This window comes from Streptomyces sp. NPDC001970 (assembly GCF_053594115.1).
Genome location: NZ_JBSFDW010000015.1, coordinates 1 through 55480 on the forward strand (window position 1 = coordinate 1; position 55480 = coordinate 55480).

A 55480-nucleotide genomic window follows, 5' to 3' on the forward strand; every position below is an offset into this window, starting at 1 on the left:
CCGGGCCGCACAGTCGCCGTCCACGACATCCGTCCGATACCGCAACCGCAACACGAGCCCATCGACACGCCGGACGAATCCCACCCGCAGCACCGCGTCCCCGTCCCCCACAAAATCCGCTCCGCTGCCGGATGCATCAAAGACGCTCTCGAACAACGGCCCCGTCGAACCCAGCTCACGCCGCAGATCACCAACCGGGAAATCCTGGTGAACCAGCAACTCGGACACGACACCACCGGCACTGCGCACCAACTCCCGCCACGACGCCGCGACGGTGGTCAACCGGCACGGCAGAGGCCGGCCACCCGCGGTGGCGACGTAGCCCGTCGTGATCTCGCTCTCGCCGACCAGAACCGCCACAACCCTGGCATGCGCCGCCAGCAACACCGAACTCGGCGACACCGCCACCTCATCCGCCAACCCGTCCAGCACCGCCACCACACCACCCGGCACCCGCACCTCACACACCGCAGTACCCGGAACCGGATCAACCACCCACCGCGGGACCGGCGCGAAACCACCACCCAACAGCACACCCCGCCAGAACTCCCGACCGGCATCCAAACCGCTCACATGCGTTGTCATCAGGTTCTTCCTCTGCATCTGCTGTTGCTGTTGCTGTGTCAGTTGTCAGCCGCGGGGGCTGGGTTCGTGGTCGCAGGCGCGGCCTGGGCGGATCTGCACCGGCAGTGCGGCGGGGGTGGCCTCGCGCAGGTGGCGGGCCGGGTTTGCGCCCCAATGGGCGTGTGCGGGGACTTCCTCGCCCTTCATGAGGAAGGAGTCGCAGGCGAGCTGTGCGCCGTCGCCGATCGTCACGCCGTAGTGGACGAAAGCGCCCACGCCGAGGGTGCAGCCGGCGCCGAGGGTGGTGCGGTCGGACTTGAAGGCGCCGTCCTCCTGCGAGTGGCACTGGATGACCGTGCCGGCGTTCAGCGTGCAGTCGTCCCCGATGGCGGTGAGTGTCCGTTCGATCAGCGAGCAGCCGTCGTCGAAGACCCGCTTGCCGATCCGGGCGCCCAGCATCCGCCAGACGAGATTCTTGAACGGGGTCCCGTTGAAGACCTGGACGTACTGGCTCGAAGCCATCTTCCAGAAGCGTTCGTGGCGCCAGAAGGAGGGCTCGTAGATCGAGCAGTACAGCGGTTTCAGGGCCGCGAATCCCGTGACAGCCCGTTCGATCAGCGCGAAGTGGAGGACGGTGAACAGCAGGCCGAGGACGCCGGCCAGCGCGACCACCGGTGCGCCCAGGGCGGGGTAGAGGTCGGCCGCGGCCCTGGCGATGAGGGTGAGGACGAAGAAGTGGATCCACCGCGCCAGCAGGTACAGGACCGCGGTCGTGGCGTTGTGCCGGTTCTTGCCGGCCAGACGGCGGTGCAGCTCGCTGCCGCTCTCCAGGTGGTCGAACCGGTTGTCTCGCATCACGGTGCGCGGGATCTCGAAGCTGGGCGAGCCCAGCAGGCCCACGCCCTCGCGGACGGGTCCGTCGATGGGGACCATGACCTTCGTGGCGAGCAGGCAGTTGTCGCCGGTCCGGGCCCCTGCGGGGTAGGCGATGTTGTTCCCGAGGAAGCTACGCGGCCCGATCGACGTCCGGGACATGCGGAAGGACGTGTGGGAGAAGTCGGCGTTGATGACCGACAACCCGTCGGCGACCATCGTGCCGCTGCCGACCTTGGTCAGGTACGGGCTGTCGTGCTTGACCTGCGAGCCGAAGTTCGACCCGGTCTGCTCGAGGCGGGACAAGTCGTATCCGAGGCAGCGCAGATAGTGGACGATCGCGGAGCTGTCACCGAAGAGCCACGTGAAGAACCTCCTGTTGGTCAGGAACGTGATCGCCCGCTGAAGGCCGTAGTGGAACCCGTACAGCGGATAGACCGTGTCCGGCTTGATCGCCGGATTCAGTACGCGCGGCACCGTGACCACGACGAGCAGGCCCGCGAACACGGCGCCGAAGAAGACCACGAAGGAGGCCGCCAGGGCACCGAGATAGAACGTGGGGCTCGTGAAAGCCGCCGCCTCCGCGTTCAGGAACGCCATCGGCTGCGGCAGGGCGCCGAGCAGGACGCTCATGGCGCCGGTCGTCAGCGGCAGATACACCACCAGCAGGGCCAGCAGCTGCACCACGGTGTAGAGGGCCTTGCGCAGGGTGCTGCAGCCCGTGCCGGTGAGAGCGGGCGTGCGGTAGTCCACGTCGGCCGGCTGCGCCGGACAGCCGTGCCAGCGTCCGTCGGTGGGCACGGCCTGCCCCTCATGCAGCGAGGAGGCGTGGCCCAGCTGGGCCCTGTCGCCCATCGACGTGTCGATGTCGAGCACCGTCTGCTCGCTGACCAGCACATCGCGGCCGAGGGTGATGCGGCCGGTGCGGATCACGCCGGCCTCGGCGCGGTAACAGGAGAACAACACGTCCTTGCGTATCACCGCGTGGTCACCGATGGTGAGCAGGTCGGTGCACACCGGCACATGGGTGGAGAAGATCGCCACCCCGCGCCCGACCTTCGCGCCCAGCGCCCGCAGATACAGCGCGTAGAGCGGTGAGGCGGTGAACAGCCGCATCGGACTGGTGCGGATCAAGGTCTTCACCAGCCAAAATCGCAGGTAGTCCATGCTCCACACCGGGATCTGCGCGTCCTGCCGCCAGCGGCCGACGAGGATCCACTTCGCCAGGACGGGAAGGGTGCACAGGCCGAGCAGGCCCACGCCGCCGAAGACGACCGACCGCAGGTAGATCCCGGCCGCATCGGTGCCGGCCGCCACCCACGCGTAGCCCTCGGTGGCGGCAAACGCGGCGAGGAAGGAGTAGGAGAGGAAGAGCACGAGCTGCAGCACGCCGCACACGACGTACCGGCGCGTGCGAACCGCCGCGTTCCCGGCCATGTCCACGGCCTGCGACACCTCGGCCCGCGACGGTACCGGCGCGGACAGCCTGTCCGGTGGCTCGGCAGGCAAAGCGGCCGGGGACGAGGCAGGCGGCCCGGCCGACGGGCCGGGAGGGGCCTGGGCCGGCGACTGGGCGGGAACGGGCGCCTCCGCCGTGAGCGCGGCGGCCAGACTGCGAATCGTGGGATGCCGGTAAACGTCCTTCATCGACACCGGCGGCACATCCGCCTGCTTCCTGACCCGGGCGCAGAACTGGGCCATCACCAGCGAGTCGGCGCCGATGTCGTGGAAGAAGTGACTGTCCAGCGGCACCTCCCCGGTACCGACGACACCGGCCAGCACCCCGGCCAGAAGTCGTTCGGTACCGGCCGCCTCACCGTCGTACCTGTCGTCATACCTGTCGCCCGCAGCATTCGTGATGCCGACCGGATGGGCCGCCAGAACCTCGGCGGATTTCCCTGTCACGTGAGCTCCTTGAAGAGGCTTCTCGACCAGCAGCGGAGAATGCGCCGATCTCGTCATTGCCGTTTCGGTGAGGGCCTCTGTTTTCGCCGCCCAAAGGTGTTCTTCGCCTTCAGGGGCGGATTCCTCGATGCCCGCTTCTCCAGTAGGCCCCGCAGGCGAAGCCCTGTCCTGCCCCTGAAATTCGGAACTTGACACGAAGAGAGGGACTTGTTACGCGGCCCGCAGCGGCCGGTTTTCAGCGCAGGCGCGCAGAAGACACGGCAGGAAGACCAGGGCCGCCGGTCCCATTGCCGGCGGTCGGTTACGGGCGGGCCGGCGCCCGGCAGGATGCTGCAGGCGGGCCACTGCAGGGGGCCACGCCGTGGCCGGCGAAGCGAGGCCGTGCGGGCGTGCCAGTGCGCAAAGACCGCGGCCGCCAGGGGAGGCCGGATCCGCTTATCCGCAATCACCGAATACGTCAAGTCCCGAATTGAGGTGGCATGACAGCGCGGCTGGGCGGGGGCGTACTGGAGGTGTTCCGGCGCATCGCATGCCGCCGGTGACCATCCGTTTCTTTCCGAGCCGCGCTGATACGGACGCGCGGCGACAAGGCGCTCCACCCAAGCCGAGGAGGCGATCGTGCCGGTCATATCCGTGCCCCAGGACTACAACGAGGACGAGCTCTACGTGGACGTCGAGGCCGTTTTCGGGCAGCGGCTGTTCCTCAAGTGCGAGGGCTTCAACTTCGCCGGCTCGATCAAGCTGAAGGCCGCCACCGAAATGGTCGAGGCCGCCGAACGCGACGGCCTGCTGACGAAGGACTCGGTCCTGGTCGAGTCCTCCTCGGGGAACCTGGGCGTGGCCCTGAGCATGATCGCGGCAAGCAGGGGCTACCGGTTCGTGTGCGTGACGGACTCCCGCTGCAACCTGTCGACCCGGCTGCTCATGGAAGCCCTGGGCAGCGAGGTCCACGTCATCACCGAGCCCGGCGAGCACGGCTTCCTCGGCGCACGCATCGACCACGTACGCGCGCTCGTCGCCGCCGACGACCGCTACGTGTGGCTCAACCAGTACACCAACCCCCAGGCGGCCCTGGCCCACTACCGCACGACCGCCCCCGCCATCGCCCGGCAGTTCCCCGATCTGGACGTGCTGTTCGTCGGCGCCGGCACCACCGGCACCCTGATGGGCTGCGCACGCTACTTCCGCCGGTGGAGGCGGTCGGTGCGCATCGTGGCCGTCGACAGCGTCGGCTCGGTGACCTTCGGCGGCGCTCCGGGCCGACGGATGATCCCCGGCCTGGGCACCAGCGTGCGCCCCCCGCTGCTGGACACCTCCTACGTGGACGAGGTCGTGCACGTAGCGGAGGCCGACACCATCCGGGCCTGCCACCGGCTGGCCCGACGCGGATTCCTCTTCGGCGGCTCCACCGGCACGGTCACTGCCGGCGCGACCGAATGGCTGGCCCGGCGGGGCAACCAGCACGAGGACCGGCAGCTGACCGCAGTCGCCATCGCCCCCGACCTGGGCGAGCGGTATCTGGAGACCATCTACCAGGACCACTGGGTCCATCAGCTCTACGGCGATGACGTCCTCGCTCGCCCTCGATCACTGACCGCCGCCGCATCCCCGGCCGCCTGACCTCGCCCCGCACGCCCACCGCGACGGCGCCAGGCCCACCCGCGGCAGCAGGTCGGCATCGCATCAGCGTCCCCGAACCTCCGTGCCTGCCCGCACCGCGCAGGCACGCCGACGCCTGCAACCCCTGGCAATGGCCACGTCACGGGGACCACACGCAGATACCCCGCCCTCACTGTGCGCCAGCCGTGTCCCCCGCCGTCGCCCGGCGCGAGAGAGCCGGCCCGCCGCGCCGCCGCCCGGGGAGCCGCCCACCTTCCCGCCCTTCGGACCACGCCCGGGACCGGCACGGACCGGCGCCGACCGACGGCCCCGGCACGGCCTCCCACCAGACGCCGACGCCACCGAAGCTGAGCGGCTGACGTCGGCCCATCGGTGACATCGAGAGCGACGGTGCGCACATGGTCGCCGTCGCCGTAGAGCCGCACGAGGTCGTCGAGCTGCTCGGGACGGCGGGCGGTGGCAATCGCGTGCTGACCGCCCGCCAGGACGTGGCGGGCAAGCTCCAGGGCGAAACCGTGGGCGCTGCCGGTGATGAGCCAGGTCTTGATCATCATGCGCCTCGGCTTCCGAAGGGGTGCGCCGGCCGGACTTCGCGAGGGGCGCGCCGACTGGAGGTTCATCCGGTGCGGGACACGGAGCCGCCCCGGTTCTGGAGGAGCGGCGCCGGCGGTGCCGGTCGAAGACCCTCTCCTCCTCCACCGATCACACCTCGGGCAGCCGCGCTCCCGCATGCGCGAGGTCGGGGAAGAGCGCCGTTCCACCTCCAGGGCCTCCAGGACGGCGGCCCGTCGGGCGGGGGAGATCCGCGTCGCGGGCCTGTGTGGCCGCGAGGGGCCGCAGTTCGCTCTGGACCGCCCAGGAAGTGGCGATCCCGTCGACAAGGGCGAGGACGAGGGCGAGGACGTGGCGGCGCACTCGCTCCCGGCGGCGAACTCACTCGTGGCCGCGGCGACGATCCGCCCGCGTACGGGGCCGGGCCGCTGAGCAGCAACGACGATATGCACACGGCTCGGCACGCCGACGGCAGGGTTCCTGGACCGAAACGGCCGTCGGCCTCTGCCCCGCACTCCACCGCCCGAAGGGAGGAAGGAGGCGGCGTCACAGGCCCAGAGAGATCGCCACACGCGTGAGCTCCGCGGTGCTGGTGATACCGAGCTTGGCCCGGATCCGGCGCAGATACGCATCGACAGTGTGCGTCGACAGCCCCATGTTCCGGGCCGTCTGAGCATAGGAGCCGCATGCCTGGGCCGTACGTGCACTCCGGCCCGGCCGGCCCCAGGACGCGTGCGGGCAGGCCGGCTGAGGGCTGCCGTGGCTCCGCTCGACGGCACCGGCGACGGACCGTGCACGCAGCACCGCATCCGCCGCCCTACTCCCTCTCCGAGCAGCACCGGACCCGCCCCGCCTACGGAACGCGGTTGGTGGTCCATGCCCCGCAGGATCATGCTTGTCACAAGAGCCCCGGCCGCGCAGGTCCCCGCGGGGACAACGGGGACGTCAAGCAACGAGCGAGGCGAGATGAGATGAGCGCCGATGGAGCACTTCCCCACCCCTCCCGGTGAACAGCCCGCCGAGGCGGGCACCCCGCTCGAACCGCCCTCCACCCCCACCGCCACCGTCGACGAAGACGGCATCGTCACAGGATGGAGCGAAGGCGCCCAGCTCCTCCTCGGCTACGAACCCTCACAGGTCATCGGCCGCCACGCCACCCTCCTGCTCGGCGACGACATCGACCAGACCGCCCAGCAAACCGCCCGCCGCCAGGCCACCGGGAAGGACCGGTGGAACGGCACCGTGACACTGCGGCACCAGGACGGCAGCCGCCTCGAACAGCACCTGCTCGCACACCACCGCGTCCCCACCGGCAGCACCACGGCCGAGTGGGTCGTGGTCTGCGCCGTGACCGAGCCGGGGCAGCCCAGCGAACCGGGTGGGCCGGGGCAGCCGAGCGATCGGGGCGGGCCGGGGCAGCCGGGCGAGTCGGGGGCGCGACAGGAGCTGAAGGAGTGGGCGTTCGCCCAGTCGCCCTGCATGCTGGCCGTCTTCGACACCGACCTGCGGCTCATCGCGGCGAACACCGGCATGGAACAGGCGCTCTCGCTCACCGAGGCCGACATGCGCGGGCTGCGTCTGCCCGACGTCGCACCGCATCCCGCCAACGAGGAGACCGAGGCGAGCATGCGCCAGGTCCTCGAGAACGGCCAACCACAGTCAGTGCAGAGCTTCATCGGCCCCACCAGCACCATAGGCACCACCAGCACCATCGGCACCGCCGGCACCGGCCCTGCCGTCACCGGACCGGAGCGAGGACGGCCCGTCTCGCTGACCGCGCTGCGCGACCGGGCAGGCCGGGTACGCGCCGTGTGCCTGGCCGCGCACCACAGCCACGAGGAGCCCTCCGACCGGCAGCGGATGCAGCTGCTGAACGAAGCCGGGGCCCGTATCGGCACCACGCTCGACATCGCCCGCACCGCACAGGAACTGGCCGACGTCACCGTCCCCCAGCTCGCCGACTTCGTCGCCGTCGACCTGCTCCCCCCACACGGCGACCAGGCATCCGTCACTCCCCCGGCCGGGCCGGTCACCATGCGCCGCGCAGCCGTGCGCTCGGTCCTCGAGGGAAGCCCCGAGTCCCTGGTCGCGGTCGGCGAGAGCAGTACGTACCCGGCGCTCTCACCGGTGGCCGAGTGCCTGGCCCAGGGCCGCGGGGCGCTGTACGAGATGACGGGCCCCGCCCTTGCCCGGTGGGCGGGCGAGGATCCCCGAGCCGCCCGGATCCGCGAGTGGGGCACGCACTCGCTCATGGTGGTGCCACTACGCGCCCACGGTACGACTCTCGGCGCCGCCCTCTACAGCCGCCACCAGCACCCCCAGCCCTTCACCCCCGACGACCTCGACCTCGCCGAGCAACTCACCAACCGGGCCGCCCTCAGCATCCACAACGCCCGCCGCTTCACCCGCGAACGCACCACCACGATGGCGCTCCAGCGCAGCCTGCTCCCCCAGGCCCTGCCCGACCAGGCCGCCCTGGAGATCGCCTCCCGCTACCTGCCCGCCACCACCCAAGCCGGCGTCGGCGGCGACTGGTTCGACGTGATCCCGCTGTCCGGCGCACGCGTCGCCCTCGTCGTCGGCGACGTCGTCGGCCACGGCATCCGCGCCTCGGCCACCATGGGCCGCCTCCGCACCGCGGTGCGCACACTGGCCGACGTCGACCTGCCGCCCGACGAACTGCTCACCCATCTCGACGACCTCGTCATCCACCTGTCCTCCGACGAGGCCACCACCGACGGCGCGGCCGAAACCGCCGCCGGCATCGGCACCACCTGTCTCTACGCCGTCTACGACCCCATCACCCGTTGCTGCACCTTCGCCCGGGCCGGCCACCCCCCACCCGCCGTCGTCACGCCCGACGGAAGCGCGTACCTCCTCGACGTCCCCGCCGGGCCCCCGCTCGGCCTGGGCGGCCTGCCGTTCGAAACCGTCGAGACCGAACTGCCCGAAGGCACTCTCCTCGCCCTCTACACCGACGGCCTCCTCGAGCCCCGCGACCACGACATCGACGAAGCCCTCGACAAGATGTTCGCTGCTCTCGTCCGCCCCGCCCACACTCTCGACACCGTCTGCGACCGAGTCCTCACCGCCGTCCTGACCCACCGCCCCGACGACGACATCGCCCTCCTCCTCGCCCGCACCCTGGCCCTGCACGCCGACCGCGTCGCCGCCTGGGACCTCGCGTCCGATCCCGCCATCGTCGCCCAGGCCCGTCAGCAAGCCACCGACCAACTCGCCGCCTGGGGGCTCTCCCACGCCGCCTTCATCACCGAACTCGTCGTCAGCGAACTCGTCACCAACGCCATCCGCTACGGCAAACCCCCCATCCAACTCCGCATGATCCACCACAACTCCACCCTCATCTGCGAAGTCACCGACACCAGCAGCACCACCCCCCACATGCGCCGCGCCCGCATTCACGACGAGGGCGGGCGCGGCCTCCTCCTGGTCGCCCAGCTCGCCGGCCGCTGGGGCACCCGCCACACCCTCACCGGCAAGACCATCTGGGCCGAACAAACCCTCACCACATGAGCAGACGTCTCATGTGGCCCACCGGGCAGTCTGCGCGTACCGAGGCGCGACAGGTGTCACGCGGGCCGCGGATGTCTGCTCACCCAGATTCCCTGCGCGTGGTGGTGGCCTGGTGGTGGCTGTGCCCCCGGTACGGGCGTACCGGCCCGGGGTGACGCCCACGACCCGCTTGAAGTGCCGGGTGAGGTGGGACTGGTCGCAGAAGCCGGCGGCGGTCGCCACCTCGACCGGCGGCTGTCCGTCGAGCAGGAGGCGGCGGGCCAGGTCGACGCGGCGGGACATCACGTACTGATGGGGTGCGATGCCGTAGGCGGCGCTGAAGGAACGTACGAGATGCGTGGGGTGGGCGTGGACGAGGCGCGCGGCCTCTTCGAGCCGGATGCCTTCGAGCAGTCGCTCGTCGAGGAGGTCACGCAGGGTCCGGGCGACACCGCGGTCGTGCCCGGTGCTGCCGACGGCCGGCCTGGGGCTCAGGTGCTCGCGCAGGCGCTCGCTGATGAGGGCGAGACGGCTCTCCGCCTCGAGCTCGTCACCGCGGTTGGCGAGGGCCGTGTGCAGCTGGCCGACGCGTCTGCGCAGGACGGGATCGGTGAGGTCCGGGCCGTCCACCGCCGGCCCGATGAAGTTCTCGTCCAACTGCGTCATGTCGAGGTAGAGCACGCGCTTGCGGAACCCGTGAGGGGTGGCAGGTGAGCCGTTGTGCGGGACCTGCGGCGGGAGCAGGCTGACGGTGTCGCTCGGGGTACCGCGCTCATGGCGGTCCAGGTGGTAGCGGACCGCGCCGTCGTCGACGATCAGCAGGGTCCAGGCGTCGTGGACGTGCATGGGGTACGCGTGCTCGGTGAAGTGGGCGTGGAAGACCTCCACGACGCCCGCGACCGGCGGGCGCCAAGCAGAGATCTCCTGCCGGGGCTTCACGCAAAGAACGTACAAGACGGAGAAGGGGTGCACCCTCCAGTCTCGAAGCATGAGAACCAAGGATGAGACTGAGGCCGGGCGCGGGGTCGAGACCGGTGCCGGGGATGAGAACGTGCCTGTCCGCTTCGACACGAAGATCGCCGTACTCCTGCGCGACGACCTGGAGCCCTGGCAGCGGCTGAATGTGACCGCCTTCTTGGTCAGCGGGCTCGGCACTGTGTCACCCGAGGTGATCGGCGAGCCGTACGCCGACGCCGACGACACCGCGTATCTGCCGATGTTCCGCCAGCCCGTGCTGGTCTTCGAGGCGACGAAGGAGACGCTGAGGGTCGCGCACGGCCGTGCGCTGTCCCGCTCGCTGCCGAGGGCCGTGTTCACCTCGGATCTGTTCAGCACGGGCAACGACCGGGACAACCGGGCGGCCGTACGTGCCGTGGGCAAGGACGAGCTCGATCTGGTGGGGATGGCCGTCTACGGGCCGCGTAACGCGGTGGACAAGGTCGTCAAGGGCGCACGGATGCACCCCTGACCAACGCGACCTCACCACGGAGGTCCTTGCGTGGGGGCATCGACTGCTGTCGATCGACCCGACGGCGGGCCGAGGCCGGGCGTACATCACACCGCTGAGCATCCCCCGGCTTCGCCGCCTTCGCTTGCGCCTGCCCTCATCTGCCATCGGAGGCTCGCCTGTTGATGTGTGTGCGCAGCAGCTTCATCGCGAGGTCGCGGCCGTAGAGGGTGGCACTGTCCATGGGCGTGCGACCACCACCTTCGGGTCGAATCGGCCCCTCCTACGGGCGGCCCGGAAGGACCCGAGTCCGTCGGGCACGTCCGGCCAGGCCGAGCCCTCACGGGACCGCGGGCGGTCGGCCCACCCTCGTCCGTGGGCCGGATCGGCCCACGTCAACGGCTCGATCCGGTCCCGCCCACAGCGCATCGGTGATCACTGACCGGACAGCCACATCCGACCGCCCATGCACCCGGTTCCGTCCGCGACCGTCAGTCCGTCGTATTCGCATTCGTGTTGGTATTCGTGTTCGTGTTGTTGATGACGATGACGACCGGCCCCCTGTCACCGCGGGAGCGGTGGCCGTCCCACTCACCGTTCCTGTGATGGCCGCGCTCACCGTCGTGGCCGCGGTGCCCGTCATGGTCACGGTGACCATGGCCGTTGTGGTGGGACGCCACGGTGCCTGCGTGCGGCGCCGCCGGGGCGGCGAAAGCACCGGAGGGCACCAGGGCACCACCCACGGCCAGAGCGGTCGAAGCAGTGAACATCGTCAGACGCTGCGTACGGGAAGTGCGAGCCATGAGAGAAAACTCCTTCGAGCAGAAAAGGCAAAGAAATAGATGCAAGAACGGCCCGCCCGAATCACAGAACTCTTCAGGCTATGGGAGACCCGTGGCGAAATCCGCCGCCAGAACCGCCTGTGACAATTGCGGGTGGATCACCTGTACTGCGTGACCCGATGCCTCAATTAAGCACCGGATAAGCGAACCGCGTCATGCCGCTGAAACTCGGGGCTTGACAACCGCGACAGCCCCGTCTACGCCGGAAATGCTCACCCATGGGCAGCACGAAAGAGCGACCCCGCGAAGATTCGGACATCGGCCGTACGGGGCGGAGTTGACCTCGACCCGGCCGAACAACCGGTACTTCGGACCCGCGCCGAAGGCCGCAACGTGTCAGAGTGAACGGCCTGTACGTGAGAGGGCCCTGACCACCGGCCCACCTCGCGGAGCTCTACGCCGTGGGCGTCTCCCCAGACCTGATCGAAGTGATCGCGCTGCAGGTCCGCGACGGTATGGTCGCCGACCGTCCGGTAGGCATCACCGCTCGCAATCGACCAAGCAGCCTGAAGATCAGCTCTCGCACGACTCCTCCAGGTAGGTGCGCGCCAGCCGACCGGCGCGCGTGAACCAGTCGGCGAGTACGGCGATCTCGTCAGGCGAGTAGTCCGCGAAGAGTTCCGCGAGGCGCGCGTAGTACGGCTCGTAGATGGCCCGCACACGCTCGGCAGCGGCCGGGACGGCGGCCACGCGCACCCGGCGCCGGTCGGCGGGGTCCGGCTGCCGTGTCACGAACCCACCGCGCTCCAGGCGGTTGAGGATGCCTGTCACCGCCCCCGTCGTCACGTGCGCGCGCCCGGCCAGGTCGCCGGCGGTGACCGGGGTGCCCTCGGCCTCCAGGACGTACGCGAAGCAGATGAGGTCCGTGACGCTCAGACCCAGGTTCCGGGCGAACTCCTGCTGGCCGACCATGCTCGTCGCGATGAGGTCGTCCATCGCGCTGATCGCGTCCGAGGCGGAGGCGGCGGGGCGGGGCTTGCCCTCCATTGAAATTCCCTTAGTGCGTAAGATAAATTCCTCACTTGCTAAGACATCATAGGTCGACGCCGGTGGCGTGGCCGCGGCATGCCGTCGCACAGCGCGGCGGGCGCGAGGAGGCAGGCACGTGAGCGGACATCACGACGAAGGCCACACCATTGCCGGGTGGCTCGGTTGCGCCGTCGCCACGGCGGGCGCGGCGGCCACCGGCGTCGGCATATGCGGCTGGCGCCCGGGCATCTGGCTGGGGCTCGCCATCATGGCATCGGCGGTGCTGGTCACGTGGGGCCTGCACCTTGCGGGCTGGGGCAAACCGCCCGGCCCGCGGCCTGCCGACCAGTGGCGCCTACGAGTCCGGGACCGCGCCGCGCGCGAGGGGCACACGGGCTGCCTCGGGTGCCGGCTGGCCGGACGACGCGACGTTCCGGTGCGCACGGGCACCGCGGCCGAGCCCGCCGTCATCGCCTCCCCTGCGGGCTCTCCGGCTGACCTGTCGTCCTGACAGATGCCGCGTCGAGCGCCGGGCCTTCGTGACGCTCCTGCGGTTTCCGCCGGCGGAATCTCGGCGATCCCTGACAGCACGCCGGACGCCAGGTCGGCCGCAGCCCCGGGACGGTCATCGGGCTGGTTCGGACGGACGCCAATGGACAGGGAGGCCGTACTCCCATCCGGGCTATGAGAAGCCCCGGACCGGGCTCCACCCCGCAAACTCCCTGCAACCGCCCTGCAACCGGCCAGCGCTCCGGCCCGCAACCGGCTCAAGGTGAACCACCCGATACAGCACCGACCCCTCGCCTACGGCAGCGCCCCCCGGAAGCCGGCACAGCACCGCAAGCACCCGCCCCGCCCAGCGCCCCCTCCCGCCCGGACAACCCGAACCGACACGGCCGGCAATCCCGCCCACGCCACACCGACCAAGGCGCCCCCTCGGGCCGCGCCCCGCGCCCGCGGTGGAAACGCCGCCGCGGGCGAACCGCCCGCGCCCCACCGAAACAGCCCCGCCGCCAGACCCCCACCACCGCCAACCCCGACACCAGCCCCTCCCCTGACCGGACCACACGAACACAACAACAGAAGAGCGAAATACAGCACCCACGACAGGCGACCCGTCCGGATACTGCTGCGTGCACAACAACTTCCGCCCCCGTCACAGACTCTCCGAGCACAAGAAGAAACCGGACCCTTTCCGAGCCGGATTCCCGGCCGCCAACCGGACGGACAACGTCACTCCACACCGCCGGCCGTTGCGAAACGGCCTGCGCACGTAGCTTTCCCGAAGACACGCAAGTCCGGCCGGACGGCTTTGCCGCCCAGCCGAACCGTGAACCGAACTCAGTTGTTGTTGTTGTTATTGTTGTTGTTCCCGCCGCCGCCGTTGTTGTTGTTATTGTTGTTGTTGTTGTTCCCGCCGCCGCCGTTGTTGTTGTTATTGTTGTTGTTGTTGTTGTTGTTGTTGTTCTTCCCGCCGCCGTTGTTGTTGTTATTGTTGTTGTTGTTGTTCCCGCCGCCGTTGTTGTTGTTGTTATTGTTGTTGTTGTTGTTCCCGCCGCCGTTGTTATTGTTGTTGTTATTGTTGTTGTTATTGACGACGATGACGATCTTGCCCTTCTTTCCTACGTGCTTGCCGTGCTTGCCGTGGCCGCCGTGATCGGGTGCCACCGTGGTGACGGTGCCGGCCTGAGGCGCGGCAGCCGGGGCGGCGAATGCGCTGGAGGGCAGCAGCGCGCCTCCTGCGGCCAGAGCGGTCGAAGCGGTGAGTACCGCGAAACGCTGCGTGCGGGAAGTGCGGGCCATGATGATTCTCCTCCGGTGAGAATGGGGTGAAATAACTGCCGAACGGTCCGGACGATTCACAGGCCCTTCGGCAGCGGGACATGTGTCCCGTAAACGCGCCGCCCGGACTGTTCCGGGTGATGCGGGTGGGTCACCTGTACTGCGTGACCCGATGCCTCAATTAAGCACCGGATAAGCGAACCGCGTCATGCCGCTGAAATTCGGGACTTGACAAACGGCGACGGTCCCGATAGAGGCGGGGCGTGGCCCGCGGTGTATTGACCGGCGGGCAGCACGACAGGCCGGCGCGGACAGGCGCCTGCGGCACACCCCGGGCGTGTCCCGATGTCCGGCCGGGGAAGCCACCGCCACGCTGCCCCGGCGCCGGCCGGCCACGGCGCCCCGCGCCCATTCCGCAGGCGTCGGTGATGCCGTCACCGGCCTGACGGGCCGCGACGCGGGACACATCCGGGCACTGGACGCGGTGAACGGAGGGTGCCCCAGAAACTTCCCGCCCGCGCCGGCCCCGCATCCCACGCCGGCGGCAGGGGGCCGTCACCCGTGGACGACGACTGCCCGGATACCGGCACTTCCCCCCGGCCACCCGCTCCCCACGCCCCGCCCGGAAGGGCGGATAAAGGTGCGGTGCGGCGCGGGCCCGGGAAAATGCTCCGCAGCCCGGGCCGCGCGCACCCGACACCGGGGAACCCCCGGCAGAACGCGCCCCGGGCTGCGGCCCCGACGCCGGACACACAGCAACCCCGGCCCCGGCCAGGACACCCCCACGCAGAACGGGGCAACACACAGCCTCCGCGCCCGCACACAGGCGACCTCCGGCACCCAGGCCGCTGCCCCGGTGACCAAGGCGTGCCTGGCCGCCGGCCAGAGCCCGCACGCATCCGGCCGGCACAGGCGGCCCACACAATCACAGAAGCTTCGACGCGCCGCCGGGCGGCGAGCTGTCGGCGTACACGCGGCAGACCTCGTGGCAGTCGGGGCGCAGCGCCTCAGTCGAGCAGGCCGCCGAACACCGGACGGGCCCAGGCGGGCGGCTCCGGCACCGGCCCGGATTCAGCCGCAACGACATCGGCCCCGGAGCGGGAACGAGCCGCCACCTGCGTCGGCGGCCGGCCCCCTGCCGTCGTACCGGAGTCGCTGCCGGCAGCGCGCAGAGCCGCCACGAATTCCAGACAGGAGTCGTAACGGTCATCGGGAACCTTGGCCAGGGCCTTCGCCAGTACCTCGTCGAGCCCCGGTGCGATTCCCGGCCGCTTCTCGCTCAGCGCGGGCGGCTGGTCGTACTGGTGCGCCCACAACAGCGCCATGTCCTCATCGCGCTGGAACGGCGGCCTGCCGGTCAGCATCTCGTAGACGACACAGGCCAGGCTGTAGAGATCGCACCGGCCGTCCACCGGGCGTCCCGAAATCTGTTCCGGCGCCACGTAATCCAGCGTGCCCACGAACTCGCCCACCGTGGTGAACCCGGTCAGCGACAGCGACTTCTTCGTGAGCCCGAAGTCCGTCAGATACACATGTTCCGGGTGCTCGCTGTCCGTCCCCTTGGCGACCAGAACGTTCCCGGGCTTGACATCCCGGTGCACCAGATCGTGCTCATGCGCCGCATCCAGCGCCGACGCCACCTGAGTACCGATGCGCGCCACCGCCCGGACCGGGAGCGGACCGTCCCGGTCCAGCAGCGCCCGAAGGTCCAGCCCTGAGACGTAACGCATCGCGATGTAGAGCACGCCATCCGTCTCGCCCGCCTCGAAAATCGGCACGATGTGCGGATGATCGATCGCTGCCGCCACACGCGACTCATGCGTGAAACGGCGACGGAACGTGTCATTGCGCGCGAGTTCCGGAGCCAGCAACTTCAGGGCCACCGTACGGTCCAGACGCAAGTCCTTCGCACGGTAGACCACCGCCATGCCCCCGCGGCCGATCTCGCGCTCCACCCGATAACCGGCGATCTGCGCCCCGATGAGACCCGACGCACGGCCCGCATACAAGCCCATGTCAGGTGAGGTCATCACGCACCACCGCCCCTCCGCCCACGCCGAGCACCAAAGAACCGGAGCCCCGACCGGCACCGGCGCCGGGACCCGGCATGAACATCACCGGCGGCCCCACATCCACACCCGAAATACTATCCAGCAATCCACGCAAACACCCCAGAACGGACTGTCTGCGGGAACCGGCCACCGGGACACAGCGCCGCACCGCACCCGAACCGATGCCCGCCGACACCCCGCACCTGCCGTGGCACCCCCGCTGAGCGCAGGCGCGCTGCCGTGACCCAGCGCCATGTACGCAGAGGGCCGTGGAAGTCGCTCTCCTCATTGGCGACGCGGTGACCGCCGCCATCGCTGCCCGCGCCGCGGAGCAGCCGGGTCGGCACGTTTCGGAGCGAGGCCGGCATGGGATTCGGTGGGCCGCTCTTCTGCGACAACCGGCCCCGCTTTTCGGCGCATTGGAGTCCGCAGCCCGGACGCACCATCGGCCTTCTCTGCGCGATGCCCCCGGGCGCCGGGCCGGCGCTGCAGCCCTGCGGGCGGTTCCACAAAGACGCCGTGCCGAGTCGCTACTGATCGGCAGGCACAGGAACCAGACCGTCGGCGACCAGGCCGGCGAGGACCGCCTCACCCAGGGCATGGACGGCGGACTGCGGCCGGACCATGACCGTGAACTCCTTGATGCGGCCGTCGTCGTCGAAGTGCAACAGGTCGATGCCGTGGATCTGCCTGCCGTTGACGGTCGCCCGGAAGAGCAGGACGGCCGACGGCGCCGTGGTGCCGTCGACGCTCGTCTCGGCAGCGCCGGTGAAGTCACCGACGTAGCGGAAGTCTTCAAAGGTGCGCAGGAGGACCCCGAAAAGGCCCAGCACCATGGGCTTGCCCTCGAAGGGCTGGAACTTCACGGGGCTGTAGAGGCGGACGTCGTCGGTGAACAGGTCGTCCAGGGCTGCGAGGTCGCGGCCGTGGACGGCGGCGCGGAAGCGTTCCGCTGCGGTCATGGGATTCCTTTCATAGTCATCAATGTGACTAGTCAGATTCTTGAGTATCATGAGGACCGTGTCCATGGACAGGGCAGGTGGACCGGGGCCGGTGGACGAAGACAGGGCGGAAGAGGTGACCCGATGGCGTTGCGGCACGCAGTTCTCGCGGCGCTGCTCGACGAGGAGCTGAGCGGATACCAGCTGGTCAAGGCCTTCGACCTGGGGGTGGCGAACTTCTGGCACGCGCAGCCGCAGCAGTTGTACGCGGAGCTGACCCGGCTGGAGAAGGACGGGCTGATCACCGGCCGGGAGGTGGTCCAGGCCACCCGGCCCAACAAGCGCATGTTCCGGGTCACCGATGCCGGTCTGGCCGAACTTGAGCGCTTCACGGCGACCGCCGCCAAGCCCTCCTTCATCCGTGACGACCTGCTCGTCAAGGTCCAGGCCGCCGACCACGTCGACACCGAGACTCTGATCGCGCAGCTCACCGAGCGCGTCGCGTTCGCTCAGGCCAAGATCGGCCTGTTCGGTTCGCTGCTCGACACCATGCGGGGTGAGCACACCGAAGAGGAGTTCCTGCGCCACGGCGAGCGCATCGGCCCGTACCTGACCTGCGTGCGCGGCCTCGCCTTCGAGCAGGGCAACCGCGACTGGTGCCGGCGCACGATCGCCATCCTGGAGGCAAGGAAGGGCGCCCGTGCCCGGCACTGACCCGCACCGCCTGCGCTATGTCGCCCTGGGCGACAGCCAGACCGAAGGCCTCGGCGACGGCGACGACACCACCGGGCTGCGAGGATGGGCCGACCGGCTCGCCGAACATCTCGCAGGGCACAACTCCCGGGTGATGTACGCCAATCTGGCGGTACGAGGACGCCTGGCCGGCCAGGTCCACGCCGAGCAGCTCGCTCCCGCACTCACCCTGCGCCCCGACCTGGCCACCGTGGTCGCCGGGGTCAACGACCTGCTGCGGCCGAGATTCGACGCCGACGAGGTCGCCGGTCATCTCGAGGCGATGTTCGCCGCGCTCACCGCCCAGGGCGCCCGCGTCGCCACCCTGACCTTCCCCGACGTCGCACGCATCACCCCGCTCGCCCGGCCGCTCAGCTCCCGCGTCACCGCCCTCAACGACCGTATCCGTCAAGCAGCCCGTCACCACGGCGTCACCGTGGCCGAGACCAGCCACCACCCGGTGGTCACCGACCCCCGCCTGTGGAGCCCGGACCGGCTCCATGCGAGCCCCCTCGGCCACCGACGCATCGCGGCCGCCGTCGCCCACGCCCTTGCTCTGCCAGGCAGCGACGACACCTGGACACACCCTCTGCCCCCTCCCCCGGCCCCCTCGCCCACCGGCTGGAACGCCACCACCGCCGAACTGCGCTGGGCCGCCGCCTTCCTCGGCCCCTGGCTGGGCAGACGCCTGAGTGGCCGCTCGACCGGCGACGGCCACACCGCCAAGCGCCCGCACCTCCTCCCCGTACAACGGCCCGCCACTGCCGGGCACGAGGCCGAACGGGAGTGAGCAGGTCCCAGGAGGTCGCCCCCCGGGAGCCCGGGGCGGAGGAGTCTCAGGCGGGCCGGCCGTCCATGGGCTCCGACAGGAGATGCCGGGTGACGACGAGAGGGCCTGCGTCCTCGCGGACCGTGCGGTCGCTGATGACGACCTTGGCCACGTCCTCGCGGCTCGGGACCTCGAACATCACGGGCCGCAGGACGTTCTCCATGATCGCCCTCAGTCCGCGGGCGCCGGTGCCGCGCAGCATGGACTTCTCGACGATGGCCTCAAGGGCGGCTTCGCTGAACTCGAGTTGGACGTCGTCCATGGCGAACAGCCGCTTGTACTGCTTGACCAGGGCGTTGCGTGGCTCGGTGAGGGTCTTCAGCAGGGCGTGCTTGTCGAGGCTCGACACCCGGGCGATGACGGGAAGTCTCCCGACGAACTCAGGGATCAGCCCGAACTTGATCAGGTCGGCGGGCATCACCTTGGCGAACACGTCCCTCCCGGCGCCGCGGTCCTCGGCGTGGATCTCGGCGGAGAAGCCCATGCCTCGCCTGCCGACGCGGTCGTCGACGATGGTTTCCAGGCCCGCGAACGCTCCGGCCACGATGAACAGCACGTTCGCCGTGTCGATCTGGATGAACTCCTGCTGGGGGTGCTTGCGACCGCCCTGCGGGGGCACCGACGCGATCGTGCCCTCCAGGATCTTCAGCAGCGCCTGCTGCACGCCCTCGCCGGACACGTCACGGGTGATCGACAGGTTCTCGCTCTTGCGTGCGATCTTGTCGATCTCGTCGATGTAGATGATGCCGGTCTCGGCCCGCTTCACGTCGTAGTCAGCGGCCTGGAGCAGCTTCAGCAGGATGGTCTCCACGTCCTCGCCCACATATCCGGCCTCGGTGAGCGCGGTGGCGTCGGCGATGGCGAACGGCACGTTCAGCAGCCGGGCCAGGGTCTGGGCGAGATACGTCTTCCCGCAGCCGGTGGGGCCGAGCAGCAGGATGTTGGACTTGGCCACCTCGACGGGTTCGTCCTCGTGCTCCATGCCGCGGACCCGCTTGTAGTGGTTGTAGACGGCCACCGCCAGCGACCGCTTGGCGCCGGTCTGGCCGATGACGTACTCGTCGAGGAACTGGTGGATCTCCGCCGGCTTGGGCAGCTCGTCGAGCGGAGTCTCGGTGACCTCGGCCAGCTCCTCCTCGATCAGCTCGTTGCACAGCTCGACGCATTCGTCGCAGATCTGCACTCCGGGCGGCCCGGCGATGAGCCTCCTCACCTGCTTCTGGCTCTTTCCGCAGAACGAACACTGCAGCAAGGAGCCGTCGTCATCGATGCGCGCCATGAACGTGAGCCCTCCAGATGGTCTCGTCATCCAGATGCTATGATAATTTCAGCTCGGAGATGCAGACGGACGGGATGCAGACGAGCGGTCCGAGGAGCACACCGAGGGGAACGATGGCTCGACTCACCAGGGCGGAGATGCAGGAGCGCACCCGCGCCAGGGTGCTGGCCGCCGCCCGGGACGAGTTCGCCGAGAGCGGCTTCCGGGCCGCCCGCATCGATGACATCGCCGAGCGGGCCGAACTCACCCGAGGCGCGGTCTACTCCAACTTCCCCGGCAAGCGCGCCCTCTATTTCGCCGTCCTCGCGGACCTCGCCGAGCACGGACCTGCGGCGGCGCGTCCGGCGGCACAGCCGGGCCACAGCGCGCCCGAGGCACTCGGGTCGCTGGCCGGGGCCTGGGTCGCGCGCCTCCCACAGGCCGGCCTCGGCACCGATGCCAGTGCCAGTGCCAGTGCCAGTGCCAGTGCCGACCATGTCGCCGCCGAGCGGGGCGGCACCGCCAGGCTCGGAGTGGACCTGATCCCGGAGGTCATGGCCGACGCGCGGCTGCGAGGCCCGTACCTCCAACTCCTCAAGCTCGACGCACTTCTGCTCGCGCTGGCCTTGGAACGAGTACGTCCGCTCGAAAGGACTCCCGGGGCACCGCCACGCCGCTCGGTGCGTATGGCGGAGACCGTCCTCACCACCCTTCACGGCGCGAGCCGGATGGCCGCGGCGGCGCCCGGCTTCATCGAACCCTTCGACGTCATCAGCGCCTGCGAGCAGCTGGCCGGGCTCGAGTTGAGCGACTGGTGGGCGCCGCCGACCGCCGTCCCGCCGGCACGGCGCACCGACGAGCCGTGGGCGCCCCCCGAGGCGACCGACCTCGTGACGGGCCGGCCGGCGCCCCTCACCGCCGACGGCGTGGTCGCCGTGCTGGGCCTGCACCGACTGTCCACTGTGGAGGAGACCGTCCGAGCCGCCCCACCCGGCACCGATGTCACCGCCGTCCTCGTCACGCCCGAGCCGCACGAAGCGGCGCCCCTGGCCCGTTTGGTCGTCGCGGAGTTGACCTCATGCCTGCGCGAGGCCTTCCCGCAGTGGGCGTGGCCGCGACTGCGCGTGGTGTGCGATCCCTCTGGCGCCCTCGCCGCAGCGGCCGGTGTGTCCGGCATCAGCGAAACCACGGAGGCCGCCGTCGGTATCGGCGCAGGCCGGATCCTCGCCCGGGCAGAGGGCTCCGGGGCCTGCCACGCCGTCGCGTCTGCCTCCCTGGTGACTTCCGGGCCTTGACCGGCAGCCGGCTGACTGCCGGACCAGCCCGGACGAGCCGGCGACGGCTGCCGCCGGCCTTGGGTGTCTCGAGACCCGGCATCAGACTCGCAGAGGGCCACTGGCGGTTGGGACCTTGGCCGGCACTGCCTGCGCGGCCTCGCCTTCGAGCAGGGCAACCGCGACTGGTGCCGGCGCACAATCGCCATCCTGGAGGCAAGGAAGGGCGCCCGTGCCCGGCACTGACCCGCACTGCCTGCGCTTGCAGGGCCGCGATTCATTGCTTTCTGCAACAGACCGGTCGACCACGTTGTCACAGCCTTGCTGACCGCCGCGATCATCGACGTGATCGGAGGCATGGCAAACGCCGAGCTCCGGGAGGACCAACTGCCGTTCGTTGTCGGCCTCCCAGGGTTGGTCACCACGACAACCGATCCATGGCCTGCCGCTCATGGCTCGGCGACGTTCCTCAGAGCATGGGCTCAGCAGCCTGGCTTCCGGCTCCTCAAACAACTGGCCTGCTCACTCCGCCCTCAACCGGCTCTGTGCCTTCCTGCGCGACGCAACGTCCGCGATTCGCTCCCCAGTCGGTCCAGCAGGCCGACGGCGATCCGCTGGGCGACGGGAGGCGCGGGCGGCGCGGGAGGCGGACACCGGCTCGTCGCGGGCTCCTCTCTGCCGCCGCTGCACCTGCGGCATACGCAGTCCTCAAGGGCGGGAGCGTCGGTGTGCTGCCACTCGCTCCCATGCAGCGCAGCGGCGAGAGCAGTAGCGCCGCGCCGGCCATGGCCTTCTGCGGGAGACACACTCCGGCAACTCGGCAATGTGCGTGGGCCCTCGGGCGGGCGTGGCCGTCCCAGATCAGAACCGTCAGCGCCATGCAGGACGAGGCGAGCAACCACCCACCCCACGGGGCGTCGCCGTCGCTGCCGACGTGCGGGTGCCACGCGGTAGTCCTCCGTGCGAGGTGAGGCGGACCACGCCCGTGCTGTGCGCCCGGAGGTGGTTCGGACGAGTGCGGCAAGGTCGACGTGATCGGGTCGAACACCTCACCCATCGCCCATCGGCCGCCGCCGCCTCGCGGAAGCCTGAGCAGCGACGGTACCGATAGCCTCGGCCGCGTGATGGATGAAGCAGCCCGGTGGCGTCGGTTCGGGGCGCTCCTGCCCCCCGGCGAAGCCCGGGAATTCGTGGACTGCTGGGAGATCGGTGAGCAGGAGGCCGGACTCGACCGGCTCATCGCCGGCCTCCTGGAGCACCGGGTACCGATCAGTGAGACGTTGCGGGCCGAGATCGCCGTGGCCGCCGAGGTGTGGGGCATGTGGACCGCGCTCGCTCCCGGGATCGGTCAGTGCCTCGGCAGCGACCAGGACCAGGGCGATACCACGCTGAGGCTCATCGAGCACGCCGACACCGTCCCCCTGCCCGGATCCTCCGTCGGCACCGACACCGCACCGGCTGATCTTCTCCTCGTGCCGTGGATCGCCTGCACGCGGTGTGACCAGGTGCTCGCACGCGCGCACCACCGGGAACCCTGGGGCGACCTCTCGTACCTTGCACGGCACTACGTGGTCTTCGCCCCGGGGCACAGCACGCCGACGCGGCTCTTCGAACCTGACGCGGCATGGGACGCCCTGACCGCACTGCATGGGACCTGCGGCCAGCCGTGGTCCCACAGCTCCAGGACCGCGCAGCCATGAGAAACGCCGTCGCAGGCTCGCCGGTGACGGCCACGAGGTCGTGATCCTCGCCGTCCGGATCCAGCAGCCAGATGGAATCGTCATACCTCCACCGCCCTACCCCTCACCGCGCACGCCTCCGAGGCCGCACCGGAACCGTGCGCGGAAGATGAGTCAACCGACCATGGCACCGGGCGAGTACAGCCATGTCCCGACCATCAGCCGCCAGAGAACTCAGGTCGGCGCGCCATAGGCGACGCATTCGTCCGCGGGTGCTTGCCGCGGTGGTGTCCAAGGCCGCGGGGTGAGGTGGCTCGGCAGGTAGAGGGGGTGTTTCGGCTGTCCGGCCCGGGTGAGCGCGAGTGCGGTCAGCCGCCGCATGCCGGGGAGCTCCAATACGGCGGATACGCGGTCGGGCCGGGCACGGCAGCCCCAGCCGCCGACGATCACTCCGCCGGTCTCGTGGGCGAGGGCCGCCACGGCGACCAGGTAGGCATCGTTCTCCGGACCGACAGGATCCCGGGCGTCCCGCAGTTCACCGGGGTCGGTGGCCCGCCAGGCGTACAGGTTGACGACGACGAGTGCGCTGCAGTCCCAGCGGCCGGCGAAATCGATGCAGCGCCTGCTGGTGGCGTCGTCCGTCCTCGCATCGGCAGTGCTGGGGTTGAGCAGAACGAACACTGCGGTCCTGCCGTCCCGCTGCCACGTGCGGGCCAGCAGGTAGCGGTACCGCTCGCAGTCGGAGACGACCGCGGAGCGCCGTACGCGGGGCGTTTCGGCGGGCCGGCGAGCGTGGGTCATGAAGGCTGTTCCTCCGACCGGGAGGTGGGCGAGGCGGCTCGGCGGGACGGGGCTGCTCGGCGGGACGGGGCTGCTCGGCGGGTTCCGGTCTTCGTCTTCAGTGTGCTGTCGGCCCTGTCGGCGAGGCCATGCCCGAGCGTTCCCGGCGGGCAGGGATCGTGCGCCGGTCCGCGCGGCGTGGCGGTGGGGGCGGGTGCGCGGCGCGTGGCGATGGCAGCAGATGCGCGGCGCCTGGCGCTGGACGCAGCCGCTCGGCCTGGGCGGCACGGTGGGTATCGGCCGGCGCGGCGTGCCCGGGGCGGGGACTGTTTCCCCACCAGGAAGTGCCGCCCGCACGGCCTTGGGCCGATCAAAACCGTCTGTGGCGGCAATCACAGAATTGAGGCTTGCTCACACCACATATCCCTCGGATGCTGGGGAAGCGGAAATTCCCCGTTTCCCCAGATGAACCGTGAATACACCGGATCATCATCCGCAGAAGCATGTGAAAGGGCGGCATCATGCGACTTTCTCTTCTCCCCGGCAAAGCATCGTCAAAGGTCCTCCGGCACCTGACCGGCGGCGCCGCCGCGGCCGCCGTCCTGCTCGCGGCAAGCACCGCAATCGCCCCCACTCCGGCTGCAGCAACTCCCGCGAGCAGCACGCGCATTGACGGCTGGATCAAGCACGCGCTGCAAGTGATGGAGGCAAAGGGAATTCCCGGATCCTACGACGGGATCCACCGCAACCTCATGCGCGAATCGAGCGGTGACCCCCTTGCCATCAATCTGTGGGACTCCAACGCAAAAGCAGGTATTCCCTCAAAGGGTCTCATGCAGGTCATTGACCCCACATTCCGGACATATCATGTCGATGGCACCGCATGGGACATTTACAACCCAATCTCAAATATCGCGGCCGCGTGCAACTACGCCGCCCACCGCTACGGCTCCATCGACAACGTGAACGGCCCGTACTGATACCCGGCCCACGATCACGTCCACGCCGGCGGCCGGCACCGCACGGTCCCTCCGATCTGCTCGGTCTCGGCCCGCCCCGATCACGAGACGGGCGCGGAGACCGTGCCGGCACGCAGCGTGACGGAGCGCAGCACCCTCAGCGGCCCCTCCTTCCTCGCCACCATGGCGAACGGGAAGCTGTCGGTCGCCAGGCGGAGTCCAGCATCGGTGTGATCCACTCCGAAATCCGCGACGCTCTCCCTCCGCCAGATCGGCGGCCGCGCGCGATGCCCGGGCGCGGCGTATGTACGGCGCCGCGTCGGCATCGTCTTCCGCGACGCGCTGGGCGATGTGGTGGGCGCACGCCAAGGCCTCTTCCGCCGGTCCGTCCTCGCCGGTGACCACGAAGGTCACGTCACCGGCAGCGTGCGCCCGCAGAAACCGTGCCGTGGCGCCCGCCCCGACGAAACTCGTGCACAGCACCAGCGGCGCGTGCGCGCCGGCCGGCGCGCCCACCGTCCCCGCTCCCGTCTTCTGCACCACTGTACGGCCGGCGAGGCCGGGGGCGGCCGCGATCAGCGCCGGTGAGTCGACCGCGTCGAAGCCGGCGGCAGGGGCCGTCCTTCACAGCCGGCCGGCGCGCGTGGTCTTGTCTCAGAGCCGGGGCCTCGTCCTCGGACGAGACCAGGACGATCTTCTCCGCTCCACGGGCGAAGGCCCAGGCAGCTACCGTGAACGCGCGCATCACGTCCACCACGACCACGACCGCCGCCGAGAAACCCGCCCGGGCGGGTCCCGTCACCTCCGGGATGCCGAGGAAACGAGGCCGCATCCCGCCCATCCTCACCTTGCCGTCACCACTCCACCGTCGTGACCCGGATGCCACGGAGAGGGCCTTGCTGAACGTCACCCTGCGCGTGAACGCGACACCGTCCGCCCCCGCGCTCACCCTGCGCCCCTGGACCGACGTCGACATCGAGCCTTTGATCGAGGCGTATCGCGATCCCACATTGCGCCGCTGGACGAGGCTTCCCGTCAACAACGCCACGGACGCCGTGCGTTGGCTGGGCATTCAGCAACGCGGCTGGGAGACCGGAGAGCGGCTGAGCTTCGCCGTGCACGAACAACAGCTCGGCACGCACGAGGGACGACTGGTCGCCAACGTGGTCCTCAAGCGCACCGGCTTGTCCCGCTCGTCGGCTCGTTCGTCGGCTTGCTCGTCGGCAGAGGTGGGCTACTGGACCGCGGCCCCTGCCCGAGGGCGAGGCGTGGCCCCCCGCGCGCTGGAAGCCCTCACCGTGTGGGCCTTCGGCGCCTTCGCAGCCGAAGGCCTGGTGCGTCTCGAGCTGCTCCACCAAGTGGACAATCCCGCATCGTGCCGCGTCGCCGAGAAGGCCGGTTATCCCTTCCAGCAGGTCCTTCGCGCCCGTCCGCCCTTTCCCGAAGACGGTCACCTGCACGTACGACACGCTCGCACCCCCTCCTGACTGCCGGGCCGGGGGCGCGTCCGTGCCCAACGGTCCGGTCAGCGACCGCCGGTGAGGGCTGCGCGGGCCGCCGAGTGGGCCGCCTCGCGCTCGTCGGGGACCAGGCCGATGCGGGTGCGGCGGTCGAGGAGGTCGGATTCGTCGAGGGCTCCCTCGTGGCGTACGGACCACAGGAGTTCGGCTCCGGTGACGGGATGGCCGGGGACGATCGGGTGGGACAGGGCCGGATCGGTCCGGGCGAGGGCGTGGACGGCCGGGGCCTCGGTGCCGTAGCGGGCGATCAGACGGCGCGGTGCGTTCAGGGTGGCGAGTGTGCCCGGGTGGGCGGCGCCGACGAGGGGGAGGGTCGCGGTGCGGCACGGTGCGGCGGTCAGGGCACGGGCGGTGACGGCGGCGTCGACGGCGTCCTGGGCCATGCGGCGGTAGGTGGTGAGCTTTCCGCCGACGACGGTGACGACGCCGTCGCGCGAGGTCAGCACGGCGTGCTTGCGGGAGATGTCGGCGGTGCGGCCGGGCTCCGCCGTGGAGGCGGTGTCCAGGAGGGGGCGCAGGCCGGCGAAGGCTCCGACCACGTCGTCGCGGGTGAGGGTGACGTCGAGGGCCGAGCCGAGGACGTCGAGGAGGAAACCGATGTCGCTTTCGGGTACGTCCGGGACGTCCGGGACATCGCCGTCGACCGGTTCGTCGGTCAGTCCGACGTACACCCGCCCGTCGCCCTGGGGCAGGACGAGGACGAAGCGGTTGGACTCCCCCGGGATCGGGATGTGCAGACCGGCCGAGAGGTTGCCGAGGTCTTCCGAGCGCAGTACGAGGTGGGTGCCGCGGGAGGGGCGGAGCCGGACGTCGTCGACAAGGCCGCCCGCCCATACCCCGGTGGCGTTGATGACGCTGCTCGCCCGTATGTCGAACTCCTCGCCGGTGAGTTCGTCGCGCACCCTGGCGCCGGAGCCGCTCAGGGCGAGGGCGCGGACGCGGGTGAGGATGCGCGCGTCGTGAGCGGCGGCGGTGCGGGCGATGGCGGTGACCAGGCGGGCGTCGTCCGTGAGCTGGCCGTCGAAGGACAGCAGCCCGCCGCGCAGCCCGGTCTGCCGCAGGGCGGGGGCGAGATGCCGGGTCTCCACGGTGGACAGGGTGCGGGGCGCGGGCAGGGTGGCGCGGGAGGTGCGGGCGGAGGCGCGCAGCAGGTCGCCGGCTCGGAAGCCCGCCCAGGCGAGTGCGGCCTGGGCGCGGGAGACCAGCGGGGTGAGGGGCAGGACGAACGGCTGGGCGCGCACCAGGTGGGGGGCGGTGCGTTCCATGAGGATGCCGCGTTCGACGGCGCTTTCGTGGGCGACGTCGAGCTGGCCGGTGGCGAGGTAGCGCAGGCCGCCGTGGATGAGCTTGGAGCTCCAGCGGGAGGTGCCGAAGGCGAGGTCGTGGGCGTCGATCGCGGCGACGCTCAGGCCGCGGGAGGCGGCGTCGAGGGCGGCTCCGGCGCCGGTCGCGCCGAGGCCGACGACGAGGACGTCGACCTGGGTGCCGTCGGCGAGTTGGGCGATTTCGCGGGTGCGGCGTGCCGCGTTCAGTGACGACGCGGTGGGAGGGGATGCGGGCGCGGGGCTGGTCAGGCGGCTCATGGCGTGAGGGTCCTCTCCAGAAGGGTCCGCAGCTCTTCCAGGAAGGCCGCGTCTGTGAGCTCGGGGTCGGCCTCGTCCGTCATCGTGCGCAGCGAGAGCGTGAACGACTGCACGACGAGCAGCAGGGAGCGGGCCTGGAGGTCGGGGTGGGCCACGCGGACGGATCCGTCGGCGTGACCCTCCGCCAGGCCGCCGGTGATGAGCCCGAGGAGGGCGTCCTGGCTGGCGCCGCGGCGGTCGAGCACGTACGGCAGGAGCAGTTCGGGGTCGACGTCGAGGATCTTGTGGAAGAGCGGGTGGGAGCGGAAGGCGGCGACTCCGGCGACCAGTCCGTCGACGAGGCGGGTCCGGGCTGGGGCGGCCGGCTCGGGGGCGGGCATGGCGCTGACGGCGAGCCCGACCCACTCCCGGGTCATGAGGTCGCCGACCAGGGTCCGTACGTCGGGCCAGCGGCGGTAGAGCGTCATCCGGGACACACCGGCGCGCCGGGCCACGTCGGTGAGGGTGGTCCGGCGTACACCGACGGCGAGAACGCAGTCGCGCGCCGCGTCGAGCACGGCGTCTGTGTCCGAGTGGTTGTGACGAATGGGCGTCATCTGTCACAGTGTAATGCCAGTGCAGGCCGCCCGGCCACGGCGCCCAGGAAAACCGACGGTGAAGGACAACCCACGTGGACATGTTGTGGAGCGGCTGGGGAGACCCGGCCAAGGCGGCCCCGCTGCCCGCCACGGTGATCGACCTGCTGCGCGACCTGCTCGGCGTCACACCGCTCGAGTCCGGTCCGGCCTCCCTCGACGGCATCGCCGTCCCCGAGTCCCCGCTCGCGGACGACACGTGGAAGGCCCTCGTGGACTGCGTCGGCGACCGCATGCACGTACGCATCGACGGCGAAACCCGCATCCGGCACACCCGCGGCAAGTCCACCCCCGACCTGCTGCGCATCCGCGCCGGGGAGGTCGACGACATCCCGGCCGCCGTCGTGCTCCCCGGCAGCCACGACGAGGTGCTCGCCGTCCTGCGGGCCTGCGCGGAGCACGGTCTGGCCGCCGTGCCGTTCGGCGGCGGAACCTCCGTCGTCGGCGGCCTCGCCCCCGAGACCCCCCGCCTCGGCCACTTCATCGCCCTGGACCTGCGCCGCCTGGACGCCCTGCTCGCGCTCGACGAGGTCTCGCGCACCGCCACCCTCCAGCCCGGACTGCGTGCGCCGCAGGCCGAGGCCCTGCTCAACGAGCAGGGCTTCACCCTGGGCCACTTCCCGCAGTCGTACGAGTGGGCCTCCATCGGCGGCTTCGCCGCGGCCCGCTCCAGCGGCCAGGCGTCGGCGGGCTACGGCCGCTTCGACGACATGGTCCTCGGGCTGGGCGTCGCGACGCCCGAGGGCACGCTGGAGATCGGCCGGGCGCCTCGTTCGGCCGCCGGTCCCGATCTGCGCCAGCTGATCCTCGGCTCCGAGGGTGCGCTCGGGGTGATCACGTCGGTGACCGTACGGGTGCGGCCGCTGCCGGAGACCCGGATCTACGAGGGCTGGCGCTTCGCCTCCTTCGAGGCGGGAGCGGCGGCGCTGCGCAAGCTCGCCCAGGACGGCCCGCTGCCCACCGTGCTGCGGCTGTCGGACGAGACGGAGACCTTCATCGGTCTGGCTCAGCCGGACAGGATCGGAAGCGCGGACGCCCCTCAGGCCGCCGGCTGCATGGCGATCGCCGGATACGAGGGCACCGCCGAGGACACCGCGGACCGGCGCGCCCGCGCCCGGGAAGTGCTGCTGGCGTGCGGCGGCGAGTTCGTCGGCGAGGAGCCGGGCGAGCGCTGGGCCCACGGCCGCTACAACGCGCCGTATCTGCGTGACGCGCTGCTGGATGCCGGTGCGTTCGCGGAGACGCTGGAGACCGCCGCCTTCTGGTCCGCGCTTCCCTGCCTGTACGACGCCGTGCGCCAGGCACTCACGTCGACGCTGACCGAGGCGGGCACACCGCCCCTGGTCATGTGCCACATCTCCCATGTGTACGAGAACGGCGCGTCGCTGTATTTCACGGTCGTCTCGGCCCAGGGCGAGGATCCGGTGGCCCACTGGGCACCGGTCAAGCGAGCCGCCAACGACGCGATCCTGGCGGCCGGCGGGACCATCAGTCATCATCACGGCGTCGGGACCGATCACCGGGACTGGTTCACCCAGGAGATCGGCCCCGTCGGGGTCCGTGTCCTGCAGGCCGTCAAGGCCGAACTCGACCCGGCCGGGATTCTCAACCCCGGCGTCCTCATCCCCGTCCGCTGACCGGCCCCCTGCCTTCCGGAGGCGCATTCCATGCGACAGTTCACCGCGGTCGTCAACCCCGCCGCAGGCGGATCCAGCGGTACGGCGGGCCTGCTTCCGCTGGCCCGGCTGCTGAGGGAGGCCGGGGCTCAGCTCGACACGCAGTACAGCCGCAGCCTGGAGCACGCCCGCCAGGTGGCGCGGCAGGCCGGCGAGCAGGGGCACGTCGTGCTCGCTGTCGGCGGGGACGGCATAGCCGGCTGTGTCGGCGGGGCCCTCAGCGGCACGGACACCGTCTTCGGCCTCGTCCCGGCGGGCCGCGGCAACGACTTCGCCCGGGCTCTGGGGCTTCCCGCCGACCCGTCCGCTCTGGCGGAGCTGCTGCTGAACGGCACACCGCGGCCGGTCGACACCATCCAGGTCGAATCCGCAGTCCACGCCGGAGTGTCCGTCCTGGGCAGCGTCTACGCGGGTGTCGACGCCGTGGCCAACCGGCACGCCAACACCTCGAAGCTGCTGCGCGGCGCCGCCTCCTACTACGCGGGCGGCCTGCGGGCCGTGGTCGGCTGGCGGCCCGCGAACTACCGCATCACGGTGGACGGGGTGGAGCACGAGCGACGCGGATACACGGTGGTGGCGGCCAACTCCGGCTTCTACGGCTTCGGTCGCAACATCGCCCCCGGTGCCCGCCTCGACGACGGACTGCTCGACGTCGTCGTCATCCAGCACGCGCCCAAGCGGCTGTTCTTCGCCATGATGAACGAGCTCAAGACGGGTGCGCACCTGCAGCGCCCCGAGGTGGAGATCCTGCACGGCAAGGAGATCCGCATCGAGGCCGACCGGGCCATCCCCTACGGCGCGGACGGCGAGGTCGACGCCGAGCTGCCCGTCACCGCGCGGGTGCAGCCCGGTGCTCTCCGCGTCCTCTGCTGACCGGACAGCCGTGCCCACCCGAGCACTCGCGTACGCGAACACTCGAATGGTGGCCTCTTCGTCCCCGTACGGAATCGAACCCCGCACCGTGCCTGAAAGTTGACAGGTCGAGCGCCCAAGGAGACCCAGTGACCTCCATCGTCCGGCACATCACCTTCGACTGTGCCGAGCCGCACGAGCCGTACGAACTGGCCGAGTTCTGGAGCCAGGTCCTCGGTCATCCGGTTCATCCGGTTCATCCGCAGAACGAACCGGGTGACGACGAGGTGGCGTTGGACGTACCCGCCGGTCACCCGACCCTGCTGTTCTTGCGCGTACCCGAGAAGAAGACGCTCAAGAACCGGGTACACCTCGATCTCCAGCCGGACCGGCCCCGGGACGAGGAGGTCGAACGAGTGGCAGCGCTCGGCGCGACCGTCGTCGACGACCGGCGCAAGCCCGACGGCAGGGGGTGGGTGGTCCTCGCGGATCCGGCCGGGAACGAATTCTGCATCGAGGTCAGCGCGGCGGAACGCGCGGCCGCCGAAGCAGCGGTGAACAGCTGATCGTCCGAGTGCGAGCCCGGACGGTCGCACGGCGACCGGCGGTGGATCCGCCAAGGGCGCCGAAACGGCGACGACCGGCTCCGGAACGTTCCTGAGTCGGTCGTCGCCGCTGCGGCCCGCCCCGCTGCGTGGCGTGCTGGGCCTCAGCCCTTTGATCGCCACGCCGGGAGTCACGCTGCCTGGTGAATCCCCCACCGAGCATGCGCGACCAGGTACGCCGCGCGCTGCCATCGCCGCGGGCGCATCACATGCCGTCGTGGGCCGGTCGGTCACCCGCGCGGCGGACCCAGTAACCGCGGTACGCCTCGTGTGCGCCGATCTGGCGCCGCGATCGGGTGTCCTGTCGGCCCATCCTGAGGCAGCGGGCGGACAGGGTCGAAGAGGATCTGCGAGTCACCCACCTCCTCTTGGTGGCCCGTCCCCGTGAAGGCTCGTGAGGGCGGGGCTCACGAAGACGGACGGCCGGTCGTACGTCCTCTTCAGCTTCACCCGCACCCGCTCGATCTCCGCTTTCGCGCCCATACGGGCCCGACGAGCCGCCCGAGTGAGGCCCGGCCGGTGGCTTCGCGTGCGCGTGCTCCCCGTCAGGCGTCGAAGCGGTGGCGGGAGGCCTCGATGTGACCGAGGTACCGGTGGGTCCAGTCGCACATTGCGTCGACCGTCTTTCGCAGGCCTTGTCCCGGCTCGGTGAGGGTGTACTCGACCCGGGGCGGCACGACGGGGTGCACCGTCCGCTCGACCAGGCCGTTGCGCTCCAGCATGCGCAGGTTCTGGGTGAGCATCTTGTGGCTGACGCCCTCGATCTCGTTCCGCAACTCGCTGAAGCGCAGGGTGCGTTCACCGAGGGACTCGATGATCAGGAGCGCCCACTTGTTGGCGACGTCCGAGAAGATCTCCCGCCCCAAAGAATCCGCACGCCTCAGGTCCGCATCCTCGGGCGAGCCACTGAACTGCTTGGTCACCATCAGGTTCCCCAGTCACCGAAAAGTGCGTTCTTCCATGTCAGCCGACACTCTCCTACGGTTTCCGAGTAACCACAAGAGAGCGACTCTCACGCAATGGAGGCAGGCGGCATGGCCATCACCCTGGTGAACCCCAACGGATTGCCGGAGATCGACGCCTACCGGCAGATGTCGATCGCGACCGGGTCGAAGCCGGTCTTCATCGCCGGGCAGGTCGCCTGGGATGCCGACGGTGTCACGGTCGGCGAAGGTGACCTCGCCGCTCAGGTCGAGCAGTGCTACCTCAACATCGGCACCGCCCTGGCCGCGGTCGGCGGTTCCTTCGACGACGTGGCGAAACTGACCGTCCACGTCGTCGACTGGACCCCCGACAAGATGCCCCTGTTCCTGGAGGGGGTCACCCGGGCGGCCACGAAGCTGGGGGTCACCCCGGTACCGCCGGGCACGCTGCTGGGCGTGGCAGCACTGGACGTACCCGACCATCTGGTCGAGGTCGAAGCCACCGCGATCATCGACTGAACAGGTGTTCTTCGCCCTGAACTCGCCCTTGACCTCGGGCCTCGGACGGTGTGTCGAACCGGTTTGCCGACCTGGGCATGCGTCGGACGTTGAGGCAGCCTTCGTCTGTCATGTGCGCCGACCAAGGTGCACGTGACCACGACGAAGGCCGTGAGGGTGAATCTGCTGCCCGAAGCTGTTCGGGGGAAGCGTTCGCGGAAGCGTCACGCTCCCGTACGTGGTTCCGACCCGCCTCGCCGGGGTCCTGCGCAACCTCCGGATGGTGCGCCGGCGGGTGTGTCCGGTGAGGCAGGCTGCCGTCAGCCGGATCATTGCGATCTTGATGAGGTCCTCCGCGTGCGCGGTGCTGCGTTCGTACTCCCGACTCGGCCGTCGGCAGCCCCTTCCCGGCCGGCCAGTGCGTCACCCACTGACGTGGCTCCGGATGCGCTGGTCCCCAGGCCCACCAGCACCGTGGCGGCTCCCGCCACGAACAGCTTTGCCCTCATCGAAGCCCTCCCCCTGCCCCCCGCGTCGCCGTGCTCTCGAGCCGCAGTGGATCATGGCGCCCCGCCCGGGTCGAGCCTTCTTGAGGCAATTCAGACGTTGCCGCAGGTGAAGGTCTCCGTCGGGTGCCGCTGCGGTGCGTGCCGCCGACCGGATCGGCCAGTGAAAGCGGCACAAACCAGGCGTACGCTGATCAGAACGCCGTAATGCACCGCGAGTGGGTGATGGAGGCGGCGCATGACCAACCCGTACGGCTTCCTCAGGATCCCCCGCCGGCCCGTTCCGGCGCGTCCCGTCGAGGAACGGCTCGACGACTGGCACGAGGTGTACGCCGGGCAGGCCCTGCTTCCCCTCGTGTCGGAGCAGGCTGGGCGCTGCATGGACTGCGGCATACCGTTCTGCCACAGCGGGTGTCCGCTGGGGAATCTCATCCCGGAGTGGAACGTGTACGCCGCGCACGGCGACTGGCGGGCCGCCTCAGAGCGGCTGCACGCGACGAACAACTTCCCCGAGTTCACCGGGAGGCTGTGCCCGGCTCCGTGCGAGGACGCCTGTGTGCTGGCCATCAACGCCGATCCGGTGACGATCAAGAACGTCGAGCAGGCCATCGCCGACGAGGCCTGGGAGCGCGGCTACACGTCGCCGCAGCCGCCGGGACGGCTCAGCGGGAAGACCGTCGCCGTCATCGGCTCGGGGCCTGCGGGACTGGCAGCCGCGCAACAGCTGACCCGTGTCGGCCACACCGTCGCCGTCTACGAGCGTGCCGACCGCATCGGCGGGCTGCTGCGCTACGGGATCCCCGAGTTCAAGATGGAAAAGCAGTACCTGGACCGCCGCATCGAGCAGATGCGGGCGGAGGGCACGAAGTTCCGCACGGGTGTGGACGTCGGGGGCGAGCTCGACGCCGCCGAGGTCAGGAGACGTTACGACGCGGTCGTCGTCGCCGTCGGGGCCATGGAGCGGCGGGAGCTGCCCGTGCCGGGGCGGGAGCTGTCCGGGATCCATCAGGCCATGGACTACCTGCCCCTCGCGAACCGCGTCAGGGAGGGCGACTACGCCGCACCGCCCGTGACCGCCGAAGGCAAGCACGTGGTGATCATCGGAGGCGGCGACACCGCCTCGGACTGTCTGGGCACCGCACTGCGCCAAGGCGCGGCCTCCGTGGTGCAGCTGGACATCAACCCGGAGCCCGGTGACGACCGGCCGGACACCCAGCCCTGGCCCGTCACGCATCCGAAGGTCTACCGGATCTCCCATGCCCATGAGGAGGCCCGGGGACGGGAGGGGACGGATCCGAGGCTCTTCTCCTCCGCCACACTCCGCTTCGAAGGGGACGAGGCCGGACATGTGCGCGAGCTGCACCTGACGGAGGTGGAGCCCACGGCAAGGAAGCCCCGGCCGGGCACGGAGCAGGTGATCCCGGCAGAGCTGGTCCTGGTCGCGCTCGGCTTCTCCGGTCCCGAACGGGGCAGCGGTCTGATGGAGCAGCTCGGGCTCACGCTGAACGGCCGGGGGAACTTCGCGCGGGACGGGGCCTTCGCGGCCGAAGCGGCGCAAGCGGACGCGGCGGAGGCCGGCTGCTCGACGGAGGCGACGGATGCGGCACCTCAGGCTCGGCGGACGGGGCGCCCCCGGACGGACGGCGTGTTCATCGCGGGCGACGCGGGACGCGGCCAGTCCCTCGTGGTGTGGGCCATCGCGGAAGGCCGCGCCGCCGCGGCGGCCACGGACCGCTATCTGACCGGCTCCACCGCCCTCCCCGCCCCCATCACCCCGACGGACCGGCCCCTCGTGGCATGACGCCTCCGTCACCCGCGTCCGGTGTCGATCACACAGAAGCGGTTGCCGTCGGGATCGGCGAGCACGATGAAGTCGGCGTCGTCCGGACAGTGGTCCCAGTCGACACGCCCGGCGCCCAGGGACACCAGCCGCTCGATCTCGGCTGCCTGGTCGGCCGCGTCCCCCGCGTACAGATCCAGATGGACCCGCGGACGCTCCTGGACCGGCGTCTCGCTCAGGCCGAGCGACAGCCTGGGCCCGCTCCCTTCAGCAGGCACCAGCACCACCCAGTCGTCCTCCGCCACGTCGCGCGGCACGTACCCGAGGGCCTCCATCCAGAACGCGGCCGCTCGCGGCACGTCCGAGACACCCAGTACGACGGATCCGATGCGCAGCATGCCCCGATTCTGGCGGACTCGACGGACGCACGAGAGCGACCCACTCCCCCAACAGCAGCGCGACCGCTGCCCGATGCGGCACCGGCCGGCCCGCTCGTGTCCCCGTGGATCAGAGAGACATCCAGCAGTAGAGGCCGTGCCTCTGCGACCGCGCCGGTCGAGCGACGGCCGCGAGTCGTTCGAGGAAGTCGGCCAGCATCCCGGGGTCGGCCGAGCCGCCGAACTCCTCGGTCAGGGCCCAGGGCACGGCGACCTCGGCCAGCCGCTCGGCCGAGGCCTCGGCCAGAGCGTCACGGAGCTGGTCCGTCAGGGTGACGACCCAGGTGCTGTCGGCCTTGGGATCGCTGAGGAGACTGTGAAAACGAGGCTGGGCGGCCACCTCCTCGAAGCTCCTGTCGACGAGCAGCGCCTCGGCAGCCCCCACCAGCAGGTACGGGTCCATCCCGTTGGCGTCGAGGTGCCGGAAGCCGGCACCCCTCGGCCCCGCCTCGAAGGCCGTCAAGGCCGAGGCATCGTCCGGTGCGCTGAAGTACTGGTACAGGTTTCCCATCCCCGCATGGTCCCACCGGCTCGGGCCCGCACCGGCGCCGCCCTCAGGCGGCGCTCCGGGCGTCGGCGAGCTTGATCACGCGGGCGGTCGCGGTGGCCGTGGCAACGCGGGTGCCGTCGGTCGTGGTGACGTCGGCGGCGAGGTGTGCCAGGTCGCCGTCGCGATCGACGACACGGCCGTGTCCGAGGAGACGGCCGGGGCGGACCGGCCGCAGGAAGTTCACCTTGAACTCGAGCGTGGACTGGAACTGATCGGGCTCCATGAGCGGCTGTGCCGCCTCTGCCACGCCAACCGCGAGCACCACGGCCCGCTCGTGGCGGAACCGCGTGACGGACGCCCGCGTCCGTCCCGTCGTACGCAAGATCGTGAACGCCGACGGAGGACCGCGAAGATGACCGCAACAGCTCCCCGCTACCTCTACCTCGCGCGACACGGTGAGGCGTCACCGGACGAGAGCACACTGACGGCGAACGGCCGTCGGCAGGCCGTGCTCCTCGGTGAGCGGCTTCGTGACCATGGTGCGGCGGGCAGCCCTCTCACGGCGGTCCATCACGGTCCGCTCCCCAGGGCGGAACAGACCGCCCGGCTGATCTGCGAGCAACTCGACGGCGTTCCCCTGCTGTCGTCGGAGCAGGCCGGTGACTACGTCCCCTATCTGCCGCAGCGCGACGAGCTGCCGGCGGAGTCAGCCGACGGGGTGCTCGGTCGCCTGACCCAGTTCCCGGCCGAAGAGCGCGAACGTGGCCCGCAGTTGGCGCACGAGGCCCTCGCCCGGTTCACGGGCCCGGTCGACGGTGACGAGGCGCGCCACGAACTGGTCGTCACCCACAACTTCCTCATCGGCTGGCTCGTACGGGCCGCCCTCGACGCCCCGAAGTGGCGCTGGATGGGTCTCAACCACGGAAACGCCGCACTGACCGTCATCCGGTACGCGCCGGGCCGGCCGGCAGCCGTGCTCTTCTACAACGACATGGGCCACCTGCCCTCCGAACTCCGCTGGACGGGCTTCCCGCCCGAGCTCCGCCTCTGAAGGCCACGACCCACCGCTCGCCGGAACGTGCCGGAGTGGAGAGAGTGGGGATCGTGCGCCTCACACTCCTGCCGGCAACCGCCACCTGGCAGCACCGCGATGCCCGGTCGGGCTTAGAGGTCAGGTCGCGTTCTTCCACGCCCCGGACGTCGACGGCCGACTCGTCGAGGGCTACACGCCCGCGGTCGAGAGCGGGGAAGCCTTCGCCGTCGAGTACCGCATCCGGCTCGACGCCGCCGGGAGGACCCGGACCGCGCATGTCCGCGGCAGGTCGACGGCCGGGTGCCCGTACGACCCTGCTCGAAGCCGACGACGAGGGGCACTGGCTGGTCGACGGCGCGCGGACGCCTCGGCTCGACCGCTGCCTCGATGCGGATCTGGAGTCCCCGGCCATGACCAACGCGCTGCCCGTGCGCCGCACGGAGCTGCCCGTCGGCGCGCGGACGCCTCGGCTCGACGGCTGCCTCGATGCGGATCTGGAGTCCCCGGCCATGACCAACGCGCTGCCCGTGCGCCGCATGGAGCTGCCCGTCGGCGGGCGGGCGGAGGCGCCGGCGGCGTACGTGCGTGCGCTCGGGCTCGGCGTGGAGGGCTGGAGCAGACCTACGTGCGCCGGAGCGACGAGGGCTCGCACGAGTGCTACGACCACACGGCCCCTGCCTTCGCCTTCGGGTGCCGGCTGGTCTACGACGAGGCCGGGCTGCGGTCGACTACCCGGGGATCGCCGTCCGGGTCGGGTGACCTCCGGCGCCGGCGGCGTCGCGGTCGGTGACCGGACCGCCACTGCGGGATCCGGGATCCCTCGGCCCCGTACGGGCCCGAGGGCCCGGCGTGACCGGCCCCGATCGAGGTCGTGGCACCGGCGTCCCACCGGCTGGTCCGGGCGGCCGGTGAGTGGGACGCTGGAGGCTGAGGGTGCCGCCGAGGAGGCTCGGGAGGGCCGATGGGTCGAGATGTCCCGGCGCTGGTGTTCACCCGCGAAGACCGCCGCCGCTACCGGACCAAGGTGCAGCGGTGCCTCGACGCGTTCGCGCAGATGCTGCGGGACGAACGCTTCGAGTCCGATCGGCCGCAGGTCGGGCTCGAGATCGAGCTGAACCTCGTGGACGGGGCCGCGGAGCCGACGATGCGGAGCACCGAGGTGCTCGAGGCGATCGCGGATCCGGCCTGGGCGAGTGAGCTGGGACGGTTCAACCTCGAGATCAACGTACCTCCGCGGCAGCTGACGGCCGGCGGGCCTGACGCCTGGGAGAAGGAGATCAGGGACGCGCTCAACCACGCCGATGAGCGGGCGGCTGCGGTCGGGGCACACCTGGTCATGATCGGGATACTGCCGACGCTGCGGCAGCGGGATGTGGGCGAGACGGCGCTGTCGGAGAACCCGCGGTACCACCTCCTGAACGAGCAGGTGTTCGCCGCCAGGGGTGAGGATCTGCGGATCGCGGTGGACGGGGTCGACCGGCTGCGGACGTACGCGGACACCATCACGCCCGAGGCCGCTTGCACCAGCACGCAGTTCCATCTGCAGGTGGCGCCCGAGGAGTTCGCGGACTACTGGAACGCGGCGCAGGCGATCGCGGGCGTGCAGGTGGCGCTGGCGGCCAATTCTCCGTTCCTGTTCGGCAAGGAGCTGTGGCGTGAGACGCGGATCCCCCTGTTCGAGCAGGCCACCGACACCCGGCCCGAGGAGATCAAGGTGCAGGGCGTGCGTCCACGGGTGTGGTTCGGGGAACGGTGGATCACCAGCGTCTTCGACCTCTTCGAGGAGAACGTGCGCTACTTCCCCGCACTGCTGCCGCTGTGCGACGAGGAAGAACCGCTGAACACGCTGGACGGTGGCGACATCCCCCAGCTCGCCGAACTCACGCTGCACAACGGCACGGTCTACCGCTGGAACCGCCCGGTGTACGCGGTCGCCCACGGCAGGCCGCACCTGCGCATCGAGAACCGGGTCCTGCCCGCCGGCCCGACGGTGTCCGACGTGCTGGCGAACGGCGCCCTCTACTACGGGCTGACACGGGCCCTGGTCGAGGAGGACCGGCCGGTGTGGTCGCGGATGTCGTTCTCGGTCGCGGAGGACAACCTCCACGCAGCGGCGCGGCACGGCATCGACGCGCGCCTGTACTGGCCCGGGATGGGCGAGGTGCCGGTGGCCGAGCTCGTCCTGCGGCGGCTGCTGCCGCTGGCGCACCGGGGTCTTGAGCTGTCCGGCATGGACGCGGCCTGGCGGGAGCCGCTGCTGGGCGTCATCGAGCAGCGGTGCGTGACCTGCCGCAACGGTGCGGTGTGGCAGGCGGAGATGTTCCATCACATCGCCGACACGGCCCATGTCGACAACCATGAGGCGCTGCGGCGGATGACGCGGCAGTACATCGACTACATGCATCTCAACGCCCCGGCACACACATGGCCCGTCGACTGACCGCCGACATCGGCCCGGCGACGGCCTGCCGGTCAGCGGCCGACACGATGAGGCGATGCGTGATCAGCCGCGGACCGAGGCCTCACGTGTGACCGACGAGCGGGCGTCGCCGGCCGGATTCCCTGACCATCGGCGTCGGACGCTCGCCATGAAGTGTCGCGCGGGACGACCTGCTCCGTACGCGCCGCGCCGGCGCCGGTCACTCGTACGGCGAGCGCGGAGCCGGCTCAGCCCGGGAACAGGGTCGTGCCCATCCAGATCACTGCGAGCCAGCCGCCGACGACGACCATGGCCATGACGAGTCCGGCCACGATGGCCCCCGTCGGCAGGGTTTCGGGAGCCGCGGGGGCCTCGGGCTCGACCGGGCAGCATTTCGAGCAATGCGGGTCACTCATGGGCAGAGGATGCAGAGCCCTTGCGGGTGCCGGGAACGCCCTTACCGGACAACCTGGGAAGAGCCACGACGTCGCCCGTCCGGTGGCATACGATCATGGCCCGGCGGTCCGTCCGCGTGCCGCCGCCCAGCGCCGATGGAGGTCAACCATGTCCAGGACATCCGGCGGCCGGCGTGGCCGACGCATCCGTACCTTCACCACGGCCGGCGCCGCGGTGGCCGGGCTGCTGCTCGCGGTGGGCTGCTCGTCCGGTGACGACGGGCCCGGGGAGGCGGCGGGAGGGGTGCCCGTCGTGGAGAAGGGCAAGCTCACCACCTGCACACATCTGCCGTATCCACCGTTCCAGTTCGAGCAGGACGGCAAGGTCGTCGGGTTCGACGTGGCGCTGATCGATCTGGTGGCCAAGAATCTTCAGGTCGAGCAGAAGATCCTCGACACGCCGTTCGAGAACTTCAAGACCGGTGCGTTCCTGAACTCCGGCGAGTGCGACCTCGCCGCCGCAGGCATGACGATCACCGATGAGCGCAAGAAGAACGTCGACTTCTCCGTCCCGTACTTCGATGCCACGCAGGCGCTGCTCGCGACCAAGAAGAGCGGTGTGACCTCGCTCGCCGACGTCAAGGCGAAGAACGCGAAGCTCGGCGCGCAGGCGGAGACGACCGGCGAGAGCTACGCGAAGTCCCAGGGTTTCGACCCGGTGGCGTTCGAGAGCTCGGATGCCGTGCTGAACGGACTGCGGACCGGTCAGGTCGATGCCGTCGTGATCGACTACCCCGTGGTGCAGGGCTGGCTGAAGGACAAGGCCAACGCCGATCCGTTCGCCCTCGTCGAGAACATCGAGACGGGTGAGCAGTACGGCTTCTCCGTGAAGAAGGGGAACGCGAAGCTGCTGGCCGCGATCGACAAGGCGATCACGGACGCCAAGGCGGACGGCACCTACAACAAGCTGTACGAGCAGTGGATCGGTCCGCTGCCCCAGGGCCGGTCGTGACCTCTCGGCTGACCAGGCGTCAGCGCCGCCGCGTCTCGCAGGGCATCCAGTACGCGGTCTTCGTCGCCGTGGTGGTCACGGTCGCCGTGCTGGCCGACTGGGACCGGCTGCAGAACCAGTTCGCGCAGAAGGATCTCGCGATCCAGATGTTCCCGGAGATCATCACGATCGCCCTGCGCAACACGGTGATCTACACGGTCTCCGGGTTCCTCTTCGGCCTGGTGCTCGGGCTGGTCGTCGCTCTGATGCGACTGTCGTCGGTGGCGCCCTACCGGTGGGTCGCGAGTGTCTACATCGAGCTCTTCCGCGGTCTGCCCGCCCTGCTGATCCTCATTTTCGTGGGTGTGGCGGTGCCGCTGGCGTTCCCGGGGACGGAGATTCCCGGCGGGGTGTACGGGAAGGTGGCGCTCGGTCTCGGCCTGGTGGCCGCCGCGTACATGGCGGAGACGATCAGGGCCGGGATCCAGGCCGTGCCGAAGGGGCAGATGGAGGCGGCGCGCTCGCTGGGCTTCTCGCATGCGCGCGCCATGGTGTCGGTGATCATTCCGCAGGCGTTCCGGATCGTCATTCCGCCGCTGACCAACGAACTGGTGCTGCTTTTCAAGGACTCGTCGCTGGTGCTGTTCCTCGGCGTCACGCTGAACGAGCGGGAACTGACCAAGTTCGGCCGGGACCTGGCCAGTCAGACCGCGAACTCCACGCCGATCCTGGTCGCCGGGCTGTGCTACCTGCTGGTGACGGTTCCGCTGAGTTTCGTCGTACGTCGGCTGGAAGCCCGCACGGAGAAGGCGAGGTGAGGGCGTGACGGCGCGGAGCGCGGAGGCGGTGGGAGACGTGGGTGACGCCGGCGGTCCGGAGATCCGGATCCGGGGCCTGCACAAGTCGTTCGGCGACAACGAGGTGCTGCGCGGCATCGACCTGGACATCGCCCGGGGCGAGGTGGTGTGTGTCATCGGGCCGTCCGGCTCGGGCAAGTCGACGCTGCTGCGGTGCGTGAATCTGCTGGAGGAGCCCTCCAAGGGCCAGGTGTTCGTGGGCGGTACGGAGGTCACCGATCTCGACGTCGACATCGATGCCGTGCGACGCCGGATCGGCATGGTCTTCCAGCAGTTCAACCTCTTCCCGCATGTGACGGTGACCGAGAACCTCACGTTGCCGCAGCGGCGCGTCCTGAAGCGGGACAAGGCGCGGGCGGCGGCGGTGGCCCGGGAGAACCTGGAGCGGGTCGGGCTGGCCGACAAGGCCGCCGCGTATCCGGCGCAGTTGTCGGGCGGGCAGCAGCAGCGCGTCGCCATCGCGCGGGCGCTGGTGATGGATCCCGAGGTGATGCTGTTCGACGAGCCGACCTCGGCGCTCGACCCGGAGCTGGTCGGGGACGTGCTGGCCGTGATGCGGGTGCTGGCCGCGGAGGGCATGACGATGATGGTCGTCACCCATGAGATGAGTTTCGCCCGGGAGGTCGCCGACCGGGTGGTGTTCATGGACGGCGGGGTGATCGTCGAAGAGGGGCCGGCAGAGCAGGTGGTGGGCGATCCGCAGCACGAGCGGACGCGGAACTTCCTCACGCGGATCCTCGACCCGGCGGCCGCGGAGGAGCCGGGCGCGGGTTCCGGTGAGGGCGAGGGCCTGGGGAAGTAGGGCCGGAGTCAGGGGGAAGTGGGGCCCGGGCCTGGAGAAGTAGGGACTGGGGACTGGGGCAGCCCTGAGCAGGGCTCAGGCCTCGCTCCGGGCCGGTGACTCGGGGTGCAGCGGCCCCTCTCGCCTGTTGTCCCGGCTGCCCCTGCTGCCCCGGCGTCCCCGGATCCAGGCGAGGAGCACGACGGAGGCCACCGCGGCGAATGCGCACCAGGTGGAGATGAACTCCAGCTGCCACAGCATCGCGCACAGGGCGGCGCCGCCCGCGACGACGGCGCCGAGCACCCGCAGGACGCGGTCGGATGCCAGGAGGAGCGAGCCGACCGTGGCCAGGAGGTAGCCCGCCACGAGGACGGGCGGGGACGGCAGGCCGATGACGTAGCCCAGGGTGTGGCCGCGGACTTCGGCCGTGACGGGGCGGGTGGCCAGGCAGTACGCGAGGACGCAGGCAGTGGCGAGTCCCGCGGCGAGCGGGGCCGTCTGCCGGAGCCGGGCCCCGGCCGGCGCGGCGAGGAGTACGCCGACGGGCACCCAGAGCGGTAGTAGCGGCAGGGCGATGACGGCCCAGGCGAGGGTGGCGGGTCCGGTACCGCCGCCGGAGTTCCAGACCGCGGACTCGATGATCTGGTGGGCGCCCAGGAGCAAGGGCAGGGCCGCGAGCGGCAGATCGTGCGGGCGGCGCACGTGCGCCACGCAGGCCACGCCGACCGCGGTGATGGCGGTGCCCGCCACGAGGTCGGCCGTCGCGCTCCAGCACATGGCGCCATCCAGGGTCAGGGAGGGAGAACGAGCGGTATTTTGCTGGTTTTCGGCAACCGTTCGGCAACCATAGGGTTTCTTCCGTTGTCTACCTGAGTGACACCACTGTCCCCATATCAGAAGGAATGGGGGGACGCCATGCTCAACCGTCCACGGCTCGCGGCTCTTGCCGCGGGTGTTCTTCTCACCGCCGGGATCGGCGCGACGGTTCCGGCTTCAGCGGCTCCGCCGCAGTCCGCTCCGCCGAAGTCCGCCGCCCCGGCCATCGCTCTCGTCACGAACGCCCGCTGGGGCGGGCACGGGTCCTTCGACCGGATCGTCATCGATGTCCGCGGCACGCTGCCGCCGGTCACCGTGACGCCGGTGAAGGTACTGCGGTACGACGGCTCGGGGCAGAAGGTCCCGCTCGCCGGGAAGTACTTCCTGGAGATCAAGCTCTCTCCCGCCGCCGCCCACGACGACGCCGGCAGGTCCGTCTACAAGGGGCCACGCCTGATCAAGGTCTGGCTGCCCACGCTCAAGGGGCTGGCCCTGACGGGCGACTACGAGGCCGCGGTCACGTTCGGAGCGGCCTTCGACACCAAGCCGGCCTACAAGATCCTGCGGCTGCATGCGCCGGAGCGGATCGTGGTCGATGTCCGGCCCAGCGCGGTGGGGTGCGGCGTCTGACGGCCGACGCCTGAGGCCCGGACCCGTGGGCCGTGTCCGTGCCCGGCACCGAGGAGGCCCGTCTGCGGGGTCGCAGCCGCTCGTCGAGAGTGTTGCGACCCCGCACGGCTGTCACTGGGCGAACACCGCGTCCAGCCGCGTGCGCCAGGCGGCCTCGGTCGTGTCGGCGTCGGCGCCGGGGGCGAAGTCGTGGACGCTGACACCGACCGGGGCGCCGAAGTGGTTGCGGCCGAAGAGCCGGTACATCGCGTCGTCGGTGCGCAGGCCGACGAAGTACCGGTTGCGGTAGTCGACGACCGCGTCGACCGCGCCGGCGCCGGGCAGGTCGACCCGTACGGTGGCCCCTTCCGCCGCGTCGTCCGGCACGCCGAGGGCGCGGCTCACGGCGTCGAGCGCGTCGGGGGCGATGGACGCGGCGGGGGCGTCGGCGGACGCGAACACGGCGGGGCGGCCGGTGAAGTGCGTGAGGTACTGGCGCAGGGTGTGCAGATAGAAGTCGGTGTGCTTGGTGGCGCCGTCGTACTGGTTGTCCCAGTCCTCGACGAGGATCCCGCTGTGCACGTAGCGCACCCGGCAGCCGCCGCCCTCGCGGGGCTCGATGACGTGGTCGAGCTGGTTGAAGGTCTGCTGGGAGATGCCTTCGACGTTCTCCGTACGGCCGGTCAGGCGGTGCGGCGGGTCCCAGGCGGTGACGGTGCCGCCGTAGGGGGCTGCGCCGCCTTCCTTCGGCTCGTACTCGAGGGGCCAGAGCCAGCCGCCGGTGCCGGTCGTGATGGCATCCCAGACCTGCTCGGGGCTTGCGTCGACCTCGAACTCGCGGACGATCTCGAATTCCTTGGACATGGTGGTGACTCCTTGGGCGTGCCCGGGCGCGCGGGCGGGGTTCGGGACTTGGGGGGCTTACGGCGTCTCGGGGGTCTCCGGGGCCTGCGGGATCGCCTGGGCCTCGGAGGCTTGCGGGACGGGCTTGACGGTGGGGTGGAGCGCGACGACGACGCGGTGCTCGCGGCCGCCTTCCGCGTCCTCGTCGTGGTACTTGGCGATGAGCGCGCTGACGCCGCGCGTCAGCTCCTCCACGAACGCGGCGCGGTCGGCGGCGGACGCGAAGCGCACCTCGCCGTCGAGTGCGTACGTCGCGAGGCCCTTGCGGGCCTTCGCGGCGCCGGTGATCAGGGCGCCGACATCGCGCACGAGGCGCGCGGCGACGGCGAGCAGCCAGCGTGCCGAGAGCTGGTCGCGGAAGCGGCCGGGGTCGGGCTGCACGGCGGCCAGCGCCAGTGGGGAGATCACGTACGAGGCGGCGGTGGCCCGCATGAGCCGCTCGGTGACATTGCCCTTGCGGCGCTCGCCGGCCAGCTCGACCAGGCCGTGCCGCTCCAAGGCCTTCAGGTGGTAGTTCACCTTCTGCCGGGGCAGCCCGACGCGGGCGGCCAGCATGGCCGCCGACGCGGGTCCTGCGGCCAGCTCGGCGAGCAGCCGGGCCCGCATCGGGTCCAGTGACACCGCTGCCGCCGACGGGTCCTCGATCACGGTCACGTCCAACATGGCTCCACCCTCTCACCGACAATTATTTTTGTCCAGACCCATTTGATTGTCGGTGCGGCGTGCGGTCCTGGCGTGCGCCGCCCGGCAGTCGGGAAGAGGGGATCGGGCACCGTTCGGGCGACGGGTCACACCAATCGGGCAGCGCATTGCCTGCCGCACCGTGCGGACAGCGGAGTCACCTGGGAATACGCCTGCTACTAAACGGGCACGAACGGGCACAGCACGTGCAGCGAAGAGCCTGGTCCGACCGGTGAGCTGCTTGTACAAACGACGCATGGGCCCGAACGGGCGCAGAGCAGCATCGTCAGTGAGCAGCAAGGAAGTGTGCCGTGGACACCGAGCAGCGTCGCCGGGGCATTCTCGAGACCGCCCGTAAGGAAGGGGCGGTCGAGGTCAACGGGCTGGCAGGCCGCTTCCGGGTGGCGAAGGAGACCATCCGCCGGGATCTGCACGCGCTCGAGGAACACGGTCTGGTCCGGCGCACGCACGGTGGGGCGTACCCGGTGGAGAGCGCCGGGTACGAGACCACGCTGGCGTTCCGGACGACGCGGCACGTGCCGCAGAAGGCACGGATCGCGGCCGCGGCCGCCGAGTTGGTGGGTGACGCGGAGACGGTCTTCGTCGACGAGGGCTTCACACCGCAGCTGGTGGCCGAGGCGCTGCCGCGCGACCGCCCGCTGACGGTGGTGACCGCCTCTCTCTCGGTGGCGTCAGGGCTGGCCGGCACCGACCAGACGTCGGTCCTGCTGCTCGGCGGCCGGGTGCGCGGCGGCACGATGGCGACCGTGGACCACTGGGCCACGCGCATGCTGGCGGGCTTCGTCATCGATCTCGCCTTCGTGGGCGCGAACGGCATCTCCCGGGAGTACGGCCTGACGACGCCCGACCCCGCGGTCGGTGAGGTGAAGGCGCAGGCGATGCGCAGCGCCCGGAGACGGGTGTTCCTCGGGATCCATACCAAGTTCGGGGCGGTCAGCTTCTGCAGGTTCGCCGACGTCGGCGACTTCGAGGCGATCATCACCGACACCGGGCTGCCCGCGGCGGAGGCGCAACGCTACTCGCTGCTCGGCCCGCAGGTCATCCGCGTCTGAGCCACTCGTTCCCACGGTCCGCTCCCCCGACGGACCCGACCGACGGCCGTACGGGCCACACGGCCGTTCCGACGCACGACCGGCATGCCCGCGGCATGCCCGAATCCGATCCGAATCCTGTCCGGCTCCTGTCCGAATCAAGGAGAGACTCATGCCTTCGAAACGACGACCATCAGGGATACCCGCGCGGCTCGGCGCGGTCGCGACCGCCGCAGCGCTCCTCGCGGGGTGCGCCGGCGCCGGAGGCGGCGGCAGCGCGTCGGAGGGCGGTGACACCCTCAACGTGCTGATGGTGAACAACCCGCCGATGGTGCAGCTGCAGAAGCTGACGGCGCATCACTTCACGAAGAAGACCGGTATCCAGGTCAACTTCACCGTCCTGCCCGAGAACGACGTCCGCGACAAGATCAGCCAGGACTTCTCCAACCAGGCAGGCCAGTACGACATCGCCACCATCAGCAACTACGAGGTGCCGATCTACTCCAAGAACGGCTGGCTGCACGCCCTGGACTCGTACGTTGCCGAGGACAAGGCCTTCGACCAGGCCGACATCCTGGGGCCTCTCTCGGATTCGCTCAAGGGCGCCGACGGCAAGCTCTACGCCGAGCCGTTCTACGGCGAGTCGTCGTTCCTGATGTACCGCAAGGACGTGTTCGCCGCGAAGGGCATGACGATGCCCACGAAGCCGACCTGGCAGCAGGTCGCGGACCTCGCGGCGAAGGCCGACGGCGCCGAGCAGGGCATGAAGGGCATCTGCCTGCGCGGGCTGCCGGGCTGGGGCGAGGTCATGGCCCCGCTGACGACCGTCGTCAACACCATGGGCGGCACCTGGTTCACCAAGGACTGGAAGGCCCAGTTGAACTCTCCCGAGTTCACCAAGGCCACCGAGTTCTACGTCAAGCTCGTGCGCGAGCACGGCGAGGCAGGCGCGGCACAGGCCGGGTACGCCGAGTGCCTGAACAACATGACGCAGGGCAAGACGGCCATGTGGTACGACGCCACGGCCGGCGCCGGATCGCTGGAGGCCAAGGGCTCCCCGGTCAAGGGGAAGATCGGGTACGTACCCGCACCGGTGGACAGGACCGAGAGCTCGGGCTGGCTCTACACCTGGGCCTTCGGCATGCAGAAGGCGTCGAAGAAGGCCGACAGCGCATGGAGGTTCATCTCCTGGGCGTCCGGCAAGGAGTACGAGGAGCTGGTCGGCGAGCAGGTCGGCTGGGCGGATGTGCCGGCCGGTAAGCGGGCCTCGACGTACGCCAACCCGGAGTACAAGAAGGAGGCCGCGGCCTTCGCCGAGGTCACCCGGGAGGCGATAGGCGCCGCCGATCCCGTGAACCCCGGCGTGCAGCCGCGCCCGGCCCCCGGTATCCAGTTCGTCGGCATCCCCGAGTTCACCGATCTCGGGACCAGGGTGTCGCAGCAGATCAGCGCGGCGATCGCCGGCCGCACATCGGTGCCCGACGCGCTGGCCGCCTCGCAGAAGCTGGCCGAGAAGGTCGCCGAGGAGTACCGGTGACCACGTCCGTCGGGACGGCGCCCCTGACGCCGTCCGCCCGCTCAGCGGTCCCCGTACGTCCGCGAGGTGGCCCGCGCGCCTGGGCCACCCGCGCCCCGCTGCTGCCTGCGCTGGTCTTCCTCGTCACGGTCACACAGCTGCCGTTCGTGGCCACCTTGGTGATCTCGCTGTTCGACTGGAACTCGCTCGATCCGGACGCGCGCCGCTTCACCGGGCTCTCCAACTACACGTCCGTGGCCACCGATGCCGCGCTGCGGGAGTCCGTGCTGACGACGGCGCTGCTCACCGCGACCGTCGTGATCGTGAGTGTGCTGCTCGGGCTGGCGCTGGCGCTGCTGCTGGACCGCGCGTTCTTCGGCCGCGGATTCGTCCGTACGCTGCTGATCACACCGTTCCTGCTGGTGCCGGTCTCGGCCGCGCTGCTGTGGAAGCACGTGCTGTACAACCCGGAGTACGGGCTGCTGAACGGCGGATGGGCGTGGTTCGCGGGGCTCTTCGGCGACACGGAGCCCGCACAGCCCGACTGGATCTCGGACATGCCGCTCGTCGCGGTCGAGGCGGCGCTGGTGTGGCAGTGGACGCCGTTCATGATGCTCATCCTGCTCGCCGGGCTGCAGAGCCGGCCCGGCGAAGTGATCGAGGCGGCGCGGCTGGACGGCGCGAGCGCCTGGCAGATCTTCCGCTATCTGACGCTGCCGCATCTGCGGCGGTATCTCGAACTCGGTGTGCTGCTCGGCTCGATCTACATCGTGCAGCACTTCGATGCGGTGTTCACGATCACCTCCGGGGGTCTCGGCACCGCCAACCTCCCGTACACGATCTACCAGACCTTCTATCAGGCTCACGAGTACGGACTGGCGTCCGCGGCCGGCGTGGTCGTCGTGATCGGCACGATGGTGCTGGCGACGTTCGCACTGCGGGTGGTCTCGTCCCTCTTCCGTGAGGAGGTGAACCGCGCATGACCACCACTGTTGTTGCGACGGCACGGACTTCCGACCCGATCGCGCTGCGCGCGCGGCGGCGGTCCGCCGCACTCGGGGCGCTGGCCTGGGTGGCAGGCATCGGGTTCTGTCTGCCGGCCGGGTGGATGCTGCTCACGTCGTTCCACTCCGAGGAGGACGCGGCGACCAATCCGCCCTCCCTCGGCGCCGCGTTGACCCTGGACGGTTACCGGGAGTTCTTCGGCGCGGGCGGGGCGGCCGGACCGTGGCCGCCGCTCATCAACTCGGCCACGGCGTCGGTGGTCTCCACGCTGCTGGTCCTGGTGCTGGCGCTGCCGGCGGCGTACGCGCTGTCGATCCGGCGGGTGCCCAAGTGGACGAACGTGATGTTCTTCTTCCTGTCCACGAAGATGCTGCCGGTCGTCGCCGGACTGCTGCCCCTCTATCTCTTCGCGAAGAACGCGGGGCTGCTGGACAACATCTGGCTGCTCATCCTGCTCTACACGTCCATGAACCTGCCGATCGCGGTGTGGATGATGCAGTCGTTCCTCGCGGACGTCCCGGTGTCGATCATCGAGGCGGCGCAGGTGGACGGGGCGCGGCTGCCGACCGTGCTGGCCCGGGTGGTGGCGCCGGTGGCCGGTCCGGGCATCGCCGCGACCGCACTGATCTGCTTCATCTTCAGCTGGAACGAGCTGCTGTTCGCACGGGTGCTCACCGGCGTCGTCGCACAGACCGCGCCCGTGTTCCTGACCGGATTCGTCACCAGTCAGGGGCTGTTCCTGGCGCAGCTGTGCGCCGCCTCCGTCGTTGTGTCACTGCCGGTGCTGGCCGCCGGTTACGCCGCCCAGGACAAGCTCGTCCAGGGCCTCTCCCTTGGAGCTGTCAAATGAGGGCCGCGATCGTCGAAGCCCCCGGCAAGGTGTCCGTCACGTCCGTACCCGATCCGGCGCCCGGGCCTCGGGAGGTGGTGGTGAAGGTGGCGGCGTGCGGGCTGTGCGGCACCGATCTGCACATCCTGCAGGGCGAGTTCGCGCCGACGCTGCCGCTCGTACCGGGCCACGAGTTCGCCGGGACGGTCGTGGCGGCCGGCAAGGACGTGAGGGAGCTCGCGGTGGGCGACCAGGTGGCCGTCGACCCGTCCCTGCCCTGTCACGAGTGCCGCTACTGCCGTGCCGGGCGCGGCAACCTGTGTGACCGGTGGGCGGCGATCGGGGTCACGGTGCCCGGCGGCGCCGCCGAGTTCGCGCTCGCGCCGGTGGCGAACTGCGTACGGCTGCCCGAGCACATCGACGTACGGGACGCGGCGCTGATCGAGCCGCTGTCGTGCGCGGTCCGCGGGTACGACGTGCTCAGCGGCACGCTCGGCGCACGTGTGCTGATCTACGGATCCGGGACGATGGGCCTGATGATGCTGGAGCTCGCCAAGCGCACCGGGGCCGCCGGGGTCGACGTCCTGGACATCAACGCGGAGCGGCTCGCCACGGCGAAGCTGCTGGGCTGCTCGGGGGCGGCCGCGTCGGCCGATGCCCTGGAACGGGCGGGCGAGGGCTGGGACGTGGTGATCGACGCGACGGGGAACGCCGGTGCCATCCAGGACGGGCTCGGACGCGTCGCGAAGGGCGGGACTTTCCTCCAGTTCGGGGTGAGCGACTACGCCACGACGGCGGTGATCGAGCCGTACCGCATCTACAACCAGGAGATCACCATCACCGGTTCGATGGCGGTGCTGCACAGCTACGAGCGGGCCGCCGCGCTCTTCGCCTCGGGAGTGCTCGATCCGCGGGTGTTCATCAGCGACCGGCTGCCGCTGGAGCAGTATCCGCAGGCGATCGAACGGTTCCGGGCCGGCGAGGGGCGCAAGATCGTGGTGGAGCCGTGAGCGGGGACCGCGCCGCGGGTCAGGACGCGGTCCTGGTGCTGGGTGAGGCGCTGATCGATCTCGTACCGGTGACGCGGTCCGCCCAGGACGCGCCCGCGGGTGAGCCGGAGCTGTGGCGCGCGCAGCCCGGAGGCGCTCCGGCGAACGTAGCCGTGGATCTGGCGCGTCTGGGCACGCCCGCGGCGTTCGCGGGCGGTCTGGGCGGGGACGGTTTCGCGCGGACGGTGGACGACTGGCTGCGTTCCGCGGGAGTCGACACCGGGCTGTGCGCCCGCTCGTCGCTGCCCACGGCGCTGGCCGTCGCCGATCCGGGGCCGCAGGGCAACAGCTACCACTTCCATCTGCGGGACACCGCCACCTTCTCGCTGCCGGCTGTGACGAAGGCCGAGGTGTCGCGCTTCGGGGCCGTCTACGCGGGCGGTCTGGCCGCTGTCGTACAGCCGGCGGCGGGTACGGTCGCGCAGGCGGCCCGCGCGGCAGCGGAGCACGGGCTGCTGGTCGTGGACCCGAATGTGCGCGGGGAGGACGCCGAAGCCCGCAGGCTCCTCGCGGAACTGTGCGCGTCGGCGCATGTGGTGAAGGCGAGCGACGAGGACCTGGCGCGGCTGTGGCCCGGGACCGGTCCGGAGGTGTCGGCGCGCAGACTGGCGGACGAAGGACGGCTCGTCGTCGTGACGCGCGGCGCGCGGGGCAGTACGGCCTTCGTGCCGTCGGGCGAGGTGGCGTCCGTGCCGGCCGTGCCCGTCGACGTGGTGAACACGATCGGTGCCGGGGACGCCTTCATGGCCGGGATCCTCGCCTGGCTGGGCGCCGCCGGCCTGCTGAGGCGCGGTGCCCCGGCCGGGATCGGCGTGGACCTGGCCGGACAGATGCTCGCGGCCGCGGCCGAGGTGGCCGCGGCGGTGTGCGCGCGGAGCGACGGATGCGTGCCCCCGTACACGCACCCGCCGCTCGGTCTGCCGTTCCGTGTCCCCCGGGACGAGGGGTACGGGCCTAGTACCAGGGCGTGTTGACGAGCTCGTGCCCGTCGCAGACCAGTACGGCACGGGAGACCTTGCCGCTCAGATTGTTGGCGATCTTGGTGTAGGCGTAGTTGATGCCGGGGTCGACGGTCTCGGAGGCCCAGCCGTCGACACGCGCCACGCTGCCGTTGGAACGCTGGGCGACAGCGGCGCAGTTGGTGCGCGCGTTCTCGATCCGGGCGAAGGAGCCGCACTTGCCCGAGTAGAAGTACTTGAGGGTGATGCCCTCGAATGACCTCTGGAACTTCAGCGAGAACGTTCCGGCGCAGGCGCTGATGGTCGGGTACGAGCCCTCGTAGGCGTAGGCGCCGTAGTTGCCGCCCTGGAAGGGCGCGGCGTGGGCGGTGAAGGGACTGACGGCGACTGCCAGTGCCGCTCCGGCGGTGGCCAGGACGGTCTTCAGGGCACGACGCTGCATGGATCCTCTTTTCGGTGAGTCCGGTGGTCCGGTGAGTCCGGTGGTCCGGCGAGCCCGGTGGGGGGTTGGACGGCCGGGTGGTGGCTGATCGGGTGCGGTGCGTCAGCAGGTCGCGTGGGCCGGCAGGCCGCCGCGCTCGTCGCCCTTGAGATGGACGGCGCTGACGTAGCCCTCGGCCAGGCGCACCCAGATGTTGTTGCTGTAGCCGTTGTCGGTGATCGTCTGCCCTCGGGTCCAGCAGGAGGCGCCGCGCGGCTGGCCTGCGGCGACGTGGCCGGTGATGGTGTAGGTGGTCGCCGGGCCGGAGCGGACGTTGACGTGCTCGTACGGCGTGACGCCGTACGGGAGCCCCAGCGCCGCCGCCTGGGCGGAGCCGGCTCCCGTCATGAGCAGGCCCGCCGTGAGCGCGCCGGCTGCGGCCGTGGTCAGGGCCGTGGTCCTCTTCCCCGTCATGTTCAGGTCCTTCCGTAAGTGAACGGATTCGAGCATCGCCAGCGGGAAGGACCGCTCGCAACCATTTCGAAGGTGGTCGAAAGCTCGCGTCGCCCATCGTGCAGAGTGGTCGTGCACATGCCGCGTGGCGCGGTTGAATGCCCACGGACGTACGGCAGTTGACACTTCGGGAGGCATGGGGATGACCACAGGAGCCACGGTTCCCGGACGGGACGCGACCGAGCCGGGGCCGCCCACTGTCGTGCCCGGGCCGCGGCAGCTGCCGGGGCTGGGCAATCTGCCGGCGTTCGCCCGCGATCCGCTTGGGTTCTTCGAGCGCCTCCGCGGCTGCGGCGACGTCGTGGAGTGGCGGCTCGGCCCCCAGCGCGCGCTGTTCGTCTCGCGGCCCGAGCACATCGGCGAACTGCTGACCGGCGTCGAGACCGTCTTCCGCCATCCGGAGCTCGGATGGGCGTTCAAGCTGGTGCTCGGGGACGGCGTGGTGACGTCGGAGGGCCCTGCGTGGCGGCGCAAGCGGGCGCTCGTCCAGCCCGCCGTGCGGCCGCGGCAAGTGCGGTCGTACGCGCGGACCATGGCGGAGTGCGCCGATGCGCTGGCGCGGACGTGGCAGCCGGGACAGGACATCGACGTACGGCGGGAGATGCTGGCGCTCACCCAGCGGATCGCCGTGCGGACGCTGTTCGGGGCCGACACCGCGGGGCGCGAGGAGGTGATCGGGTCGGCCATGGACGTGGCGCAGCGGGCCATCGGCGACGAGTTCCGGGGCGTTACGCTCTTCCTTCCGTCGTGGGTGCCCACACCCGGCCGCCGCAGGCTGCGCAGGGCCGTCGAGGTGATCGACGCCGAGGTGGGACGGGTGACCGGCGAGCGGCGGCGCAGTGGCGAGGAGCGGGACGATCTGCTGAGCCGGCTGCTGGCGGCGCGGGACGAGGAGGGGCTGCCGCTGTCCGACAAGGAGGTCCGCGACGAGGCGGTGACCCTGTACATCGGCGGGCACGAGACGACGGGCACGACCCTCACATGGGCCTGGTACCTGCTGTCGCGGAACCCGCATGCCCGTGCACGGCTGGGCGAGGAGCTGGAGTCGGTTCTCGGGGGCCGTACACCGGACTTCGACGACCTGCGGCTGCTTCCCTACACCGAGCAGGTGGTGAAGGAGACTCTCCGGCTGTTCCCTCCGGTGTGGCTGATGACGGGGATCGCGAAGGAGGGATCGACGCTGGGCGGTTTTCCGGTTCCCGAGGGGACGGTGGTGTGGTCCAGCCAGTGGAGCGCCCACCGCGATCCGCGCTGGTTCCCCGACCCCGAGGCGTTCCGGCCGGAGCGGTGGGATGCGGGCGCGCAGCCGGCGGCGCCGGACCACGCCTGGTTCCCGTTCGGCGGCGGCGCGCGGGCCTGCCTGGGCGCGCGGTTCGCGATGGTGGAGGCGGTGCTGGTGCTGGCGACGCTGGCGCAGCGCTTCCATGTGGACGCGGGACCCGGCGAGGTGCCTCCGAGGACGGGGCTGACCCTGCAGCCCGGTGCTCCGGTGCGCGCCACTCTCCGGGCCGCGGGGCTCCGTGAAGCTACGGTGGCGCCATGACGGAACGCGACGCAGGGCAGGCTGCCGGGCAGGGTCCGGACGCGGTGGAGATCAGCCCCTCGGGCTGGGTGGCCAAGCAGGCCCAGCTGTACGAGGAGTCGGGCGGTACGAAGGGGACGACGATACAGGGTGCCCCCTGCCTGCTGCTCGACTACAAGGGACGGCGGTCGGGCACCTGGCGCCGTACCGTCCTCATCTACGGCCGCGACGGCGACGACTACCTGATCGTGGGCTCGAACGGGGGCTCGGACCGGCACCCGTTGTGGTACCTGAATCTGCGCGACGAGCCGGATGTGTGGCTCCGCGTCGGTGCCGAACGGTTCGCGGCGCGCGCGCAGACGCTGTCCCCGGGGGAGAAGGAACGGGTCTGGCCGCACCTCGTGGAGCTCTTCGCCCCGTACGCCGGCTACCAGCAGGGCACGCAGCGGGACATCCCGGTGGTGCGGCTGACGCGTACCGGGAAGTAGCCCGTTTCCCCGGAACTGTCGCTGTTCCTCCGGGCAAACGGCCCGCGCGGATGCGTGACGCGCGGGCACGCCGACTCGTTGGAATGCCGCTGGTCCGGTTCGCCGGGAGCCGTTGACATATGTCAGAAGCACCACCGTATCGAGTGTTGCCAAATCCCTTACGCGCCCTGGCTCCCTGTGCAACAGTCGTAACCGGTCCTCATCTCAGACCCTGGCCGTGACGCGCCTGTATCGGAGTACGACATGCCGTCCCATCTGTTCGCGGACCGCCCGGCCCCGCAGCCACCACGGCGCGGCACGGTGGACGAGCTGATCTCGCAGACCCGCAGGCTCCGCGGGGACGTGGACGCGGTGCGGCGTGACGCGGTGGTGGACGAGGACGACCCGCAGCGGCGCTGGCAGCGGGCGCTGTGCGATCTGGCGGTCCATCATCTCGACGATCTCGGCGCGCACCTGGGCCAGCTCAAGGAGGGCCTGTCGGCTCGGTCGCCCGCCCCCGACACCGAGGACCTGGAGCTTCAGGACGAGCAGCCCGGCCCCTACCAGGAGGCCGGCCCGTACGAGAA

General features: G+C 70.5%; 55 protein-coding genes and 3 pseudogenes (1 of these 58 cut by a window edge). 34 read left to right on the forward strand and 24 right to left on the reverse strand.

Annotated features, from left to right (window positions below):
* Together ACWCP0_RS19290 and ACWCP0_RS19295 are read right to left on the reverse strand one after the other, a co-directional pair.
* Positions 1–585 (reverse strand): annotated as a pseudogene (locus tag ACWCP0_RS19290) (non-ribosomal peptide synthetase); the annotation flags it as partial.
* A gap of 45 nt (positions 586–630) precedes the next feature.
* Complete coding sequence (locus ACWCP0_RS19295) at positions 631–3342, reverse strand: Pls/PosA family non-ribosomal peptide synthetase (protein WP_451080001.1); 2712 nt, start codon at positions 3340–3342, stop codon at positions 631–633.
* Between the two features lie 618 nt (positions 3343–3960).
* Here ACWCP0_RS19295 and sbnA point away from each other — a divergent pair.
* Together sbnA and ACWCP0_RS19305 are read left to right on the forward strand one after the other, a co-directional pair.
* Positions 3961–4962, forward strand: a complete 1002-nt coding sequence (gene sbnA, locus ACWCP0_RS19300; RefSeq protein ID WP_451080002.1) for a 2,3-diaminopropionate biosynthesis protein SbnA — start codon at positions 3961–3963, stop codon at positions 4960–4962.
* Positions 4963–5631: 669 nt separating this feature from the next.
* The gene (locus tag ACWCP0_RS19305; RefSeq protein ID WP_451080003.1) at positions 5632–5946 is read left to right on the forward strand and encodes a hypothetical protein; all 315 of its coding nucleotides are present in this window, start codon (positions 5632–5634) and stop codon (positions 5944–5946) included.
* Between the two features lie 114 nt (positions 5947–6060).
* Here ACWCP0_RS19305 and ACWCP0_RS19310 read toward each other — a convergent pair whose 3' ends face one another.
* Entirely contained in the window at positions 6061–6318 is a 258-nt protein-coding gene (locus ACWCP0_RS19310; protein WP_451080004.1) for a response regulator transcription factor, read from the reverse strand.
* Between the two features lie 177 nt (positions 6319–6495).
* Between ACWCP0_RS19310 and ACWCP0_RS19315 the strand changes: the two genes are divergently transcribed.
* Positions 6496–9048, forward strand: coding sequence for a SpoIIE family protein phosphatase (locus ACWCP0_RS19315; RefSeq protein WP_451080005.1), 2553 nt, complete (start codon positions 6496–6498; stop codon positions 9046–9048).
* 9 nt (positions 9049–9057) lie between these two features.
* On the opposite strand, the gene ACWCP0_RS19320 is transcribed toward ACWCP0_RS19315, so the two are convergent.
* Positions 9058–10017: an AraC family transcriptional regulator gene (locus ACWCP0_RS19320; protein ID WP_451080006.1), complete on the reverse strand. Its 960-nt coding sequence runs from the start codon at positions 10015–10017 to the stop codon at positions 9058–9060.
* Between ACWCP0_RS19320 and ACWCP0_RS19325 the strand changes: the two genes are divergently transcribed.
* On the forward strand, positions 10016–10495 hold the full coding sequence (locus ACWCP0_RS19325) for a DUF2000 family protein (protein WP_451080007.1): 480 nt from the start codon (positions 10016–10018) through the stop codon (positions 10493–10495). The two genes, ACWCP0_RS19320 and ACWCP0_RS19325, sit on opposite strands and share 2 nt — an antisense overlap.
* Before the next feature lie 470 nt (positions 10496–10965).
* Here ACWCP0_RS19325 and ACWCP0_RS19330 read toward each other — a convergent pair whose 3' ends face one another.
* Both ACWCP0_RS19330 and ACWCP0_RS19335 read right to left on the reverse strand, forming a co-directional pair.
* Positions 10966–11277 carry a hypothetical protein gene (locus ACWCP0_RS19330; RefSeq protein ID WP_451080008.1) on the reverse strand — a complete coding sequence of 104 codons (312 nt, stop codon included), beginning with the start codon at positions 11275–11277 and terminating at the stop codon, positions 10966–10968.
* Between the two features lie 552 nt (positions 11278–11829).
* The gene (locus tag ACWCP0_RS19335) at positions 11830–12303 is read right to left on the reverse strand and encodes a MarR family winged helix-turn-helix transcriptional regulator (RefSeq protein ID WP_451080009.1); all 474 of its coding nucleotides are present in this window, start codon (positions 12301–12303) and stop codon (positions 11830–11832) included.
* Between the two features lie 118 nt (positions 12304–12421).
* Between ACWCP0_RS19335 and ACWCP0_RS19340 the strand changes: the two genes are divergently transcribed.
* Positions 12422–12796, forward strand: coding sequence for an HGxxPAAW family protein (locus ACWCP0_RS19340; protein ID WP_351236055.1), 375 nt, complete (start codon positions 12422–12424; stop codon positions 12794–12796).
* A gap of 830 nt (positions 12797–13626) precedes the next feature.
* On the opposite strand, the gene ACWCP0_RS19345 is transcribed toward ACWCP0_RS19340, so the two are convergent.
* The 3 genes from ACWCP0_RS19345 to ACWCP0_RS19355 all read right to left on the reverse strand — a co-directional run bounded on the left by ACWCP0_RS19345 (position 13627) and on the right by ACWCP0_RS19355 (position 17080).
* On the reverse strand, positions 13627–14088 hold the full coding sequence (locus ACWCP0_RS19345; RefSeq protein WP_451080010.1) for a hypothetical protein: 462 nt from the start codon (positions 14086–14088) through the stop codon (positions 13627–13629).
* A 986-nt stretch (positions 14089–15074) separates the two neighbouring features.
* On the reverse strand, positions 15075–16097 hold the full coding sequence (locus tag ACWCP0_RS19350; RefSeq protein WP_451080011.1) for a serine/threonine-protein kinase: 1023 nt from the start codon (positions 16095–16097) through the stop codon (positions 15075–15077).
* Between the two features lie 551 nt (positions 16098–16648).
* The gene (locus ACWCP0_RS19355) at positions 16649–17080 is read right to left on the reverse strand and encodes a nuclear transport factor 2 family protein (protein ID WP_451080012.1); all 432 of its coding nucleotides are present in this window, start codon (positions 17078–17080) and stop codon (positions 16649–16651) included.
* A gap of 123 nt (positions 17081–17203) precedes the next feature.
* Between ACWCP0_RS19355 and ACWCP0_RS19360 the strand changes: the two genes are divergently transcribed.
* Positions 17204–17773 carry a PadR family transcriptional regulator gene (locus ACWCP0_RS19360; RefSeq protein ID WP_451080013.1) on the forward strand — a complete coding sequence of 190 codons (570 nt, stop codon included), beginning with the start codon at positions 17204–17206 and terminating at the stop codon, positions 17771–17773.
* Positions 17760–18581 carry an SGNH/GDSL hydrolase family protein gene (locus tag ACWCP0_RS19365; RefSeq protein ID WP_451080014.1) on the forward strand — a complete coding sequence of 274 codons (822 nt, stop codon included), beginning with the start codon at positions 17760–17762 and terminating at the stop codon, positions 18579–18581. Before ACWCP0_RS19360 ends, ACWCP0_RS19365 begins: the two co-directional genes overlap by 14 nt.
* Positions 18582–18627: 46 nt before the next feature.
* On the opposite strand, the gene clpX is transcribed toward ACWCP0_RS19365, so the two are convergent.
* Positions 18628–19899, reverse strand: coding sequence for an ATP-dependent Clp protease ATP-binding subunit ClpX (clpX, locus tag ACWCP0_RS19370; protein ID WP_451080015.1), 1272 nt, complete (start codon positions 19897–19899; stop codon positions 18628–18630).
* Between the two features lie 113 nt (positions 19900–20012).
* On the opposite strand from clpX, the gene ACWCP0_RS19375 reads away from it, so the two are divergent.
* The 3 genes from ACWCP0_RS19375 to ACWCP0_RS19385 all read left to right on the forward strand — a co-directional run bounded on the left by ACWCP0_RS19375 (position 20013) and on the right by ACWCP0_RS19385 (position 22852).
* Positions 20013–21173 (forward strand): TetR/AcrR family transcriptional regulator, encoded by a 1161-nt coding sequence (locus ACWCP0_RS19375; RefSeq protein WP_451080016.1) that lies wholly within the window; start codon positions 20013–20015, stop codon positions 21171–21173.
* Positions 21174–21431: 258 nt separating this feature from the next.
* On the forward strand, positions 21432–22106 hold the full coding sequence (locus tag ACWCP0_RS19380; protein WP_451080145.1) for a DUF6368 family protein: 675 nt from the start codon (positions 21432–21434) through the stop codon (positions 22104–22106).
* A gap of 167 nt (positions 22107–22273) precedes the next feature.
* Entirely contained in the window at positions 22274–22852 is a 579-nt protein-coding gene (locus ACWCP0_RS19385) for a hypothetical protein (RefSeq protein WP_451080017.1), read from the forward strand.
* A 213-nt stretch (positions 22853–23065) separates the two neighbouring features.
* Here ACWCP0_RS19385 and ACWCP0_RS19390 read toward each other — a convergent pair whose 3' ends face one another.
* Positions 23066–23632: a DUF1643 domain-containing protein gene (locus tag ACWCP0_RS19390; RefSeq protein WP_451080018.1), complete on the reverse strand. Its 567-nt coding sequence runs from the start codon at positions 23630–23632 to the stop codon at positions 23066–23068.
* Between the two features lie 500 nt (positions 23633–24132).
* On the opposite strand from ACWCP0_RS19390, the gene ACWCP0_RS19395 reads away from it, so the two are divergent.
* A complete protein-coding gene (locus tag ACWCP0_RS19395) occupies positions 24133–24591 on the forward strand; it encodes a transglycosylase SLT domain-containing protein (RefSeq protein WP_451080019.1) in 459 nt (152 codons plus the stop codon).
* A gap of 80 nt (positions 24592–24671) precedes the next feature.
* On the opposite strand, the pseudogene ACWCP0_RS19400 reads toward ACWCP0_RS19395, so the two are convergent.
* Positions 24672–25402 (reverse strand): annotated as a pseudogene (locus tag ACWCP0_RS19400) (2-phosphosulfolactate phosphatase).
* Positions 25403–25466: 64 nt separating this feature from the next.
* On the opposite strand from ACWCP0_RS19400, the gene ACWCP0_RS19405 reads away from it, so the two are divergent.
* Positions 25467–26057, forward strand: coding sequence for a GNAT family N-acetyltransferase (locus ACWCP0_RS19405; RefSeq protein WP_451080020.1), 591 nt, complete (start codon positions 25467–25469; stop codon positions 26055–26057).
* Positions 26058–26095: 38 nt separating this feature from the next.
* On the opposite strand, the gene ACWCP0_RS19410 is transcribed toward ACWCP0_RS19405, so the two are convergent.
* Entirely contained in the window at positions 26096–27673 is a 1578-nt protein-coding gene (locus ACWCP0_RS19410; protein ID WP_451080021.1) for a glycerol-3-phosphate dehydrogenase/oxidase, read from the reverse strand.
* Positions 27670–28269: a TetR/AcrR family transcriptional regulator gene (locus ACWCP0_RS19415; RefSeq protein ID WP_451080022.1), complete on the reverse strand. Its 600-nt coding sequence runs from the start codon at positions 28267–28269 to the stop codon at positions 27670–27672. Before ACWCP0_RS19415 ends, ACWCP0_RS19410 begins: the two co-directional genes overlap by 4 nt.
* 74 nt (positions 28270–28343) lie before the next feature.
* Between ACWCP0_RS19415 and ACWCP0_RS19420 the strand changes: the two genes are divergently transcribed.
* The 4 genes from ACWCP0_RS19420 (at position 28344) to ACWCP0_RS19435 (ending at position 31829) form a co-directional block, all read left to right on the forward strand.
* The gene (locus ACWCP0_RS19420) at positions 28344–29945 is read left to right on the forward strand and encodes an FAD-binding oxidoreductase (RefSeq protein ID WP_451080023.1); all 1602 of its coding nucleotides are present in this window, start codon (positions 28344–28346) and stop codon (positions 29943–29945) included.
* A 30-nt stretch (positions 29946–29975) separates the two neighbouring features.
* Positions 29976–30857, forward strand: a complete 882-nt coding sequence (locus ACWCP0_RS19425) for a diacylglycerol/lipid kinase family protein (protein WP_451080024.1) — start codon at positions 29976–29978, stop codon at positions 30855–30857.
* Positions 30858–30985: 128 nt separating this feature from the next.
* The gene (locus tag ACWCP0_RS19430) at positions 30986–31402 is read left to right on the forward strand and encodes a VOC family protein (RefSeq protein ID WP_451080025.1); all 417 of its coding nucleotides are present in this window, start codon (positions 30986–30988) and stop codon (positions 31400–31402) included.
* A 133-nt stretch (positions 31403–31535) separates the two neighbouring features.
* Positions 31536–31829, forward strand: coding sequence for an orotidine 5'-phosphate decarboxylase / HUMPS family protein (locus ACWCP0_RS19435; RefSeq protein ID WP_451080026.1), 294 nt, complete (start codon positions 31536–31538; stop codon positions 31827–31829).
* Positions 31830–31986: 157 nt separating this feature from the next.
* Here the strand turns inward: ACWCP0_RS19435 and ACWCP0_RS19440 are convergent, their stop codons facing one another.
* The gene (locus ACWCP0_RS19440) at positions 31987–32367 is read right to left on the reverse strand and encodes a winged helix-turn-helix transcriptional regulator (protein ID WP_451080027.1); all 381 of its coding nucleotides are present in this window, start codon (positions 32365–32367) and stop codon (positions 31987–31989) included.
* 108 nt (positions 32368–32475) lie between these two features.
* On the opposite strand from ACWCP0_RS19440, the gene ACWCP0_RS19445 reads away from it, so the two are divergent.
* Both ACWCP0_RS19445 and ACWCP0_RS19450 read left to right on the forward strand, forming a co-directional pair.
* Positions 32476–32883, forward strand: coding sequence for a RidA family protein (locus ACWCP0_RS19445; RefSeq protein ID WP_451080028.1), 408 nt, complete (start codon positions 32476–32478; stop codon positions 32881–32883).
* A 723-nt stretch (positions 32884–33606) separates the two neighbouring features.
* Positions 33607–35169: a glutamate synthase subunit beta gene (locus tag ACWCP0_RS19450; protein WP_451080029.1), complete on the forward strand. Its 1563-nt coding sequence runs from the start codon at positions 33607–33609 to the stop codon at positions 35167–35169.
* Positions 35170–35177: 8 nt separating this feature from the next.
* On the opposite strand, the gene ACWCP0_RS19455 is transcribed toward ACWCP0_RS19450, so the two are convergent.
* The 3 genes from ACWCP0_RS19455 to ACWCP0_RS19465 all read right to left on the reverse strand — a co-directional run bounded on the left by ACWCP0_RS19455 (position 35178) and on the right by ACWCP0_RS19465 (position 36400).
* Complete coding sequence (locus ACWCP0_RS19455; protein WP_451080030.1) at positions 35178–35546, reverse strand: VOC family protein; 369 nt, start codon at positions 35544–35546, stop codon at positions 35178–35180.
* Positions 35547–35655: 109 nt separating this feature from the next.
* Positions 35656–36096, reverse strand: a complete 441-nt coding sequence (locus ACWCP0_RS19460; RefSeq protein ID WP_451080031.1) for a hypothetical protein — start codon at positions 36094–36096, stop codon at positions 35656–35658.
* Positions 36097–36139: 43 nt separating this feature from the next.
* Entirely contained in the window at positions 36140–36400 is a 261-nt protein-coding gene (locus tag ACWCP0_RS19465; RefSeq protein WP_451080032.1) for a hotdog domain-containing protein, read from the reverse strand.
* An 87-nt stretch (positions 36401–36487) separates the two neighbouring features.
* Here ACWCP0_RS19465 and ACWCP0_RS19470 point away from each other — a divergent pair, with 87 nt between their 5' ends.
* From ACWCP0_RS19470 to ACWCP0_RS19480, 3 genes and pseudogenes are all read left to right on the forward strand, one after another.
* Positions 36488–37126, forward strand: a complete 639-nt coding sequence (locus tag ACWCP0_RS19470; RefSeq protein ID WP_451080033.1) for a histidine phosphatase family protein — start codon at positions 36488–36490, stop codon at positions 37124–37126.
* 257 nt (positions 37127–37383) lie between these two features.
* Positions 37384–37656, forward strand: a pseudogene (locus tag ACWCP0_RS19475) (putative glycolipid-binding domain-containing protein); the annotation flags it as partial.
* A 413-nt stretch (positions 37657–38069) separates the two neighbouring features.
* Complete coding sequence (locus ACWCP0_RS19480) at positions 38070–39548, forward strand: glutamate-cysteine ligase family protein (protein WP_451080034.1); 1479 nt, start codon at positions 38070–38072, stop codon at positions 39546–39548.
* 227 nt (positions 39549–39775) lie between these two features.
* Here the strand turns inward: ACWCP0_RS19480 and ACWCP0_RS19485 are convergent, their stop codons facing one another.
* A complete protein-coding gene (locus ACWCP0_RS19485) occupies positions 39776–39943 on the reverse strand; it encodes a hypothetical protein (RefSeq protein ID WP_451080035.1) in 168 nt (55 codons plus the stop codon).
* Positions 39944–40091: 148 nt separating this feature from the next.
* On the opposite strand from ACWCP0_RS19485, the gene ACWCP0_RS19490 reads away from it, so the two are divergent.
* The 3 genes from ACWCP0_RS19490 to ACWCP0_RS19500 are packed head-to-tail and all read left to right on the forward strand — an operon-like array spanning position 40092 to position 42572.
* Positions 40092–40934 (forward strand): transporter substrate-binding domain-containing protein, encoded by an 843-nt coding sequence (locus ACWCP0_RS19490; protein ID WP_451080036.1) that lies wholly within the window; start codon positions 40092–40094, stop codon positions 40932–40934.
* Positions 40931–41731 carry an amino acid ABC transporter permease gene (locus tag ACWCP0_RS19495; protein WP_451080037.1) on the forward strand — a complete coding sequence of 267 codons (801 nt, stop codon included), beginning with the start codon at positions 40931–40933 and terminating at the stop codon, positions 41729–41731. The genes ACWCP0_RS19490 and ACWCP0_RS19495 overlap by 4 nt, the downstream gene beginning before the upstream one ends.
* A gap of 4 nt (positions 41732–41735) precedes the next feature.
* Positions 41736–42572, forward strand: coding sequence for an amino acid ABC transporter ATP-binding protein (locus ACWCP0_RS19500; protein WP_451080038.1), 837 nt, complete (start codon positions 41736–41738; stop codon positions 42570–42572).
* A 75-nt stretch (positions 42573–42647) separates the two neighbouring features.
* Here the strand turns inward: ACWCP0_RS19500 and ACWCP0_RS19505 are convergent, their stop codons facing one another.
* Positions 42648–43328 carry a DUF6629 family protein gene (locus ACWCP0_RS19505; protein ID WP_451080039.1) on the reverse strand — a complete coding sequence of 227 codons (681 nt, stop codon included), beginning with the start codon at positions 43326–43328 and terminating at the stop codon, positions 42648–42650.
* A 138-nt stretch (positions 43329–43466) separates the two neighbouring features.
* On the opposite strand from ACWCP0_RS19505, the gene ACWCP0_RS19510 reads away from it, so the two are divergent.
* Positions 43467–43997: an AMIN-like domain-containing (lipo)protein gene (locus ACWCP0_RS19510; protein ID WP_451080040.1), complete on the forward strand. Its 531-nt coding sequence runs from the start codon at positions 43467–43469 to the stop codon at positions 43995–43997.
* Positions 43998–44108: 111 nt separating this feature from the next.
* On the opposite strand, the gene ACWCP0_RS19515 is transcribed toward ACWCP0_RS19510, so the two are convergent.
* Both ACWCP0_RS19515 and ACWCP0_RS19520 read right to left on the reverse strand, forming a co-directional pair.
* Positions 44109–44840: an SRPBCC family protein gene (locus ACWCP0_RS19515; protein ID WP_451080041.1), complete on the reverse strand. Its 732-nt coding sequence runs from the start codon at positions 44838–44840 to the stop codon at positions 44109–44111.
* A gap of 57 nt (positions 44841–44897) precedes the next feature.
* Entirely contained in the window at positions 44898–45542 is a 645-nt protein-coding gene (locus ACWCP0_RS19520) for an ArsR/SmtB family transcription factor (RefSeq protein ID WP_451080042.1), read from the reverse strand.
* 329 nt (positions 45543–45871) lie between these two features.
* Here ACWCP0_RS19520 and ACWCP0_RS19525 point away from each other — a divergent pair, with 329 nt between their 5' ends.
* From ACWCP0_RS19525 to ACWCP0_RS19550, 6 genes are all read left to right on the forward strand, one after another.
* Complete coding sequence (locus ACWCP0_RS19525) at positions 45872–46633, forward strand: DeoR/GlpR family DNA-binding transcription regulator (RefSeq protein ID WP_451080043.1); 762 nt, start codon at positions 45872–45874, stop codon at positions 46631–46633.
* Positions 46634–46784: 151 nt separating this feature from the next.
* Entirely contained in the window at positions 46785–48149 is a 1365-nt protein-coding gene (locus ACWCP0_RS19530) for an ABC transporter substrate-binding protein (protein WP_451080044.1), read from the forward strand.
* A 23-nt stretch (positions 48150–48172) separates the two neighbouring features.
* A complete protein-coding gene (locus tag ACWCP0_RS19535) occupies positions 48173–49111 on the forward strand; it encodes a carbohydrate ABC transporter permease (protein ID WP_451080146.1) in 939 nt (312 codons plus the stop codon).
* A complete protein-coding gene (locus ACWCP0_RS19540) occupies positions 49108–49983 on the forward strand; it encodes a carbohydrate ABC transporter permease (RefSeq protein ID WP_451080045.1) in 876 nt (291 codons plus the stop codon). The genes ACWCP0_RS19535 and ACWCP0_RS19540 overlap by 4 nt, the downstream gene beginning before the upstream one ends.
* Positions 49980–50972 (forward strand): zinc-dependent alcohol dehydrogenase family protein, encoded by a 993-nt coding sequence (locus ACWCP0_RS19545; protein WP_451080046.1) that lies wholly within the window; start codon positions 49980–49982, stop codon positions 50970–50972. The genes ACWCP0_RS19540 and ACWCP0_RS19545 overlap by 4 nt, the downstream gene beginning before the upstream one ends.
* Positions 50969–51985, forward strand: a complete 1017-nt coding sequence (locus ACWCP0_RS19550) for a PfkB family carbohydrate kinase (protein WP_451080047.1) — start codon at positions 50969–50971, stop codon at positions 51983–51985. Before ACWCP0_RS19545 ends, ACWCP0_RS19550 begins: the two co-directional genes overlap by 4 nt.
* On the opposite strand, the gene ACWCP0_RS19555 is transcribed toward ACWCP0_RS19550, so the two are convergent.
* Positions 51966–52412, reverse strand: coding sequence for a hypothetical protein (locus tag ACWCP0_RS19555; RefSeq protein WP_451080048.1), 447 nt, complete (start codon positions 52410–52412; stop codon positions 51966–51968). The two genes, ACWCP0_RS19550 and ACWCP0_RS19555, sit on opposite strands and share 20 nt — an antisense overlap.
* Before the next feature lie 102 nt (positions 52413–52514).
* On the reverse strand, positions 52515–52865 hold the full coding sequence (locus ACWCP0_RS19560) for an SH3 domain-containing protein (RefSeq protein WP_451080049.1): 351 nt from the start codon (positions 52863–52865) through the stop codon (positions 52515–52517).
* Positions 52866–53040: 175 nt separating this feature from the next.
* Between ACWCP0_RS19560 and ACWCP0_RS19565 the strand changes: the two genes are divergently transcribed.
* From ACWCP0_RS19565 to ACWCP0_RS19575, 3 genes are all read left to right on the forward strand, one after another.
* Complete coding sequence (locus ACWCP0_RS19565) at positions 53041–54447, forward strand: cytochrome P450 (protein ID WP_451080050.1); 1407 nt, start codon at positions 53041–53043, stop codon at positions 54445–54447.
* Entirely contained in the window at positions 54444–54914 is a 471-nt protein-coding gene (locus ACWCP0_RS19570; protein ID WP_451080051.1) for a nitroreductase family deazaflavin-dependent oxidoreductase, read from the forward strand. Before ACWCP0_RS19565 ends, ACWCP0_RS19570 begins: the two co-directional genes overlap by 4 nt.
* A gap of 243 nt (positions 54915–55157) precedes the next feature.
* On the forward strand, positions 55158–55480 hold the start of the coding sequence (locus ACWCP0_RS19575; RefSeq protein ID WP_451080052.1) for a PP2C family protein-serine/threonine phosphatase. The gene runs 1168 nt beyond the window's last position; only the first 323 of its 1491 coding nucleotides appear in the window; the start codon lies at positions 55158–55160; its stop codon lies beyond the right edge, outside the window.

Excerpts from the sequence above, each read along its gene's own strand:
- ACWCP0_RS19315 (WP_451080005.1), top strand. The coding sequence starts at position 6,496 with ATGGAGCACTTCCCCACCCCTCCCGGTGAACAGCCCGCCGAGGCGGGC.
- ACWCP0_RS19325 (WP_451080007.1), top strand. The coding sequence starts at position 10,016 with ATGAGAACCAAGGATGAGACTGAGGCCGGGCGCGGGGTCGAGACCGGT.
- ACWCP0_RS19320 (WP_451080006.1), bottom strand. The coding sequence starts at position 10,017 with ATGCTTCGAGACTGGAGGGTGCACCCCTTCTCCGTCTTGTACGTTCTT.
- ACWCP0_RS19330 (WP_451080008.1), bottom strand. The coding sequence starts at position 11,277 with ATGGCTCGCACTTCCCGTACGCAGCGTCTGACGATGTTCACTGCTTCG.
- ACWCP0_RS19335 (WP_451080009.1), bottom strand. The coding sequence starts at position 12,303 with ATGGAGGGCAAGCCCCGCCCCGCCGCCTCCGCCTCGGACGCGATCAGC.
- ACWCP0_RS19345 (WP_451080010.1), bottom strand. The coding sequence starts at position 14,088 with ATGGCCCGCACTTCCCGCACGCAGCGTTTCGCGGTACTCACCGCTTCG.
- ACWCP0_RS19350 (WP_451080011.1), bottom strand. The coding sequence starts at position 16,097 with ATGACCTCACCTGACATGGGCTTGTATGCGGGCCGTGCGTCGGGTCTC.
- ACWCP0_RS19355 (WP_451080012.1), bottom strand. The coding sequence starts at position 17,080 with ATGACCGCAGCGGAACGCTTCCGCGCCGCCGTCCACGGCCGCGACCTC.
- ACWCP0_RS19360 (WP_451080013.1), top strand. The coding sequence starts at position 17,204 with ATGGCGTTGCGGCACGCAGTTCTCGCGGCGCTGCTCGACGAGGAGCTG.
- clpX (WP_451080015.1), bottom strand. The coding sequence starts at position 19,899 with ATGGCGCGCATCGATGACGACGGCTCCTTGCTGCAGTGTTCGTTCTGC.
- ACWCP0_RS19375 (WP_451080016.1), top strand. The coding sequence starts at position 20,013 with ATGGCTCGACTCACCAGGGCGGAGATGCAGGAGCGCACCCGCGCCAGG.
- ACWCP0_RS19390 (WP_451080018.1), bottom strand. The coding sequence starts at position 23,632 with ATGACCCACGCTCGCCGGCCCGCCGAAACGCCCCGCGTACGGCGCTCC.
- ACWCP0_RS19395 (WP_451080019.1), top strand. The coding sequence starts at position 24,133 with ATGCGACTTTCTCTTCTCCCCGGCAAAGCATCGTCAAAGGTCCTCCGG.
- ACWCP0_RS19410 (WP_451080021.1), bottom strand. The coding sequence starts at position 27,673 with ATGAGCCGCCTGACCAGCCCCGCGCCCGCATCCCCTCCCACCGCGTCG.
- ACWCP0_RS19415 (WP_451080022.1), bottom strand. The coding sequence starts at position 28,269 with ATGACGCCCATTCGTCACAACCACTCGGACACAGACGCCGTGCTCGAC.
- ACWCP0_RS19425 (WP_451080024.1), top strand. The coding sequence starts at position 29,976 with ATGCGACAGTTCACCGCGGTCGTCAACCCCGCCGCAGGCGGATCCAGC.
- ACWCP0_RS19440 (WP_451080027.1), bottom strand. The coding sequence starts at position 32,367 with ATGGTGACCAAGCAGTTCAGTGGCTCGCCCGAGGATGCGGACCTGAGG.
- ACWCP0_RS19445 (WP_451080028.1), top strand. The coding sequence starts at position 32,476 with ATGGCCATCACCCTGGTGAACCCCAACGGATTGCCGGAGATCGACGCC.
- ACWCP0_RS19450 (WP_451080029.1), top strand. The coding sequence starts at position 33,607 with ATGACCAACCCGTACGGCTTCCTCAGGATCCCCCGCCGGCCCGTTCCG.
- ACWCP0_RS19455 (WP_451080030.1), bottom strand. The coding sequence starts at position 35,546 with ATGCTGCGCATCGGATCCGTCGTACTGGGTGTCTCGGACGTGCCGCGA.
- ACWCP0_RS19460 (WP_451080031.1), bottom strand. The coding sequence starts at position 36,096 with ATGGGAAACCTGTACCAGTACTTCAGCGCACCGGACGATGCCTCGGCC.
- ACWCP0_RS19470 (WP_451080033.1), top strand. The coding sequence starts at position 36,488 with ATGACCGCAACAGCTCCCCGCTACCTCTACCTCGCGCGACACGGTGAG.
- ACWCP0_RS19480 (WP_451080034.1), top strand. The coding sequence starts at position 38,070 with ATGGGTCGAGATGTCCCGGCGCTGGTGTTCACCCGCGAAGACCGCCGC.
- ACWCP0_RS19485 (WP_451080035.1), bottom strand. The coding sequence starts at position 39,943 with ATGAGTGACCCGCATTGCTCGAAATGCTGCCCGGTCGAGCCCGAGGCC.
- ACWCP0_RS19490 (WP_451080036.1), top strand. The coding sequence starts at position 40,092 with ATGTCCAGGACATCCGGCGGCCGGCGTGGCCGACGCATCCGTACCTTC.
- ACWCP0_RS19505 (WP_451080039.1), bottom strand. The coding sequence starts at position 43,328 with ATGTGCTGGAGCGCGACGGCCGACCTCGTGGCGGGCACCGCCATCACC.
- ACWCP0_RS19510 (WP_451080040.1), top strand. The coding sequence starts at position 43,467 with ATGCTCAACCGTCCACGGCTCGCGGCTCTTGCCGCGGGTGTTCTTCTC.
- ACWCP0_RS19515 (WP_451080041.1), bottom strand. The coding sequence starts at position 44,840 with ATGTCCAAGGAATTCGAGATCGTCCGCGAGTTCGAGGTCGACGCAAGC.
- ACWCP0_RS19520 (WP_451080042.1), bottom strand. The coding sequence starts at position 45,542 with ATGTTGGACGTGACCGTGATCGAGGACCCGTCGGCGGCAGCGGTGTCA.
- ACWCP0_RS19530 (WP_451080044.1), top strand. The coding sequence starts at position 46,785 with ATGCCTTCGAAACGACGACCATCAGGGATACCCGCGCGGCTCGGCGCG.
- ACWCP0_RS19540 (WP_451080045.1), top strand. The coding sequence starts at position 49,108 with ATGACCACCACTGTTGTTGCGACGGCACGGACTTCCGACCCGATCGCG.
- ACWCP0_RS19545 (WP_451080046.1), top strand. The coding sequence starts at position 49,980 with ATGAGGGCCGCGATCGTCGAAGCCCCCGGCAAGGTGTCCGTCACGTCC.
- ACWCP0_RS19555 (WP_451080048.1), bottom strand. The coding sequence starts at position 52,412 with ATGCAGCGTCGTGCCCTGAAGACCGTCCTGGCCACCGCCGGAGCGGCA.
- ACWCP0_RS19560 (WP_451080049.1), bottom strand. The coding sequence starts at position 52,865 with ATGACGGGGAAGAGGACCACGGCCCTGACCACGGCCGCAGCCGGCGCG.
- ACWCP0_RS19565 (WP_451080050.1), top strand. The coding sequence starts at position 53,041 with ATGGGGATGACCACAGGAGCCACGGTTCCCGGACGGGACGCGACCGAG.
- ACWCP0_RS19570 (WP_451080051.1), top strand. The coding sequence starts at position 54,444 with ATGACGGAACGCGACGCAGGGCAGGCTGCCGGGCAGGGTCCGGACGCG.